Here is a 57,671-nt window from a genome sequence, read left to right on the forward strand (position 1 = left end):
AGCCGACAGTTTCCACGTGTCGACCAGATGCGGCTTGAGACCGAATGCCCGCCAGATCCGCGACACCGCCGTCTGTGACAGCCCGGTCTCGCGCGCCATCGACCGGGTCNACCAGTGACTGTCCTGATTGGCTGGCTGCTGTTCGAGGGTTTTGNCGATCACCTCCTCGACCCGGTCGTCGCTGATCCGACGAGGCGCNCCGGGCCGAGGCTCGTCAACGAGGCCCTCCAACCGGCGCGCGAGGAACCGGCTACGCCACTTGCCCACCATGTCGCGCGACACCCCAAGCCGCTGCGCGACGTGCGTGTTCACCAGGTCATCGGCGCACAACAACACGATCTTCGACCGCAACGCCAACGCCTGCGACGACTTACCCCGCCGCGCCCACCGGGTCAGACACGCACGCTCGTCATCAGTCAGTTCCACCACACCACGCGGACGACCAGCCATACCGACAGCCTACTATCTGCCGGCGAATTAACGACTCAGGACACTAGTGAGTCGGGCAGCCCCTGACGTCGCCGGCGCCCGGTCTGTCCGCAACCGGAAGCGCCTTGCTGGCATCCACACTAAGATCAAGAAGTATCGACACCCGGCCGTGGGAGCTCTGGACGATCAGCTCCACGGTTTGATCACATAGTCGGATGAACAACGGTGGGAAGCGCGTAGCGGTCGTTACGGGAGCCAACCGAGGACTCGGCTACGCGATCGCGCGGCGACTGGCCGAGCAGGGCTTACATGCGGTGCTGACGGCCCGAAGTGAACAGGCTGCCGAACAGGCTGCGGCGAAGCTTCGTGAGGACGGGCTGTCGGTTTCGTCGCACCAACTCGACGTGACCGACCCGGCGAGCGTCGTCCGGGTGATGGCAGATACTGGAGTCACTTATGGTCGGCTGGACGTGCTGGTAAACAATGCCGCCATAGCCATCGACCGAGGCCAGCAAGCAAGTGCGGCAGACATGGAGAAGGTTCGCGCAACCATTGATGCCAACCTGATGGGAGCCTGGCGTTGCTGCACAGCCGCCATCCCCGAAATGCGCAAACTCGGGTATGGCCGCATCGTAAACGTCACTACCCATATGAGCACCTTTGGGCAGATGAATTCTGGCAGCGTGGCCTACCGAATCTCCAAAACCGGGCTGAACGCCTTGACCTGCATCCTGGCCGCGGAGCTGCGAACGGCGAACATCCTGGTGAACGCCGCCTCACCAGGCAAGGTTGCCACCCGAATGGCCTACGGGAAGGCAGAGCAGACTCCGAACGAGGCTGCCGACACCTTCGCTTGGCTGGCGACGCTGCCAGACGGCGGTCCCACCGGGCAGTTGTTCTACCGACGGGAGCCGCTTCAATGGTGACCGTCGATAGGGTTAGCGACGCAGGGACGGTGCAGTACTCGTCCCGGATCGAACCGCAGGCAAAGCTCCTTCCGCAGGCTGTGGGGGGAGGCGACGGGCGGCGCGGACGGCATCGACGGTGAAGACGGCGAGCGCGAGCCAGACCAGGGCGAAGCCCGCCAGGCGAGCGGGAGGCATGGGCTCGCGGAAGATGATGACGCCGCAGCCAAATTGGAGAATCGGGGCGAGATACTGAAGCATCCCGAGGCTGGTGAACGGCAGCCGGTTGGCCGCACCAGCAAACATCAGCAGGGGAATCGCGGTTGCCGCTCCGGCTGAAACCAACAGGGCGGTGTGTCCCGCCGACACCGCCCCGAACGCGGCCCCGCCGGTGCCAACCAGCCACGCCAGGTACGCAAGCGCGGGTAGGGCGAGGACCGCCGACTCCACGAAGAGCCCCTCGGCGGCGGGTAGGCCGAGGCGCTTCTTGACCAGTCCGTACCCGGCGAAAGTGAACGAGAGGACCAGCGCCAGGTACGGTGGGCGACCGTAGTCGACGGTCAGCACCACGACCGCCGCCCCGCCCACGCCCAGTGCCGCCCACTGCGCGGGGCGCAGCCGCTCCCGCAGTACGAAGACTCCGAGTAGCACCACGACGAGCGGGTTGACGAAGTATCCGAGGGAGGTCTCCACCACCCGCTCGGAGTTGACCCCGTAGATGTAGGTGCCCCAGTTGAGGGCGACCAGTGCGGCGGCGACGCCGAGCGCGGCCAGGGCCCGCGGTCTGCGCAGCAGCGCTCGCAGGAAGCTGCGGTTGCGCATCGCTGCCAGCACCAGCGCGACGAAGACCACGGACCAGACGATCCTGTGCGCCAGGATCTCCAGCGGGTCCGCCGGCCGCAGCAGTCTCATGTAGAGCGGGAAGAAGCCCCAGAGCGCGTACGCGCCGATGCCGTACAGGTAGCCGAGCTTGTCGGTAGCGGTAAGGAACGGCACGCGCTACAGGGCGATGCGGACGGTGACGGTCAGGACGAGCTGGGCCAGCGACACGGGGACCAGCACCAGCCAACAGAGCCGTTGGAGCTGATCGGCACGCAGGCGTGGGTAGCTGACCCGGAACCAAATAATCACGAAGCTGACCGCGCCGACCTTGAGTAGGGTCCAGAGCCAGCCGAGCTGCGCGTCGGCGAACGGCCCCTGCCAGCCGCCGAGGAACAGCACGGTGGTGAGCGCGGCGATCACCACGACCCCCACGTACTCGGCGAGCAGGAAGAACGCGAAGCGCAGGCCGGTGTACTCGGTCAGGTAGCCGAACACCAGCTCCGAGTCGGCGATGGGCATGTCGAACGGCGGCCGCCGGATCTCGGCGAGCCCCGCCACGAAGAAGACGATCATCGCGGGGGCCTGCCAGATCAGCCACCAGGGCTGCCACGCCTCGACGATGCCCGGCAGGCTCAGGGTGCCGGCCGCCATCGCCACCGACGCGGCGGCGAGCACGAACGGCAACTCGTAGCCGAGCAGTTGGGCCGCGGCGCGCAGACCGCCGAGGAGGCTGTACTTGTTGGCGGAGGCCCACGCCGACATCAGCACGGCGACCACACCGACCCCGACCACGGCGAGTACGAAGAAGAGCCCGATGTCCAGCGGTTGCCCGACCAGGTCACCCGGCCCGAGTGGGATCACCAGCAGCACCAGCAGGTAAGGCACCAGGGCCACCACCGGGGCGAGCCGGAACACCGGGCGGTCCGCCCCGTTGGGGGTGATCTCTTCCTTCTGGACGAACTTCACGCCGTCCGCGATCAGTTGCGCCCAGCCGTGGAAGGCGCCGGCGTACATCGGGCCCAGCCGGCCCTGCATGTGCGCCATGATCTTGTGCTCAGCCTGGCCGACCAGCAGCGGCAGGGTGAGGAAGGCGACCAGCACCGCGCCGACCCGGAGCAGCAACTCCACCCAGAGCGGCATCAGACCGTCCCCCCGTTCTCGGGGGGAGTCGGCGCCGGGCCCCACTCCCCCGGCGCCGGCACGCCCGGCGGGCGCATCGGCCGGCGACCGCCACCGGCCTTGGACTCGCCCGGCTCCTTCGCCCCCGGCCAGGGTTTGGCCACCCGGGAGGCGAGGACGAACTCCTTACGCAGCGGATGCCCCTCGAACTCCGGGGGCAGCAGCAGCGGCTTGAGGTCGACGTGGTTGACGAAGTCAATGCCGAACATTTCGTGTGTCTCGCGCTCGTGCCAGGCCGCACCCGGGTAGATGTCGACCACCGAGGCGACCTCTGGCGCCGTGCGGGGCAGCCGGGTACGCAGCAGCAGCCCATGCCGACGCGTACTGGACCACAGGTGCACCACCACGTCGAACCCGGCGGCCAACTCGTCCACCGCGGAGAGCCAGTCGAAGAAGTCACAGGCTAGTTCAGCGTCGTCCCGGGCCGCGCGCAGCGCGTCGGTCCAGCTCTCCGCGGGCACGTCAACGGTGGCACGGGCGTACGCCTGACCGCCGGAGACCGAGGTGGTGACCTCAACCGGGGCGAGCAACGCGGCCATCCGCTGGCCTACCTCGTCCAGAGTCATGCCGCCGATCCTATGACCGCTGGGGTCGGTGTGCGTTGCCCAGCGGGGGCCATTCTCCACCGCGTGGGTGGGCGGCCGGTGGCTCGACCGGGGCTCCGCCGGCCGGTGGGGCTCGACCGGGGGTCCGCGGTGGCAATCGGCGCCAGCGCCCGCCGCCCTCGGCGAAGATTGGGATCGTGCGCGCGGTGACGGTCTCTCCCCAGGTCCCCGGCTCGCTCCGCCTGGTCGAGGAGTGGCCCGAGCCGGCCGGCGCGGAGGGCGCGATCCTGGTCGAGGCGCTGGCGGTGGGGATCTGCGGCACCGATCAGGAGATCATCGCCGGCCAGTACGGCGAGGCGCCCCCCGACCAGGAGCGGCTGGTTATCGGGCACGAGTCGCTGGGCCGGGTGCTGGCGGACCCGACCGGCACCCTGCGCCGCGGGGACCTGGTGGCCGCGGTCGTACGGCATCCCGACCCGGTGCCCTGCCGGAACTGCGCCGTGGACGAGTGGGACATGTGCCGCAACGGGTTATACACCGAGCACGGCATCAAAGGGCTTCCCGGCTTCGCGCGGGACCGGTGGCGGGTGCAGCCGCGCTTCGCCGTGCCGCTCGATGCCGCCCTCGCCCAGGTGGGGGTGCTGCTGGAACCAGCCAGCGTGGTCGCCAAGGCGTGGGAGCAGATCGAGCGGGTCGGCCACCGTGCCCGGTGGGACCCACGGAACGTCCTGGTCACCGGAGCCGGGCCGATCGGCCTGCTCGCCGCGCTGTTCGCCACCCAACGTGGACTGAGCGTGCACGTACTGGACCGAAACACGACAGGACCGAAGCCGGACCTGGTCCGGGCGCTCGGCGCCAAGTACCACACCGGGTCGGTCAACGAGGTGGACCTCCAGCCGGATGTGCTGGTGGAGTGCACCGGCAACCCGACGGTGGTACTGGACTCGATGTGCAAGGTCGGCCCGACCGGCATCGTCTGCCTGACCGGCGTGTCCAGCGGTGGTCGGACCATCGACTTCGACGCCGGGGCGCTGAACCGCACGCTCGTGTTGGAGAACAACGTGGTCATCGGGTCGGTCAACGCCAACCGCCGGCACTGGAAACAGGCCGCGGCGACGCTGGCCCAGGCCGACCACTCGTGGCTGGACTCCCTGATCACCCACCGGATACCGATGTCCGACTTCAGGGCCGCGTACGAGGTCGGCGCAGGGAAGATCAAGGTGGTCCTGGACCTCACCGCCTGAACTGGGGACGCCCCAGCAGGGAGCGGGTCAGCAGGGAGCGGGAGGACGGCTCGGAACGGGCTCAGGACGGGTCGGGCGGGCGGACCGGCGGGGCGGTCAGCGACTCGGCGGAGCGGGGGGCGGGGGCGTCGGCCGGTGCGGCGAGGGCGTCCGGGCGGGGGACCCCGCCGACGCCGGCCTCCTCGGCGGCGATCTTCTCCTGCAGCCGCAGGATGCCGTGCAGCAGCGCCTCCGGCCGGGGCGGGCAGCCCGGGACGTACACGTCGACCGGGATGAGCTGGTCAACACCCTTGGTCACCGAGTACGAGTCCCAGTACGGCCCGCCGCAGTTCGAGCAGGCGCCGAAGGAGATCACATACTTCGGCTCCGGCATCTGGTCGTAGAGCCGCTTGATGGCGGGGGCCATCTTGTCGGTGACCGTGCCCGACACCACCATGAGGTCGGCCTGCCGGGGACCGTGCGCGAACGGGATCACCCCGAGGCGCATGAAGTCGTGCCGGCTCATGCTGGTGGCGATGAACTCGATGGCGCAGCAGGCGAGGCCGAAGTTGAAGACCCAGAGCGAGTAGCGCCGGCCCCAGTTCAGCACGAATCGGATCGGCTCGCCCAGCACAGCCGGCACCTGCACCTCGGGCCTCCCTCATCCGTTCCCGGTACGACAGTCAACCACAGCGCCCGCGGCGGCGCCCGGCGCAACCGGGCCGGCGTCGACACCCGGTTGCGCCAGCAGCCGGCTGCTGGCGCTCGGGGGCGTCCCCGCCGTCAGTCGTGGGACCAGGTCGGTCGTTGCAGCAGGCCGACGAACTCCATGAGCAGGCGCTCCTGCAACGCCGCCGGCACCGCTTCGAGCAGGGTGTTCACCACGGCCATCCGGTCGGGCACCGGCTCAGCCGACCCGGCGTCCGCCGTCTCGCCCAGGCCGAGACCGAGCCCGCCGGCCAGGCCGGCGACCAGGTCCGGGGTCAGCCCTTCCGGGGTCAGTGATCGGGCGAGGGCGAGCAGTTCCGCCGGAAGCGTGACCGGCCCGGCCGCCCGGGTCGCCGCGACGGCGTCGGCCAGGTCAACACCGAACTTCGCCACCGCCGGTGCCACCGACGCGGTCACCGTCAGATGCACGGTGCGCGGCAGGCCGGCGTAGGCGAGCTGCGGTTGGGTGTGCCAACCCCGCGCGGCCAACTCGTCCACCAGCACGAAGAGGTCCAGCTCCGGATCGGTCGCGGTGAAGCAGATCACGGTCGACTCGGGCTCGGCCACGAGCCGCAGCCCGCCCGCAGCCCGGACGACGTCGGCCAGCTCCCGCACCGCGTCCCGGGTCGCCGCCGCCAGCCGTAGGTAGCCGTCCTCGCCCAGGTGCCGCAGGGTCGCGTAGGCGGCGGCGATCGGCCCGCCGGAGCGGGTGGAGGCGATCACCGGGTTGATCATCGTGTAGCCGGGCCAGTCGGCGTGCACGAAGTACTGCGGCTTGCGCAGCTCCGGGTCCCGGTGCAGCAGGATCGACACGCCCTTCGGGGCGTACGCGTACTTGTGCAGGTCGACCGAGATCGAGGTGACCCCGGGTACGGCGAAGTCGAACGCCGGCACCGGTTCGCCGAGGCGGCGGAGCCAGGGCAGGGCCCAGCCACCGAAGCAGGCGTCCACGTGGCAGCGCACCCCGGCGTCGGCGGCGACCGCCGCGATCTCGGTGACCGGGTCGATGACCCCGTGGGCGTATCCCGGGGCGGAGGCGACGACCAGCACGGTTTCGGGGCGGATCGCGGCGGCGATGGCGGCCGGGTCGGGACGCAGGGTCTCCGCCGACACCGGCACCATGTCCACGGCCACCCGCAGGTAGTGGCCGGCTTTGGCGAACGCGGCGTGGGCGGTGACCGGCATCACGATCCGCGGTTCGGTGATCTCGGGGTGGGCGTCCCGGGCCGCCTTCACCGCCAGGATCAGCGATTCGGTGCCCCCGCCGGTGACCGAGCCCACCACGTCCGGCGCAGCGGTGCCGGGCCCGCCCCCGAGTAGCTGGGCGGCGGCACCGACCAACGCGTTCTCCATCGCGAGCAGGGACGGGAAGGCGGTCGGGTCGAGCCCGTTGACGTGGGCGCTCTCCGCGTGCGCGGCGGCGGTCAGCTCATCCAGCCCGGGAACCGCCGGGTCGTAGACGTACGCGAACAGCCGCCCGCCGTGGGTGGGCCGGTCCCCGCTGCGCAGTGCCCGGATTCCGGCCAGCACGCGCTCCGCCGGGAGTCCGTGGGCGGGCAGCCCCGCTTCGTCGATCATTCAGTGGTGCCCTTTCCGTGGGTGTCGGCGACCGTGGTCACCGCCGAAGGTCCGGATTCGCGAGAAGGTAGCTCCTCCGTGACGACATCGAGATCAGCGGGGGTGAGGGAGTAGGGGCGCAGCAGCAGGGTGGCGGCACCGACCATGATGGCGGGGAGGACGGTGAAGCCGAGGAGGATGCCGAGCCGGGCGGAATCCGGCTGGGTCGCGGCGGCTCCGGTGTCCGACGGGAGGTAGCCGGAGAGCTGGAGCACCAGCCCGAAGATGCCCGGCCCCAGCGCCAACCCGAAGGTCTCCCCGGCGGTCCACACCCCGGTGAAGACGCCCGCCTGCCGCCGGCCGGTGCGGGCCTCGTCGTAGGCGATGCAGTCGGGCAACATGGCGAGGGCGAAGACCTGCTGGCCGGCGTACCCGACGCCGACCAACGCGACCAGCAGGTAGATCCCGACGGCGGGGAGCACCTCGGCGGTGACCAGGGCCAGCGCACCGGCGGCGAAGAGAAGCGCGGCGGTGACCAGCCCGGTGCGCTTGCCGAACCGCTGCCCGACCCGGCTCCACAGCGGCATGACCAACAGCGCCGGCCCGACGAAGCAGGCGAACAGGACGGTGGGCCCGCTCTCCGGGTTGCGCAGGATCTGGGTGGCGAAGTAGTTCACCCCGGCCAGGATCGTCGCCACCCCGGCGGACTGGATCACGAAGCAGACCAGGAGCACCCGGAACGGCCGGTTACGGCCGGCGGTCGCGAGTTGGACCCGCAACGACGGCTCGCTCTCCTGCACGATGCCGACCGGCGCGGACCGGGTGCCCACGAACGCCCCGACCGCGCCCAGCAGGATCAGGCCGGCGACGAAGAGCCCCATCCAGCGGTGCCCGGCGATACCGCCGCCGCCCGCGTCCCGCACCAGCGGCGCCACCGCGCCGGAGACCAGGATGGCCAGCGCCAGCACCGCGATCCGCCAGGTCATCAACCGGGTGCGCTCGGTGTAGCCGGTGGTCAGCTCGGCCGGCATCGCCACGTACGGAACCTGGAAGAAGGCGAACGCGGTCGCGGTGGCTAGGAAGGCCAACGCCACGTAGCCGCCGGCCGCCGCCCCGGCGCCGAACGGCGCTGCGAAGATCGCGGCGAAGCAGCCGGCGAGCGCGATCCCGGCGCCGAGGAGGTACGGGCGGCGGGCCCCCCACCGGGAGCGGGTGCGGTCGGAGATCCGGCCGGCGACCGGGTTGACCAGCACGTCCCACGCCTTCGGCAGCAGCACGAGCAGGGCGGCGATTCCCGCCGTCACGCCCAGCGTGTCGGTCAGGTAGGGCAGCAGCAGCAGCCCGGGCACGGTGCCGAAGGCCCCGGTGGCCAGCGACCCGGTGGCGTAGCCCAGGTGCACCCGGCGGGGCAGCGCCTCACCGCCGGGGAGACCGGCAGGGTGGCCGGCCGGCGCCGGGCGGGCGGTGGAGCCAGCAGCAGGTGGACCGGTTCCAGCCGGCGGCGCGTCCATGGCGCCGAATATTACTCACAAGTATGGCGACGGTCACATCCCCTACTCCGGCGACCAGCCCGCCGCCCGCAGGTCAACCCGGTCGCCGCGCAGCGGTGTCCCCTCGGCGAGCAGCCGGGCTCGGGCCGAGAGCTCATGCCCGGGCGGTAGCCGGCCGGCCGAGTTCACCACGCGATGCCAGGGCACACCCCCACCGTGGCGCGCCAGGATCGACCCGACCAGCCGGGGCGACGCCCGCCCCGAACGTTCGGCGAGCGCGTCGGCCACCGCCCCGTACGACATCGCCCGGCCGGGCGGGATGCGCTCGACCAGTTCCAGCACCGCCTCGACGTACTCCTCGGGTTCCACGAAGCGCCACGATATGGGAACCCGGCCGGGGGTTGACCGACCGACATCGCAGAATGGGCGGGTGCGTGACAAGGTGACGGCGGCTCGGCGGGTGGTCGTCAAGATCGGTTCTTCCTCGTTGACCACGGCCGTCGGCGGCCTGGATGACGGGCGGGTGGACGCGCTCGTGGACACCCTCGGCGCGCTCGCCGCCGAGGGCCGGGAGGTCGTGCTGGTCTCCTCCGGTGCGATCGCCGCGGGGCTGGCCCCACTGGGGCTGACCCGCCGTCCCCGGGACCTGGCCACCCAGCAGGCCGCCGCCAGCGTCGGCCAGGGGCTGCTGATCCGCCGGTACGCCGCCGCCTTCGCCCGGCACCGGCGCACCGTCGGTCAGGTCCTGCTCACCGTGGACGACCTGACCCGACGGGCGCACTACCGCAACGCGTACCGGACCCTGCGCAAGCTACTCGACCTGGGCGCGGTGCCGATCGTCAACGAGAACGACACGGTCGCCACCGAGGAGATCCGGTTCGGCGACAACGATCGGCTCGCCGCCCTGGTGGCTGCTCTGGTCGACGCCGATCTGCTCCTGCTGCTCTCGGATGTGGACGCGCTCTGGACCGGGGATCCGGCCCGCCCCGGATCGACCCGGATCGCCGAGGTCCACGACGAGGGGGACCTGTCCGGGGTGGCGATCGGCGGCGCCGGCCGGGCCGGGGTCGGCACCGGAGGCATGGTGACCAAGGTGGAGGCAGCCCGGATCGCCACCGGCTTCGGCATCCCGGTGGTCCTGACCTCCGCCGACCAGGCGGCCGCGGCGCTGGACGGCAAACCGGTCGGCACGCTCTTCCACCCCGGGCAACGCCGGCCGGCCGCCCGGCTGTTCTGGCTGGCGCACGCCACCGCACCGCGCGGCCGGCTGCAGTTGGACCCGGGCGCGGTCGCGGCCGTCGTGAACCGACGCAAGTCGCTGCTACCCGCGGGGATCACCGCGGTACGGGGGGCTTTCACCGCGGGCGATCCGGTTGACCTGGTTGACGCCGACGGGGTGCCGGTGGCCCGCGGGCTGGTCAACTACGACGCGGTGGAGTTGCCCGGCCTGCTCGGACGCTCCACCGCTGAGCTTGCCACGGCCCTCGGCCCCGGCTACGAACGGGAGGTCGTCCACTGCGACGACCTGGTGCTGTTGTAAGGCTGGGTGCCGGCCAAGGCCGGCCCGGCACGAGTCCGTCCCCAGATCCCAAGGAGTGCAGATGAGCGTGGTCGAGCAGGCACGACGAGCCCGGACGGCCGCGGCCGAGTTGGCCGTCGCCACCCGGGCTGGCAAGGATGCCGCGCTGCACGCGATGGCCGACGCGCTGGTGGCGCGGACCGCCGAGATCCTGGCCGCCAACAACGCGGACCTCACCGCCGGACGTGCCGGCGGGCTGAGCACGGCCAGCTTGGACCGGCTCGCCCTCGACCCGCCGCGGGTGGCCGGCATCGCCGACGCGCTCCGCCAGATGGCCGCGCTCCCCGACCCGGTCGGCGAGGTGGTCCGGGGTTCGACCCTCCCCAACGGCCTACAGCTGCGGCAGCTTCGGGTGCCGTTCGGGGTGGTGGGGATCGTCTACGAGGCGCGACCGAACGTCACCGTCGACGCGGCCGGCATCTGTCTGAAATCCGGCAACGCGGTGCTGCTGCGGGGCTCCTCCTCGGCGGCCCGGTCGAACGCCGCGCTGGTCTCGGTGCTGCGGGACGCGGTTGCCGACACCGGCCTGCCAGCGGACTCGGTGCAGCTTCTCGACGCCACGACGCACGAGTCGGTGAAGGAGCTGATGCGCGCCCGGGGCCTGGTTGACGTCCTGATCCCGCGCGGCGGTGCGGCGCTGATCCGCACCGTTGTCGAGGAGTCAACCGTCCCGGTGATCGAGACCGGGGTGGGCAACTGTCACGTCTACGTTGATGCCGCCGCGGACGTGGCAAAGGCCGTCTCGATCGCCCTGAACTCGAAGACCCAGCGCCTCTCCACCTGCAACACGGCCGAGTCGCTGCTGGTGCACACCGCGGTCGCGGACGCCTTTCTGCCCCCGGCGCTGGCCGCGTTCGCCGCGGCCGGGGTGACCGTACACGGCTGCCCGCAGGTCGCTCGGTACTCGACCGCGGTGCTACCGGCCACCGACGAGGACTACGCCACCGAGTACCTGTCGGCGGATATCTCGGTCGCCGTCGTCGAGTCGCTGGACGCGGCGGTCGCCCACGTCCAGCGGTACGGGACCGGCCACACCGAGGCGATCGTGACCGACTCCCAGTCGGCCGCCCGCGATTTCGTGGCCCGGGTTGACGCGGCGGCGGTGATGGTGAACGCCTCCACCCGGTTCACCGACGGCGGTGAGTTCGGCTTCGGTGCCGAGATCGGCATCTCCACCCAGAAGCTGCACGCCCGCGGGCCGATGGGGTTGCCGGAGCTGACCAGCACGAAGTACGTGGTCACCGGCGACGGTCAGCTCCGCTGACCGTCGCCGGCCCGAGGCCGGTGTCCCGGCGGCGAAATCTGAACGGGGCAGCACCGAGGGCGCCCGAGCTGAGCGGTCAACGGCAGGCGCGGATCGCGGTCAACGTCGCGTGGACGTCGAACTGGTGCCCGTCCGCACTCTCCCAGCCCCCGTCGCTGCGCTGGGTCTCGGCGAGCCGGTGGCGGGCGCGCACCAGGACCCAGTCCTGTGGGTCCACACCGACCCGGCGCAGCGTCGCGGCCAGCCAGGCGACGTTGGTCGGGTTCATGTCGCCGATCCGCTCGGCGAGCGCCACCTGGATCCGGGCGGACTCCTGGTACATCTCCTGCCGGAACAGCACCGCCGCACTCAGCCACCCGGCGGCGAGGAACGATGGCCAGATCCCGTCCGGGTTCAGGCGGGCCACGAGGGAGAGCGCGGCGCCGTGCACGACGCCCGCGTACGCCCCACCGACCCGAGCGTCCAACGGCCCGGCCGCCCGAGCGTCCAGGCCGGCGACGCTGAGCCAGAACGCCGCGCTCGCCGTCAGGTAGAAACCCGCCTCCGGGTCCCCCGGTCGGGCCCACTCGGGGGCGGTGTCGGCCAACGCGGCGTCCTCTTCCCAGCCCCCCTCCGGTAGTTGGCGCGCGGCGAGCCAGTCCAGCGCCCGCCGGGCCGCCGGCCGGCCGAGGGCACCGAGGTCGTCAAGCTCGCCGAGGCGAAAACAGGTCGCGTCAACGGAGGCGTTCTCCCCCTCGACGTATGCCGGCCAGCCGCCCGCCGGCAGTTGCCCGGCCTCGGCGACGGCGAGCACCTCCTCGGCGGGCGACGCACCCGTGCGCATTCGGGCAAGCCGGGCACGCTCCACCACGTCTCCCCGCGCCACCACGTAGCCGATCGCGGCCTCGATATCCACCACGGCGGTCACGCTACCTGGGCAGACGCGACGCGGCTCCAGGGCTTCGGCCACCCGTTGCCCCGCCCTCCGCCGCCCGGTGCTCACCGCAACGTCGAGCACCGGGCGTTCCCACCCGGGCCACCTCCGGCCCGATCAGTACGCGGGCAACGACGGATCCACCTGCTTGATCCAGGAGAGGACTCCCCCCTGGAGGTGCACCGCGTCCCGGAAGCCAGCGGATTTCAGCGCGGCGAGCGCCTCCGCGGACCGGACGCCAGACTTGCAGTGCAGCACGATCTGCCGGTCCTGCGGGAGCTTGACCAGCGCCTGCCCGGAGATGATCTCCCCCTTGGGGATCAGCGTGGAGCCCGGAATCCGGACGATCTCGAACTCGGCCGGCTCCCGCACATCAACCAGGAAGAGCTCCTTGCCGGCGTCCTGCCACGCCTTCAGCTCGGCCGCGGTGATCGTCGCGTCCGCCGCGGCCTCCTGCGCCTCGACCGACACCGCACCGCAGAAGTCCTCGTAGTCGGCCAGTAGGTCGGTGACCGTGGGATTCTCGCCGCAGAGCGCGCAGTTTGGGTCCTTCCAGACCTTGATCTTGCGGTAACTCATCTCCAGGGCGTCGTAGACCATGAGTCGACCGACCAACGGCTCACCGACACCGGCGAGGAGCTTGATCGCCTCGTTCACCTGAATCGAGCCGATCGACGCGCAGAGCACGCCGAGCACGCCGCCCTCCGCGCAGGAGGGCACCATGCCGGGCGGGGGCGGCTCCGGGTAGAGGCAGCGGTAGCAGGGGCCGTGCTCGGCCCAGAACACCGATGCCTGCCCGTCGAACCGGTAGATGGACCCCCACACGTACGGCTTGCCGAGCAGCACCGCCGCGTCGTTGACCAGGTACCGGGTGGCGAAGTTGTCGGTGCCGTCCACGATCAGGTCGTACTGGGCGAAGATCTCCCGAACGTTGTCCCGGTCCAACGCGGTGTTGTGGATCTTCACCTCGACCAGTGGGTTGATCTCACGGATGCTGGCGGAGGCGGACTCGGCCTTGGCCCGGCCGACATCGGAGACGCCGTGGATGATCTGACGTTGGAGGTTGGATTCGTCAACGGTGTCGAAGTCGACGATGCCGAGCGTGCCCACGCCGGCAGCGGCGAGGTACATCAGCGCCGGAGAACCGAGACCACCGGCACCCACACAGAGCACCCGTGCGTTCTTCAACCGCTTCTGCCCCTCGACCCCGACGTCCGGGATGATCAGGTGGCGCGAGTAGCGACGGATCTCGTCAACGGTTAGCTCGGCGGCGGGCTCGACGAGCGGGGGCAGCGACACGGTGAACTCCCCTTGGGTCGGCAGTGGCGAACCGCGCCATTGTCGCTCGCCGGGCCGGCCGGTGGCCATGAGCGGGGACACGTCGCCCGAACTGCGGGAACGGGAATAATCCGCCGGCCCGGGGACCGGCCGGCGGAGTGGGTGCGCTATCCGGCGTTCCCGGTGTCGGCGAGCAACGCTTCGAGGCGACGATTCACCGCGGCCAGGGTGGCCCGTACGACCGCTTGCCGGGGGTCGCCGGCGACCAGCGCGGAGCCGGCGAGCTGCTCGACCCAACCTTCGCAGACCAGCAACACCACGACCGTCGCGACCTCGCAGTTGCCCAGCGGCACCAAGGTGGCGTGCTCGACGAAGCAGCGCCCTCGGTCCGGCTGTGGCCCCGGCGCACGCAGCAGCTGGTCCACCGCGGCGGCGGCGGCCGCCGCGCTGAGCCGCAGCATGTAGCCGTCCACCGCCGGCCCGGTCGCGTAGCCGGTGGCGGGTGACCCGGCGGTGAGCAGGCGGACCTCGACGGTCGCGTCGAGGCCGAAGGTGCTCACCTGCACGTGGTCGAGCACCACCCGAGGTCCGGGCCGACCACCCGTGTCGAGCGGGCGGGACGGGGCGAGCTCGGTCGCGCCGACCTGCCCCCCGCCGTACGACGTCTCGGCTGTCGCCGGGCCGTCGGCGGCCCCGCTGACCGGGGTGGCCGGCCGGTCCACGGTGGCGGGCCGGACCCGTTGCGGTCCGCCGGAGTGCCATCGGCGGCGCGGCGGTTCCGACCGGGCCGCATCCCGGCGCTCGTTCCGCGACGGCAGGCCAGCCCGTGCCGCCGGCCGGTCGTGGGTGGGCCCGTCCGGCTGCTGGTGGGCGGACGACACCACGTCGGCGGGCCCCTCGGGCATATTCTGCGGGGCGGCGGCGAGACCCATTCGTTCCTGGAGGAGCCGGGCGACGTGCCGACTCACCTCGGCCGGGTCGGCACCGTCGGCGAGCTCCAATCGAAGGCTGTGTGCGCCGGACTTGGTACGGCGCAACGCAGCGTCACGGACACCGGCCACCTCACGGACCGCACCGAGAATGACGTCCACGTCGAAGACCTCTGGACGTTCGCGCAGCCCAACGGGCTCGTCGGCGCGGCGGAGGTGGGTGGCGATCCGGGCGAGTTCCGGGGTCTGGGTGGGCGCCTCGGCAGCTGTCAGCTCCGACCCAACCGGCACATCCGGCTCAGCAGGGACACGCTGCGGCAACATCGCGGACGCCGCCGGCGGTCGGTCGACGTCGGCCAACGGCGCCGGCTCGGCCGGCTGCGCCGCGCCCCAGGGCGCGGGGGCCTCCGGCGGCTGGTGCGCCGGCTCGGTGGTGGACTGATGCTTCGGCCGGCTCCCGGAGCGATGACCCGGCTCGGCCCGGACCGGCTCGTAGGCCCGCTGCGGCTCGGCCGCCCAGGCAGGACGCTGAGTGCTCGGTTGGCGATCCTCGTCCGCCTCGGTCGCGTCCGGGTCCGGACGAAGTCGGCGCCCGGAGGACCCCCGCTGCTCCCCCGCCGCGTCCCGCGGAGTCCCACCCTGGAACCGCCGGCCGGCCGGCTCCGATTCGTCCCACCCGTCCGGTTCCGCCCGAGCCCGGCGCCCCAGTGGCTCCGGTTCGTCCCATCCGTCCGGTTCCGCCCGAGCCCGGCGCCCCAGTGGCTCCAGTTCGTCCCATCCATCCGATTCCGCCCGAGCCCAGTGGCCGGGCGGCGGCGACTCGGTGCCAGGCTGTACGGGCCACCCGGCCCCCGAGATCGGGCCGGACCGGCCCTCCGGCAGCGGTGTGGGCTGGTCGACCACCGGCCAGGGGCCGGACTCGGCGGACGGGTCTGGCCGGTCGTCCCGGCCAACCTCGGATGACCGGCCTCCGGCCAGCGCGGGCGGCGGCTCAGTCGCGGGCACGGGCACCGTCGACCGACCTCCGCCCGCTTCCTGGGCTGGCACGCCGAAACGACCCGGCGGCGCGCTAACCGGACCGGGCCGGCTGGCCGGCAGCTCCGGCTCGGGGTGTCGATATGGGTGACCATTGGTCCGGTATCCGGTGCGGTGCGGCCAGGAACCGGCCTCGGCCGCGCCGGGCAGCGGAGCTGGCAGGTCGCCATGACGCGGAGAGGAGTCGGCCCAACCAGCAGGCGAGGCAGACCGGCGCCGGGGTGTGGTCGAATCCAGCGCCCAGCCTCCGGTGGGGGGAACCCACGGACCGTCAGAACGGGAGTGCGCCGGCTGTGGACCGGTCTCGTCACCGTGCTCTCCCGGGGTGGCGGCACCGGGTTGCTCTGCATCACTCACCGCGCGCTCCTTGGTCGCCCCCGCTGAGGCTACCGTGTGGTGACAGTGGCGATAAGTTACGGCGGCGGGCCAATTCCGGGACAGGCGGTAATCCTTGACCGGTTCGGGTGATATGCCAGCTCGTATGAAGAACTCGGAGGCTCCCATGACCGCTGTGGGGAACGGCACCCAGACCGCCGGCCGGCCCACCCGCCTGCCCCGTTCCGCCCGCCGTAGGCAGCTGCTCGCTGCGGCGCAGGAGGTGTTCGTCGCACAGGGCTACCACGCAGCCGCGATGGACGACATCGCCGAACGCGCAGGGGTCTCCAAGCCGGTGCTGTACCAGCACTTCCCCGGCAAGATGGAGCTCTACCTGGCGCTACTTGACACCCACTGCGACACGTTCGTGGCCAAGGTGCAGGAAGCGATGCGCGGGACGCTCGACAACAAGGAGCGGGTGAGCGCCTCGGTCCGCGCGTACTTCGACTTCGTTGACCACGAGAGCGAGGCGTTCCGCCTGGTCTTCGAGTCCGACCTGCGCAACGACCCCGCGGTACGCCAGCGGGTCGAACGGGTCGAGCAGGGCTGCATCGCGGCGATCACCGACACGATCATCTCGGATACCGGTGTAAGCCGGGCCCGCGCCGAGTTGCTCGCGTCCGGCCTGGTCGGGGCGGCCGAGACGGCGGCACAGTTCTGGCTGGCCAGCGGGCGGCAGGTGGCCAAGGCGGAGGCGGAGGCGTTGGTCGCCGCGCTCTCCTGGCGAGGCATCGCGAGCTTTCCACTGCAAGGTGAGTCAGCCTGACCGCCGCCGCCGTGATCGGATAGCCTTCGCAAGGCGGCATTCTCGCCCCAGTGGAGGAGGCACAGTGGAGGTCAAGATCGGCGTGCAGTACGCGCCGCGCGAGCTGGTTCTGGAGAGCGCACAGTCGCCGGCCGAGATCGAGCGGATCGTGACCGACGCCATCGCCGGCGACGGCGGCACCCTCTCCCTCACCGACGAGAAGGGGCGACGGGTCATCGTCCCGGTCGACAAGGTCGCCTACGTCGAGATCGCCGAGGCGTCCGCCCGGGCAGTCGGGTTCACCGTTCGCTGACCAGAGCCCTGCCACGGCAGGTGCCGAGGCACTTGCCGTGGCGTACGTGTGCCCGGCCGGCGGCACGCGATGCCATACATCGCGCGCAGGGCGCTGGATAGCGGCGAGCCAGCCCCGGGAAACCCCCGATCCGCCCGGGGCCAGCGGGACGACTGGTGCCGCCTCGCCCAACCGTGGCCACCCTCGGCCGTGACCACCCCCACAGTCGTGACCATCCGGCAGTCGTGGCTACCCGGCAGTCGTGGCTACCCGGCAAGGGGCCTCGATCCACCCGAAGGCCGCTCGGTGCACGGCGGGCCGGCCACCTGCTGCTCGACGTCGGCTCGCCCCGGCCTTTCCCGGCTCCACCTGCCGGAATCTAAACAGCGCCGGGGAGGTTCAGGTAGAATAGAACAGTTGCCGTGGGCACCGACCGACGTTCGATCTCGATCTGGTCCAACAATCGATCTGGTCCAACGATCGATTAGTTCCCGTTTCGATCTGGTCGCAGCCGGCCCGCGGCGCGCGTGCGGCCCGGTCCGGCTCGGCGATTTCGCCACCCGACCGTGTGGCCCGCGCCACACCGTCCGCGCCTCGAGGACTCAACGGGGCGCACCCACGAGAGGGCACCCCCGAATCGAGATGAGCGAACTCACCCACAACCTCATGGACGGCACCGAACTCGCCGCCACCGCACCGGTACGCCCGGAAGCGCCCACCTTCGCCGAGTTGGGCGCCCGGCAAGAGACCGTTGACGCGCTGAAGGCCGCCGGGATCACCCGGGCCTTCGCCATCCAGGAGTACGCGCTGCCGATCGCGCTGCGCGGCGTCGACCTGATCGGCCAGGCCCCGACCGGCACCGGCAAGACCCTCGGCTTCGGCGTGCCGCTGCTGGAGCGGGTCTTCGCGCCCGCCGAGGGCGGCGACGGCACCCCACAGGCGCTGGTCGTCGTACCCACCCGCGAGCTGGGCATCCAGGTCGCCAAGGACCTCAAGGCCGCGGGCAGTACCCGTGGTGTCCGGGTGCTGCCGATCTACGGCGGGGTGGCGTACGAACCGCAGATCGAGGCGCTCCGCACGGGTGTGGAGATCCTGGTCGGCACCCCCGGCCGCCTGCTCGACCTGGCCAAGCAGAAGCAGCTGCAGCTGGACCGGGTCCGCGCGCTCGTCCTGGACGAGGCCGACCGGATGCTGGACCTGGGCTTCCTCGACGATGTCGAGAAGATCCTGGCGATGCTGCCGGAAGAGCGGCAGACGATGCTCTTCTCGGCCACGATGCCGGACCCGATCGTCGCACTGTCCCGGCGCTTCCTGCGCCGACCGATGACGATTCACGCCGGGCACACCGCCGAGACCGGCCCTTCACCGCAGACCCAACAGCTGGCCTACCGCACCCACTCCCTCAACAAGATCGAGATTGTGGCGCGGATCCTCCAGGCCAAGGGGCGCGGGCTGACCATGATCTTCACCCGGACCAAGCGTGCGGCCGACCGGGTCGCGGCGGATCTGGACTTCCGTGGCTTCGCCGTGGCTGCCGTCCATGGCGACCTCGGCCAGGGCGCCCGAGAGCGGGCACTGCGCGCCTTCCGCACCGGCAAGATCGACACCCTGGTCGCCACCGACGTGGCCGCCCGGGGCATTGATGTCAGCGGCGTTACGCACGTCCTCAACTACGACTGCCCGGAAGACCAGGACACGTACACCCACCGGATCGGCCGGACCGGCCGGGCGGGGGCGAGCGGCGTCGCGGTGACCTTCGTCGACTGGGACGACATGCCCCGCTGGCGAATCATCGACAAGACCCTCGGCCTGGAGATGCCGGAGCCGCCAGAGACCTACCACACCTCCCCGCATCTCTACGCCGAGCTGGACATCTCCCCAGAGGTCACCGGCACTCTGCCCACCGGCGCGCGAACCCGGGCCGGGCTCTCCGCCGAGGCCGAGGAGGACCTCGGCGGACGGTCCCGCCGCGGCGACGGTCGCGGAACCCGCCGGGGCACCGGCCGGGATCGCCGCCGGGGCCGCGGCGGCGACGCCGGTGCTGGCGCTGGTACCACCACCGAGCCGGGCGAGGCCGCGGAGCGCACCCCCCGCCGGCGGCGCCGCCGCCGGGACGGCGAGGTGGTCACCCCGGGCGAGCCCGCGGTGCCGGCCGCCGAGACCAGCGAAGCGGCCACCGCCGACTCGTCGGGCAGTGCGGCGCCGAAGCCACGACGTCGTCGGCGGCGCCGCGGCGGTGGCTCCGACACCAGCACGGCGGCCAAGACCAACACCGGCACGGCGGCCAAGACAACCAACACCGGCACGGTGGTCGAGCCAACCGCCGACTGAGCATGCCGCGCCACTGCCGACGTCCCTCGCTGACACCAGCGGGGGACGTCGCGCGCTCAGCCAACTGAGCGCCCACCCCGCCCACCCCGGAGGATGACACCATGCCGGAACCCCTGCCCGCCGCGCTCGCCGAAGTGCGGACCCTGCTGCTCGGCGCCGGGCTCAACCGGGCGGTGGCCGCCGGGCATCGCCGGGGGCTTCGCCCGTCGGTACACCGTGCGGAGCTACGGCCGGTCACCCTCAGGTCCGGACCCCGCCTGCAGGTCATCACCGCGAACGGGAGTGCGCCCCTTACCCGCAACCTCGCCCGAGGCGCGGAAGCGGAGGCGGCGGTGGACGCGTTGCTGGCCGAACCCTTCGGCAACTGGCACGTCGAAACCGCAACGACGACCCTGCAGCTCCGAGTCACAAAGTCCGGTGCGGCACAGGTTCACCGCACGGCGGCCCCGCCGGTAGCCGAGCCGGTCGGGCACGACCGGACGAAGGCCCACCTACTCGATCCCGGTGACCCGATCTTCACCGTGATCGGTGGGTCGGCGGCCAAGCGGCGGCAGGTGGACGCCTTTCTGCGCGCGCTCGCCGCGACGCTCCCGGACGGGCTCCGCGGCCCACTGCGCGTCGCCGATCTGGGCTGCGGAAACGCCTACCTGACCTTCGCCGCGTACCGCTGGTTGACCCAACAGGGCATCGATGTCCACCTGGTCGGCGTGGACATCCGCGAGGACCAGCGCCAACGCAACACCGAGCTGGCCCGGCGGCTGGGTTGGGCCGATCAGGTGCGTTTCGTGGCGGGAACGATCACCGACGCGGCCGTTGGGCCCAACCCCGATCTGGTGCTGGCCCTGCACGCCTGCGACACCGCCACCGACGAGGCGCTCGCGCGGGCGGTGCGGTGGGGGTCCCGCTGGGTGCTCGCGGCTCCCTGTTGCCATCACGACCTCGCCGCCCAGCTTCGCTCCGATCCCACTCCACCCCCGTACGAGCTGTTGACCCGGCAGGGCATCCTCCGCGAGCGCTTCGCCGACGTGCTCACCGACGCGGTCCGGGCCGGGCTGTTACGGCTGCACGGCTACCGGGCCGAGGTGGTCGAGTTCGTCGACTCCCGCCACACGCCGCGCAACCTACTCATCCGAGCCCGCCACACCGGGGCGCCCCCGACTGGTGAGCACTGGTCGCAGTACCGGAACCTGGTCGACGGTTGGCGGGTCACGCCGCGGCTGGCGACCCTGCTCGGCGAGCCGGCTGGCGCGACGGCAACCAGTACGACCAGCCGCCAGGTACGCACCACCGACCCGACCGGCTGACTTCATCCACAGTGGCCGGTCCCCAACCGCGGCCGCCGTACTACCCTCGAACCACGCACCGTCGAGTGTCGATTCTCGATGACGCGAAGGCCGCACCAGGCCGAGGGAAGGAAGATCAGCTGGGATGGTTTCGGGAAAGGGAACCGCACAGGTAGCATTCGCCCACTTCGTCCGGCGCGCCATCGACAATGCCCGCGCCGAGCGCGGCTGGACGGTGACCGACCTGGCAACCCAGACCGGGATCGGCCGTTCCACCGTCTTCCGCTGGCTCGCCGGTGACTGGCACGACTACCCCGAGTTGGCCAAGGTGCAGGGCTTCTGCGTCGCGCTCGGCCTACCCGTCGCCGCCGCCTTCCGCGCTCTCGGCCTGCCGGAGGCCGGCCCCACGCCTCGGTGCGACAACGACGGCCCCCTCGAGGCGGATATCCGGGCGATCCTTGAGCGCCTCGCCGACCCGGCGGTGTCGGTCGAGGAGAAACACCACATCCGGGACCTGCTTCGCTACCTGGCCCAGCGGCCGATCCACCAACCGGACTGAGCTGTCAACCGGCGACCGCCAGGGCGAGCGGAAGCACCTCGGGCGCTCCCGCCCGACGCAGCTCCCGGGCCACCATCGTCATGGTCCACCCCGAGTCGACGAAATCGTCAACGAGCAGCACCGGCCCGGCCAGTCCGGCCAGGGCACCGGTCAGCTCCGACGACAGGGTCACCGAGTCGTACAGGGCGCGTACCCGTTGGGCGCTGTTGCCGCGTGCGCCGCCCCCGGCAGCCACCGCGACGGTGCCGAGCAGTGGCATTCGCCCCACCGCGGCGATCCGCCCGGCGAGCGAGGCGACCAGTCGCGTGTGACGGGAGCCGACCGCGACCACCCCGACGGGGCGACGCGGCCAGGGGTCGGTCCCATGCGCCCATTCCCGGAGCACCTCCACCACGGCGGCGACCACGTCGTCGGGCGCCTCCACGTCGGCCGTGTCCGGCCCGACGAGTTCGCGCAACCGCCCGCCCCAGCCGAGGTCGGTCAGGCGCCCGACGGCCCGACCTGGCAGCGCCTGCTCCGGGAGGGCGATCCGCCCCCGGAGCGGGACATCCACCGCGGCCAAGCCGGTCGGCCAGAGCTTTTTGGGGGCGATCCCGACACCGGAGCGACCGAGGAAGGCCTCGGCCACCCGTAGGGTGTCCTCGGACAGCTCCGCGGCGAAGGTCGGTGCGGCACATCGATCGCATCGCCCACAGTCGGTTGCCCCCGCGTCGTCCAGGCACTCCCGCAGATAGCGAAGACGGCAGCCGGCAGTGGTCGCGTACTCCCGCATCGCCGCCTGCTCGGCGGTGCGGGCCGCGGCGACCCGACGCAACCGGGCCTCGTCGTAGGTCCAGGGTTCGCCGGTGGCGATCCAGCCACCGCGTACCCGGCGGACCGCACCGTCAACGTCCAGAACCTTGAGCATCAGCTCCAACCGGGTACGACGCAGGTCCACGATCGGCTCAAGCGCCGGCGTGGAGCGGGGACGGTCGGTGGACAGGGCGGCCAACACCGACCGCACCTGATCCTCTGGCGGGAAGGCCAGCGCGGCGAAGTATCGCCAGATCGCGGCGTCCTCGGCACCACCGGGCAGCAGCAGCACCTCGGCGTGGGCGACGGCGCGGCCGGCCCGGCCGACCTGCTGGTAGTACGCGATCGGCGACGGTGGCGCGCCGAGGTGTACCACGAACCCGAGGTCGGGCTTGTCGAAACCCATACCGAGCGCGCTCGTTGCCACCAGCGCCTTGATCTTGTTGTCGAGAAGATCCTGCTCGGCGGCGCGGCGATCCGCGTCGTCGGCCTGGCCGGTGTACGAGGCCACGGAGTAGCCCCGGGACCGGAGGAACTCGGCGGTCTCCGCCGCCGCGGCCACCGTCAGCGTGTAGATGATGCCAGAGCCGGGGAGTTCATCCAGGTGGTCGGCGAGCCAGGCCAGCCGGTGCGCCGGGCCGGGCAGGTCAACCACACCGAGTCGCAGTGACTCCCGGTCCAGGCTGCCCCGCAGCACCAGGGTCTCGGGCTGCGCATCGGGCCCAGACGCCGCACCGGGCCGGGACGCCGCACCGAGCTGCTCGGCGACATCCTGGGTGACCCGGGCGTTGGCGGTTGCCGTGGTGGCGAGCACCGGCGTACCGGCCGGCAGGTTACCGAGGAACGTACGCAGCCGGCGATAGTCGGGGCGGAAGTCGTGCCCCCAGTCGGAGACACAGTGTGCCTCGTCCACCACGAGCAGCCCGGTGGTGGCGGCCAGCTTCGGCAGTACGGCGTCCCGGAAGTCCGGGTTATTCAGCCGTTCCGGACTGATCAGGAGCACGTCCACCGCCCCCGCGTGGATCTCCCCGGTGATCTCGTCCCACTCGTCGAGGTTCGCGGAGTTGATGGTCCGGGCTCGGATCCCGGCCCGGGCGGCCGCGTCGACCTGGTTGCGCATCAACGCCAGCAACGGGGAGACGATCACCGTCGGTCCGTGCTCGCCGGCCGTCCGCAGCAACGCGGTGGCGACGAAGTAGACCGCCGACTTACCCCAACCGGTGCGCTGGACGCAGAGCACCCGCCGTCGGTCTACCACCAGCGCCTCAATCGCCCGCCACTGGTCCTCACGGAGCCGGGCGTGCGCTCCGGCCAACCGCTGCAGGACTGCCTCAGCCTGCTCGCGTACCGCCGTTCGATCCTGGCTCATCCGGCATTTCTACCAGTGCCCCCCGCGCTGGCCGGCGGCCGTCGGCCTACCCGGCTATGTGAGGATCGACTGTGGCAGTCCCCTCAGCTGGAGAGGCAGCACGCATGACGCGGCGAACCTGCGCCACCCCCCTGGCCCGGCGGGTCACCGTCGGCTCAGCCACCGTCCTGGCCGCCGGTGTTCTGCTGACCGGGTGCGGATTGGTTAGTAGCGAGCCGCCACCGCCCCCCACCCCGAAGGACGCCCTGCTCGCTGCGGTGCCGGGCGAGAAGACACCGGCGTTCCGCTTCTCCGGCGTAGACGCCGTCGGCAGGCGGATCACCGGGGCCGTCGACCCGACCGGCAAGGGGATGGAACTGAACATCGCCCCGGCCGACGCCGAGGCCGAGAACGAAGCCGAGGCCGAGAACGAAGCCGAGTCCGAGTCCGAGAACGAGGCCGATTTCAGCCTGGCGATGTCCTTCCGGGTGGTTGACCAACGCTCCTGGTTGAGGGTGCACTTCGAGGACGCGGCCGAGCTGAACGAACTACTTGAGTTGCCGCGCCAGTGGATGGAGCTTGACCAGAGCAAGCTCTCGAACCCGCAGGTGTATGACGGCGCCGACATCGGCAACGCCGGCGTGATCATACGGGCGGCCGATGCGGTACAGCAGCAGGCCGATGGCGCGTACACCGGCACGGTCGACCTGACCGCTGGGCCGGAGATCGCCGAAGCGGTGGCTGAGGTGGATGTCGCCGCGTTGGGCGAACAGGCCACATCGATCCCGTTCACCGCGGTGGTCGGAAGCGACGGACACCTCGACACGCTGACGATGGAAATCCCCGCCGTTGACGAGCAGCCGGCCGCCGAGTTCCTGGTGCGGTACTACGACTACGGCAACGCCCCGGCGATCGCTTCCCCCACTGGCGACGCGACGCCGGCGCCGGATGTGGCGTACGAGATCCTGGGCGAGTGAGCGGACGGCGGCGAGGGTCCGCCGCCGTCACCGGCCCAGGACCGACCCGCCGTTGACGCCGAGGACCTGCCCGGTGACGTAGCCGGCGGACGGGCCGGCGAGGTAGCGGACCGCCGCGGCGATGTCGTCCGGGGTGCCGGCGCGCCCCACCAGCGTGTCCGCAACCCGCCGGGCGTGCCCCTCGGGGGTCATCCGGCCACCGAAGAACTCGGTGTCCGCGACGTACCCGGGGCTGACCACGTTGACGGTGATCTGCTCCGGCCCGAGCCGCACCGCCAAGTCGTACGCCCAGCCGTGCAGGGCGGCCTTCGCCGCCGAGTACGGCCCACCTCCGCCCCGCTGCGCCGCGATCGAGCTGACCAGAATCACCCGGCCACCGGGGCGGCGCAACGCTGGCCGCAGCGCCTCGGTGAGCAGGACGGCGGTGAGAACGTTCGCCTCGAGATTGGCCCGCCACTGCTCGGCGATCCCGACCAGCGTTTCGGCCTCCCCACCGAGGTAGCCCCCGGCGTTGTTGACGACCGCGTCCACCGCTCGGCCTTCGACCGCCTCGACCACCCGGGGAACTTGCTGCGGGTCGGTCAGGTCCGCCACCACCGCCCGCACCGCACCGGGTCGGGCGAGATCCCAGGAGAGTCGAGCCGTGGTGGCCCGCAGCGTCTCCTCCCGCCGGCCCACGACGAGCACGTCGAAACCGTCCACGGCGAGCGCCTCCGCGGTGGCCGCGCCGATTCCGGTGCCGCCGCCACTGACCACGGCCAGCCGCTCGCCCATGCGCCATCCCCCTCCGAAGCCACCGTCGCTCAGGAGGTTAGCGGGGTACGCACCACGCCCGGGGGCCGCCGCCCACAGGTTGACCTGAACGCTCACAGAAAGTCGGCTTCTCGTCGCAGGTTGGCCTTCCTGACTGCCGTTTCCACCCCACTATCGACGGCGAAAAGTGAAGATTGTCGGGTGCAATGGCTGTTGCGGCGTCCCGTTCGGCTGGTGCCGATCGGGTTCGGCGCCACGGTCCTCATCGGCACCCTCACGCTGATGCTGCCGTGGGCGACCGGCCAGCAGCGGCACACGCCATTCGTCACCGCGCTCTTCACCTCGGCCTCCGCGGTCTCGGTGACCGGCCTGGCCGTGGTGGACACGCCGAACTACTGGAACGACTTCGGCCTGGCGGTGATCACCATCCTCACCCAGATCGGCGGCCTCGGCATCGTGACCGGCGCCACCCTGGTCGTCCTGGTGGTATCCCACCGCCTCGGGCTGCGTAACCGGCTACTCGTGCAGGCCGAGACCGCCCAGTTCGGCCTCGGCGATGTCCGCCGGCTGCTGTTTCGGATCGCCGCCATCTCACTGACCGTCGAAGCGATCATCACCGTCATCCTGACCCTGCGCCTGTGGGGTCGGTACGACTACCCCTTCGGCGAGGCGCTCTGGGTCGGCCTCTTCCACGCCGTACAGGCCTTCAACAACGGCGGCTTCACCCTCTACAGCGACGGGCTGATCGGGCTCTCCGGCGACGCCTGGCTCGTCCTGCCGATGGCGTTCGGGGCGCTGCTCGGCGGGCTCGGCTTCCCGGCCCTGTTCGAGGCCGTCCGTGGTCGGCGGCGCCCGGCGCACTGGTCGATCTCCACCAAGCTCACCATCTGGGGCGGCGTGACCCTGCTGGTCGTTGGCTTCCTCGCCCTCCTGGCCGCCGAATGGTCCAACCCATTCACGCTGGGCATCTACCCGTGGCCGGAGAAGCTCCTCGCCGCGTTCGCCCAGAACGCGTTCTTTCGTACCGGCGGCTTCAACGTGATCAACATCGAGGCGCTCGGCGAGGAGGCCATCCCGGCGATCATCGCATTGATGTTCATTGGCGGCGGGAGCGCCAGCACCGCCGGCGGCATCAAGGTCAGCACCTTCTTCCTCCTCGCCTTCGTGATCTGGGCCGAACTGCGGGGTGAGCCGGATGTCACCATCCGCCACCGCCGGGTCGCCACGGCCAGCCAGCGGCAGGCGGTCACGGTTGCGTTGCTTGGCGTGGCCATCGTGGTCGTCGGCACGGTGACGTTGATCCTGCTGACCGAGGGGACGCCCCACCACGTGGCGCTCTTCGAGGTGACCTCGGCCTTCAGCACGGCGGGCCTCTCCCTGGGTATCGCCCCCGACCTGCCCGACAGTGGACAATATGTACTTATTGTCCTTATGTTTATCGGCCGGGTCGGGCCACTGACCCTGGGGTCGGCACTCGCGCTGAACACCCGACGACGGCTGTACCGCTACCCGGAGGAGCAACCCATTGTCGGCTAGGGCAGACAAACACAGCGGGGTCATCGTGGTGGGGCTCGGACGCTTCGGCTCCCAGGTCGCCGACACGCTCGTGCAACTCGACCATCCGGTCCTCGCCATCGACCATGATGCGGAGCGGGTGCAGCGGTGGGCCAACCGAATCGACCGGGTGGCACAGGCCGATGCCACCGAAGAGGGGGCCCTGCGACAGCTCGGCGCGGAGGACCTCGAACGCGCCGTGGTATCCATCGGCGCCTCGATGGAGGCGAGCATCCTGTCCGTCCTAGCCCTCGTCGACCTGGGGATACCGCAGATCTGGGCGCGGGCCCGCTCGCCGGAGCACGCGAAGATCCTCACCTCGGTCGGTGCGCACCACGTGATCTTCCCCGAGGCGGAGGCCGGCGAACGGCTGGCCCATCTCATCGTCAGCCGGATGCTGGACTTCATGGAGTTCGGCGACGACTTCGCGATCGCCAAGGTCCGCACCCCGGAGAGCCTCACCGGCCGCCGGCTGCACGAGCTGAACCCGGAGGACCGCCACGGAGTACGGGTGGTAGCGGCGAAACCGGCCGGGAAACGGTTCCAGGCGGCCACCGACGAGACCGTACTGGCCGCTGGCAGCATGCTGATCGTGGAGGGCAGCATCGAGCAGGTGCAGGCGTTCGCCGCGCTCAGCTGACCGCGGCGAGACCGGCCAGCCGGCGGGGATCACGCGGTCGCGAGTAGCTGGTCCACCGGGGCGTAGTCGTCGGTCAACACCAAGGCGTCGCCGACGAACTCCTGCAGCGCCGCGCCGTCCAACACGACCGCGCCCGGGTCAACCTCGTTCAGCCGCTCCCGGACCGCGGCCAGCGGCAACGGCGCGTCCGAGGCGACAATGACGAAGTTGGAGCCCTGCTCACCGGCGAGCGCGGCCGGCGGAGCGATCAGGGCCACCTGCCGGAACTCGGCCGCGACGGTGGCGACCTCACTGCGGATGAAGCGCAGGGGCGGATAGTCGATGACGTTCTGCACGTACCCGCCGCCGGGACGAATCACCCGACGGACCTCGGCGGCCATCTCCCGGGTGGTGAGGTGCCACGGCACCACCAGATGCCCGAACGCGTCCCCCACCACCAGATCCTGGCTCTCCGCCGCCTCCGCCGCGACCAACATCCGGGCGTCCCCCACCTCCGCGCGCAGCTCCGGCCCCTGCCGTACGCCGAGCTTCTCCTCGCCCAGCTCGACCAGCCCGCCGTCAATCTCGAAAACCACGTTCTCGGTGCCCGGACGGGTGGCGGTCAGATACCGCGGCACGGTGAAACCACCTCCGCCCAGGTGCAGCGCGTCCAGCCGACGACCCGTCGGGGCGATGACATCGGCGACCGCCCCGATCCACCGGGTGTATGCGAACTCCAGGTGGGTCGGGTCGGCCAGGTCCACGTACGAGTGCCGGGCCGAGTTGAGCAGCAGCGTGCGCCCGCTCGCCCGGCCCGGGTCGGTCTCGACGCGGGCGCAGTGGTAGGCCGTCTCGATGTCACACGGGTTCGGGGCGACCGTGGTCAGACCGGCGCCGAGCAGGCCGAGCACCGCCAGGCTGGCCGACACCCGGGCCGGGCCGGTCAGCTGCTCGCCCGCCGTCCGCCGGAGCCACCCGCCGAGGATCACCCCGCTCAGTCCCAGGGAGACCGCCAGGCCGAGCAGGATCACCGTGCTGGGCAGTGCGGCCACCAACACGAAGCCGGTGACCAGGGTGGCGGTGACCGCACCCAGGGTGCCGATCGAGGAGAGCCGGCCGACGACCTGGCCGGTACGGCGCAGGTCGGACAGCTGGAGTTTGACCACCATCGGGGTGACCGCCGACAGCAGCATCGCCGGCACGAAGACAGCCAGCGCGACGAGCAGCAGGATCGCGGAGGCCGCCCCGCCCCGCAGCACCTCCCCGGCGTACCGGACCGCCGGCAGGGTCACCGCGGTGGCGATACCGGCCAGCACCAGCGCCGGGGCCAGCAGGGTACGCGGGTCCCGGCGGTCCGCCAGCCACCCGCCGGCCCACGCCCCGTACGCGATCGCGGCCAACGCGATGCCGATCACCGAGCTGGTCACCTGGAGGGTCACCCCGACGTACGGACCGACCAGGCGCAACGCGGCCGTCTCCAGCACCAGAACCGCGCCGCTGGAGAAGAAGACCAGAAACGCGGCCAGCCCCTTGGGCAGGGCTGGACCAGTCGCCGACCCGGGTCGGGCCGACCGGACGGGAGTCTGGGACGAGGCAGAGTTCACCCGCGCGATAGTACGCAGCGAGACTGGCCGGCCGAGTCAGTACATCGAAACATGAACGTGATTGGTGTGATCAGCGGCGGGGCTCCCGCCGCCGCTATATGCTCGCCAACCGGTATTAGGCATCCATATTTGTCGATACCAGATGACGTACATCACGCCGAGTCGGCTCGCGTTGTTCTTCAGGTAGGTTGCCAGCTGGTCACCGTACGCCTTGTCGCCGCCGGTCGCCGTGACGTCCTCGAACCCACCAGGGGCGGCGGAGAAGTCACAGGCCTTCCCCTTCGGGTGCTCGCCACTGCCACCGCTGCGGTAACAGGAGACGTGCCGTTTGAAACCGTTCGCCTGCGACTGCTTGAGCATGTGCAGGGTGCGCGGAGAGATACAGCCTGAGGTGGTCGGATCGTTGACCGAGCAGGACTCCGACGGCCAGGAGCCGTCCGAGTTTCGGGGCGCCGACGCGGCACTGGCCGAACCGCCACCGAACCCGGAGCCGCCACCCGAGCTGACCGCGGCAAGCGCCGCCTCCGCCTTCTTCTTGTTCTTGGCCAAGACGTCGAGCTGCTTCTCCTGCTCGCGGATCTCGGAGTCAATCGCGATCTTGGCGTTCTCCGCCGTCTCCCGGACCTCGGTCAGCTCGCGCACCCGACGGCCGTCCCGCCGGGCCATCACGTCCAGATTCATCGCCCGATTCAGGAACTCGTCGGGCGACGCGCTCTCCAACAATGTCGCCATCGGGCCGATTCGACCCAACCGGTACGACTGCGCGGCCACCTCGCCCACCTGGGCGGTCAGGTCCGTCAGCCGCACCTCGACCGCCTCCAGCTCCGTGGTCAGCTCCTTCTGCCGACGCTTGGAGTTCTTCAGCTCGGCGGTGGCGTCGATATGCGCTTTGGCGGCGGCCGTCAGCGCAGCTCGCAACTTCTCGCTGCCGCCCTCATTGGGTTCGGCCTGAGCCGGCACGGCGCCGAGGAGCACCGCCACCGCCACCGCCGCCGCCACGAGGACAGTCAGCGGACGGGAACCCTCGCGGGGCAGAACTATGCGCACGGTGGATCCTTCCCGGCTGCCGTCAGCCCCCACGACCCGCTGGTCGGCGGTCCCACCGGCGCCGCACGGCGGCCAGCGGGCGGAGACCGTCGGCCACAATACCGGACCGAGCGCGGCTGTGAGGACCCCTCAAAATCGGCTGGTGCGATGCGGGCTGACGCTGGGTAGCGCATGTCATCACACACCGATCGGAGCGTGACGGCGGGTAGCGCACACCGTCACGATCCGCCGAAGAACGCCTCCTGGACCGCCGCCCAGACCCGCTCATCCGCCGCGACGAGCAGGCCCTGCCCCTCGACCCCGGGGTGGTAATCAGCTCCGTCGAAGCGCCGGGCGACCCCACCGGCGGCCCGGACCAGATGGGTGCCGGGTACGTGGTCCCAGGGCAGGGTGTGCCCGTAGAGCACGAACTGCTGCACCCCGAGGAGCAGATCCAGATACTCCCGCCCGGCGCAGTGCTGGCCGGGCAGGAGCTCGCCCAACCGGGCACCGGCCGCCTCCACCCGCGGACGCAGGGCCGCCGGCAGGTAGCGAGACATCGCCGCACCCCGTAGCCGGCCCAGGTCAGCCGGCGCTCCGGCCGTACGCACCGCACGGCCGTTCACGTACGCCCCCGCTCCGGGGCGGGTGGCAGCGAGTGTGCCGACCAACGGGTCGAACACCCACGCGGCGCTCGGTTCCCCGTCGATCAGCAGGGCCACCATCAACACGAACGGCGGGCGACCGGCAGCGAAGTTACTGGTGCCGTCGATCGGGTCCACCAGCCACACCGGACCAGCCCGGTCCAGGTGCCGTAGCAGCTCCGGGTCCTCGGCGACGGCCTCCTCACCGACCACCACCGAGTCGGGCCGCAGCCGGCGCAGCCCCGCCGAGATCAGCTCCTCCGCCCGCCGGTCGGCGACGGTAACGAGGTCACCGGGGGCCTTCTCCTCGATATCGGCTTCGTCCAGCCGGCGGAACAGCGGCAGCACAACCTGGTCGGCCGCCGTACGCAGGAGCGTGCCGACCTCGTCGAACAGGTTCTCAGTCACGGGACGGACGTCGCTTCTCGACCGCCTCCCGGGCCACCCTTCCTCATGTCCCCGTTCTACCGCCTCCCAGTGCGCGCCGGGCTCATCCGGGAAATCCACGTTGACCGACGGCGGCAGCCGGGCCGGGAGCACCGGCGCCTTTCCTGCCGTGGTCGAGGGGTTCGGCCGGACGGACCGAACCGCCAAGTCGCTGTCACTCGCGATAGTAAAAGTCAGCGGCCTCAACGGAACGTGCGGGCGCGTTGATCTCCAACGGCTCCCCATGATCACTCATCGTGGTGGTCGTCGTCACCTTCGGGCCGTCGCCGGGGGTCAGCTCCACCTCGATCGAGGTAACCCAGCCCTGGTCGTCAGTGGTGATCGTGAAGGGCGACGGGGGCATGGCGATCGAGACGATGCTCGGGGCACCCACGGGGAGGAACGACTTGATGCCTCTGCCACTGGGCTCGAACCGGCCGGTGTAGGTGTGGGTGCCGGTGCGCTGCGCCGAGACGATCGACGAGGTGAACGCCGTCATTCCGGTCGGGTCGGCCCAGTCGAAGCCCACGAATAGATCGTCCGGCTCCACCCGCTTCAGATCGACGTGCACCCACTCCTCGTCGTCGGACGGCCGCTGGTAACTGTCGGTGCCAACGACGACCCGGCTCCCCGCCGACGGGTACTTTCCGCCGGTGACCGAGATCGTGGCCCGGAAGCGCTGCTGCTCCAGGTCGAGGGCACCGCTGCCCTCCACGCTTCGCCCTTCGGGCAGGCTGCCGCGCACCGCGTACCGGTGGGCAACCCCCTGAGACCGCTCCAGCGCCGCGACCAACTCACCGCGGACATCCGGTGTTGGAGACGGAGCGACGGTTTCCGCCGGGGCCGGACTCTCGGTCCGCGTGGGCTCCGTCGCCCGAGTGCAACCGGCAGCAAGGAGCAGGCCACCGGTCAGACCCACGGTAACGGCCGGGGCGGTTGTCAGAAGCGTGAGCAGTGCGGCGCTGACCTCGCTGCTCGCAGCGGCGTACGCGGCGGCGAGACAGACGGCCGGCACGCCCACGGATGGGCGCTGGTGTGCCCGAGGCCGGTGTTCGTAGCCGTGCCCGCCCACGGCACATGACCCCGGATACGGCTGTTGGCCGGCACCCATGTCGGGTGCCGGCCAACAGCTTCTTTCCCCCTTAAGGGTTAGGTCTGATGGTGGTGCCGGGGTCAGCTGGTCCAGTGTTCGGCGACCAGCTCAGCGGCCTGGGTTTCCCACTGGGCGTAGTGGAACGGGTACGCCGACACCTGGACGGTCTGGGCGGCCTCGGTCAGGGGCATGTCCTGCCAGCTGTCGACCTGCTTGAGCCCGTTGAGGAAGGCGGTGGTGGAGTATTCGGGGTCGGTGATCTGTTCCACGGTGCCCCAGCCAGACGACGGGCGCTGCTGGAATAGGCCCTGCGAGTCGTGGTCGTTCCGCGCACCCAGGTGACCCAGGTTCTCCAGCTTCGACTCCTGCAGGCTGGTGGCGATGGCGACGACGGCGGCGCGTTCGTCCATGCCGGCCTTCTTGGTGGCCTCGATGATGGCCTTCACGTTGGCGGTCTGCTCGTCGCCCAGGTCGATGCGCGACTGCTTGCCCTGGGTGCCGTGCGGGATCAGCGTGTCCATGTCCGGCTTCGCGACCTGCACCGCCGCTGCGGCGGCCGGGGTGGCGGTGGTGTCGGTGAGGGTGGCCAGGGGGCCGGCGACGACACCGGTGGACAGGGCCAGACCAGCGATACCAAGGACGCTACGACGCAGAATCGTGTTCATGAGGTGTGCTCCATTCGGGAGTCGACGCCCACGCCCGAAAAGGGGGGTTCAGGGTGGGTGCGAGCACCGTCGGGCGCTCAACAGAACAAGAAGAAGATCCTCAGACGACCGCGGCCCTGCGGGGCTCTCGGTGCCGGGTCCATGTGTAACGACCGGCGGGCCGCCAACATTCCGGGGCTCACGCACCGGCGACACCCGCCACGGGCGGGGCGCCTCCTCGGTCGTACGCAGGGTGTAACGCCCCGACGCCGGCCGAGATTCCGCCACCACCATGACCCCAACAACACCCCAAACAGGCATCAACCAGACACTGATGACGTCGAGGGCGGCCCGCGGCGAAGTGAGGAAGGCAGGGTCGTCGAACGGCAGATGCCAGCCGAGGAGCTGGTGCTCGCCGGTCAGCCGTTGCAGGGTCCGACTAGATGCAGTACGTGGCCGCGCCGCCATTACCATCGCAAGGTGCACACTGAGCCATACGCCGTCGCAGTGCCGGAGGCGGTTCTGGACGATCTCCGAGAGCGCATCCGACGCACCCGTTGGCCGGACCCGGCGCCCGGGGAGCCTTGGGGCCAGGGCGCCGACCTGGATTACCTGCGCGGCCTGCTGGCCTACTGGGCGGACGGTTTCGATTGGCGGGCACGGGAGCGGCAGCTCAACCGATACGAGCACCGCGTGGCCGAGGTGGAGGGCGTACGCATCCACTTCGTCCACCACCGCGGTGCCGGCGGTGGGGTACCGCTGGTCCTCACCCACGGCTGGCCCAGCATGTTCGTGGAGCTGCTCCCGTTGGTGGACCGCCTCGGCGGCGAACAGTTCGACCTGGTCGTGCCGTCCCTTCCGGGTTACGCCTTCTCGCAGCGTCCTCCGCGCACGGGCGTTGACCGGGCGTTCGTCGCCCGCCTGTGGCACCGGCTCATGCAGGGCCTGGGGTACAAGCGGTACGGCGCGCATGGTGGCGACTTCGGCGCCGGGGTCGCCACCCAGATGGCGCTGTCACAGCCCGATCGGATGATCGGCATCCATCTCAGCACGCCGGAGATCTGGCCGTACACCGGGCCGGACACGCCGCCGCTGTCGGTCGAGGAGCAGGCGTACGTCGACCACGTCGCGCGTTGGGACGAGACTGAGCGCGGCTACAGCGCCGTGCAGTCCACCCGGCCGCAAACCTTGGGGTACGGGCTGAACGACTCTCCCGCCGGGCTCGCGGCGTGGGTGCTGGACAAGTGGCGCTCGTGGTCGGACAGCGGCGGCGACCTTGACGCCCGGTTCGGCCGCGACGCCCTCCTGACGATGCTGACCATTTGGTGGGCTTCCAGGTCGATCACTTCATCGATGCGGGACTACTACGACAACCGCTGGTACGGCACGCCGATCGGGCCGGCGGACGTCGTCCGGGTACCGACCGCGATGGCGGTTTTCGCCAACGAGTTCGTGCCTGAAGGTGAACCGCCACGCTCTTGGTACGAGCGGCTCTATCAGATCCAGCGCTGGACGGTCTTCCCGCGCGGCGGCCATTTCGCTGCGGCCGAAGAGCCGGACTTGCTGGCCGGCGACATCACCGACTTCTTCGCCGACCTGCGATAGGCATGGCAGGCACGGCGGAACAACGTAACCACGATGGTCGGGCAATACCTCCCAGCCGAGACGGCGTGGTCGAGCACTTCGTACTGGGTGATGTCTGCGTGGCACTGGACTTCAGCGGTCACGTGCAGGTCATCGCGGACAACCGCGTGAGCCTGACGGCAAGCTCAGAGCGAGCCGAAGCTGACCCGGCGCGACGTAGGGCCCGGTCCGGGCGACACGCTCCGCCACAACCGGCGCCACCTCGAACATCGCCGCCACTCTGAGCACCGACTGCGGACCCGTGTTCTGCAAGGCCATTCGGACCGCTCACCCCATGTCCCGGATGCATCGCATGGAAGCGCGTGTCAATCCATGGCTCCCGGACACGGCACCGCGACTACGGTGGGTCGTCGAATCCGAGGGCTGGCTGGCCCTCGGATTCGACCACGTGGAGGGCCGGCACCCGGACCTGACGCCCGGCTCGGACGACCTGCCGGCTATCGCCGATGCTCTGACCGGGCTGTCCCAGGGGCTGACGCCCTGCCCGCCAGTTCGCGTCCAGCCCGCCACCGTCCGATGGCGGAACAGGATCGCCCCGGACCTTATCGACGGTCAGACCCTGTGCCACACCGATGTCACGCCGCTGAATTTCCTTGTCGGTCCGGGCGTGGTACGTCTCGTTGACTGGTCCATGCCCATTAGGGGTGCCGCGTGGATCGATGCGGCTTTGATGATCGTCCGACTCATCCGGGCGGGCCACACGCCAGCGCAAGCCGAGTCCTGGGCAGATCGGATCCCACCCTGGAAACAGGCATCCCCAGAGGCAGTCGGGGTCTTCGTGTCCGCCCTCGCGGCCCTGTGGGAGCAACGTCTACGTGAATACCCAGTCCCCCACCGAAGGCAACTGGCGGAGGCCGCCCAAGCCTGGGCGGCCTCCGCATCCACTATGAGGCCCCTGGCAGAGGCTTGGGCATGGCCTTCTGCATGGCCACTCTTTGATGGTGATGAATTCGGCATCTGTCAGCACGTGCACAGCGGTCGTCGCATCGGGGCTGTGGGTCTGCTGGTGTCTCGGCGCCGGCGACCGCAAAGCCATCACCGCGTCAGGCGCCAGCACGATCGATGCCGTGCTGGCCGACATAGGCCCCCGGTGTCGCGAACCGAGGGGCTTAGACGTTTGCGTTAGCGCTGTTGGCACTCCACGAACGACTGCCGCCAGGCAGCGTGCCCTTGCACGGGTGCGCCAAGACTCCGTTAGGCGTCCTCAGTCTTGAGCTTGCCGTTTACGTAGGGCTGGGCTGGCCGCTCGAAGCAGGCCCCCGACACTCGCGAGGAAATCGTGCGGACATGGCGGAATCCCTGCTTGCGGTAGTAGTCGTGTAGCCGCGTATTGGTTGTCCAGGCGTCCAATCGTAGCCACGTCAGGCCGGCGTCATAGGCCCGACCTCCTGCCCAGTCCAGCATTTCGCCGCCCAGGTGGCTACCCGAGTGGATCAGCGGAATCATCATCTTCGCGGCATACAGCGCGTCGGCGGGGTCGTCCTCCGGGTACCACAGCGCCTCGGGGTTCCGATCCGGCTTCCATAGGCCGTCTACGTCCACGTACGCGGTCAGGGTAATCGTGGCCACGGGAGTGTCACCCTCCCAGACCACCCATGTCTGTCCAGCTGAAACGGTCGATGCCACAGCGGACCGTGGTAGGGGGATCGACCACTGCTCCTCACCTCGTCCGGCAAGCCATGCCACGCGTTCGCGTCGCCAGCTCATGATGGCGTCGACATCGCTCAGCCGGGCAGGAGTAATGATCATTCGTGTGCTTCTTCCGGTCGGAAGCGCGCGATGATATCGGCGTCGCCGTGAGTACTGACGATCCGGTTTCGGTCGCCGGCAAACGGGGTGATGGACACACGGATTGGCCGGTCAGCGGTGTATCCAGTGCGGATGTAGTGCAGCACCGGCGTGCCAGGTTGTAGCCGTAGCAGCGTGGCCTCCTCCGGCGTGGGCATCCGCGCGGCGTACTCGTCGTAGTAGGCCACCTGCGGGTATCCGCGCTCGGACAACAGCCTGGTGGTGCCCTGCGGGATGTCCCGGGGCGACAGCAACTCCGGAACCGCCTCGACCAAGTCCATCGGGTAGTAGGTGTCCTGCACCGAGGATGGCTCGCCGTTGACGTAACGGACGCATCGGCGCAGCGCTGCGGCGGACTCGGATTCCACCTGGAGACGCCTGGCCAGGTCCGGCGGCAGAACCTCGATGGTCAGCCGGAACTCCTGTGCCGCCTCGTATCCCTGCTGCTTCACCTCCGAGCGCCACGCGTCCGTCTCGGCCCATGGGCTGGGCATCTCCGCGCGGTGCGCGTGGAAGATCAGCGTAACCTTCTCGCGGACCCGCATACCGCCAGTGCGTCCCGGCAGCCGCTCGATCAGCCCCTCATTGACGAGCAGTGCGGTGGCGTCACGGACCGTGTTGCGCGAAACGCCGTACTGCTCCTGAAGTCGGGCCTCGGTCGGGAGCCATGCGCCCACCTCAAGATCTCCGGAGACGATGCGCGCTCGGAAGTCGTCTGCGATCTGACGGTACTTGGGTTTCGCCACGCTCCCCACCCTCCTGGTTTGGTCCCAACCAATTTAACCGGATGAGCCGGACGGGCTTGACTGTGCTCCAGCGTGCTGAAATCGTTGGTATGAAACCAACGTTACGGGTTGTCGGGTGATCGTCACCGAGGGAGCGGGCATGGACGGTGAGGGTAGGCAGGCCACGCCGGCCAACCTCCAAGCGGGAGAACTCTCCCGGGAGATGGAAGGCGTTAACCGCGTACTCGCCAACACCGCTGTACTGCTGGCTGGTCTTGACCAGGCCGACAGCGCGCGGGATCTGAGAAATCTGACGTACTCCCCGTTGCGCACCGCAGTCGAGCAGGCTGTTGATTCGGCCGCTCGCGTGACGGAGTTCTTGCGGGCGCAAGCCCGGATGTAGACCGGGCTCAGGTTATTCCACCCCTCCGCGAAGCGACAGCCCTACGCCCATCAGTCCGGATGCGCTGTGGGACCGCCCACTTCATTGGAACTGGAGGGGTAGTCCCTCCAACACCATCAAGGAGACCCAATGCGAATTCGCTGGTTCCGCCGTCGAAGGGGTAACCCGCCAGCACTGGCGCGCTGCGCTAGCAAATCTCACAGCCCTGCGTTGACGCAGCGTGCTAGGCCGGTCAATCTGCCGGCGTGGATGACCCAACCCACCGTCGCCAACCCCCAGGTAGGCCGCGTCGGCTGGCTTACCCCGGCGCAGCAGTGGCGAGCCAACGGAGGCCGCTGGTGATCGCGCACCAGCCGCCCGTCCGAAGCGCCGACAGGCGAGACTGAGGGGACGTCGATGGTTGTCGCTGCTATTGCCGTCGTCGTTGGGCTCGCCGTTGGCGTGGTCCTGGGCCTGGTGACCAAGAGCCGTTCGGGCAGTTGGTGCCCCCGGTGTGGTGACCTCAAGCGCTGCCTACGTGACCACCACGCGGGCGGGAGCCGGCCGTGATCCGCGCACACGACCCGATGCGCCCGCTGTGGCGGTGCCGGGCCTGCGGCGCCGACTGGCCCTGCCAGCCCGCGCGGCTCGCGTTGTTGGCTGAGTATCGCGGCAGGAGGTCAGCGCTGCTGGCCCACCAGGGCAAGCTCCTGGCCGAGGCAGCTGATCAGCTATCCCGGCTCAACGGCACCAGGCCGGACCTCAGGGAGAGGTTTGTCGACTGGTGCTGGCGGGCGGAACCCGACCACCCCACAACCAGCGCCTTCGAGCCGGGAGACCTGGACCTGGACCTGGTGTTTCGCGGAATCGAAATGATCATCCGTAGCCACTGGGGAGGCCGGACCTGCCCCCGGTGCGCGAACAAGGGTTGCCCGCATCTCGACTGGGCCGACGGCTGGCTGGCCCGACTACGACGATCACCGCACGGCAATCAGGCAGAGCACCCCGGGCAGCGTTCCGTCACTACTTCCAGCGGAAGTGCACGAATAGCCGGCCGAAGTTCTTCGAGTCCTTCTCCACCCGATGGTAGAGCGCCTTGACGTCCTTCTGATCAAGGAACCGGAGCACCCGCTTCTTGAGCTGGCCGGACCCCTTGCCGGGGATGATCTCCACCAGGGTGGCCTTCTTCGCCACCGCCTCATCGATGATTCCGCGCAGGGCCCGGTCGATGTCGGCACCCCGGTTGTAGATGTCGTGCAGGTCCAGCTTCAGCTTCACCGCCGGGCCTCCGCCACGTCGACTCCGTTGCCAGCACCATCGTAGGCGGCGGGGCGGGCGAAGGGCCGCCCGGTAAGGGTCAGCGACCGACCCGGGCCTGCACCCGGCGCAACGCCGCCTGATAGTCCGCGTTGCCGTGGTGCATCGCCGCCGCGATCCGCAGATGCCGCAGCGCGTCGACCGGCCGATTCAGCCGCTCCAGCGTCCGACCCAACACGTGGTGGGCGTAGTGGTCACTCGGGTCCCGATCAACCAGCTCGCGTAGCTGCTCCTCGGCGCGGCTGAGCTGCGCCGAGGAGAAGTACGCCCGGGCCAGCAGTTGACGCACGGCGGTGTTGCCGGGCTCGGCCGCGAGGATGGGTTCGAGCAGCCGAGCCGCTTCGGACGGGTCCCCAGCTTCGAAGCACCGGGTCGCCCGTCGATACTCGGCCAGCAGATCCATCCGACCCACCCCCTCACCTGTCGTGTCGGCACCCTGCCACCACCACCGGCACCACCGCCACGGTGGGCACACCATCCAGACGGAGCCTGCCGGCCTACCGGTTGAGGATAGGTTCACCGACCGAGGGCGGGAACCCGAAGCGATCCACGGCCGGTCTCCGCCGGACGAGACAGGGGCATACCGGGGCGATTTCCGGGTAACGGGCCGCCGGAGGTGGGCCATGGTCGCGCTGACAGTGAACCCGCCCTCAGCCCAACGGCTGCGGGCGGTTGACGAATTCCTCGCCGAGGCCTGGACAGACCAGGCGCGGCACGACAGCCGGCTGCGCGATCTTGCTGTCGAGGTGGAATTCGACCGGGGCGTAGCCCACCTGACCGGAGAGGTCGCGGAGCCGGAGGACCTACGTCTGGTGCGGGATCGGGTCGGCCGGCTCGCCGGGGTCCTGGCCATCTGGGCCCGGGTCCGGGTCGGCGGCCGAGATCCGGTCGTGGTGGACCTGGGCTGCGGGGGGACCAAACAGTGGCCGGACAACCTGGGCCTGGACATCTACCCCGCGGTCGGGGTCGATGCGGTAGCCGACCTGTCGCGCACCCTGCCCCTGGCCGACAACTCGGTGGACGTCTTCTTCGCCGTCCACATCCTGGAGCACCTGATCGACTTTTTGCCGTTGGTGGACGAGGCGCACCGGGTGCTCCGACCCGGTGGCGTCCTGCACGTGATGAGCCCCTGGTGGGGACATGTCAACGCGGTCGCCGACCCCACCCACGTACGGCTGCTCGACATCCAGACCATCAAGGGCATCTGCTTCCAACGCCCGCCGGACGCTCCGCGCTGGTACCCCCTGCACGCCGGCTGTGACGGGGCCAGCATCTTCGCCGACCTGACCCTCCTACCGCCCGATGGGCCCGCCCCCACCCCAGCCCACCTGGCCCGCTTCTTCGCCTGAGCTCAGTCGGGCTCGGGACCGACCCGGGTGGGATCGGGCGCACTCGGGGCGCGAAGTGGCCGCTCCAAGGGGCTGGTCAGCGCGGATGGGGCGACTCCAGCGGCGAAACGGGTCGAATCAGCGGCCAGGTCCGGGTGTTCGACGCCGAGGGCAACCGCCGCCGCCTCTCGAAGGCCCAACCCTGCGCCCTCACCGTACGTCCGGTCGAAGCTGACATCGCCGAGCGCCGCGCGCACCTGCGCCTGCCACCGCGCAAGGTACTCGCCGTTGATGCCCGGCACCGCGCCCAGGGCGGCCCCCCGCGCCTGGGCCGCGCCGAAGAGACGGGCGGCGGTCAACGGATCGCCCCCCGCGGCACAACGCACCGCGATCGCCTGCATCGTGTCACAGGCACGGCGGTGGAAACCGTGCGCCATCCGGGACCGCAGCGACGCCAACAGGTGCTCGTGCGCGGCGATCAGGTCACCCCGAGCGAGCGCCACCAGGCCAAGCAGCATGTCCACCGTCCGGCGGCCCCGTTCCACCGGGCGTCCCGCCTCGACCGGGCGGGCCGCGCCGAGCAGCTCCGCCGCCTCGTCCAAGGCACCCCGACGCCACAGCAACTCCGCCAGGCTGAGGACGGCGAAGAGGGCGTCGTCCACCACCTCCTGCCGCTGGGCCCAGTCAATGACCTCCCGGCACACCTGTTCCGCCTCGGCGAACTGCCCCAGGTCAACCAGGGGAGCCGCCCGGCTGGCCAGCACCCGGGCCAGCAGTCCGGCATCGCCGGCCCGGCGGGCCACCGTCTCCGCCTGCTCCGACAGGCGCAGCTCCGCGCCGAAGTCGCCGTCCGCCCCCGCATGCAGCGAATGCGCGTGACGCGCCGCCGCCAGCTCCACGTCCGGGATGCGCTCACCGGTCTCGACGCTCCGGTCATACAGCCGGGACAACCAGAGCCGGCCCTTCCCGGCCAGGCCCCGCTCCCGCCACCACTGGTCCATCCCGACGACGAGCGCGAGCCCCGCCCGGGCGCTACCGCCCGTCGCGCACCAACGAAGCGCGGCTCGCAACTCCCCGGCGAGCGGGTCGAACGCGTGCAGCGAGAGCGTTACCGGCCGGCCGTCCGGCCCCAAGCCCAACCGCTGTAACGCGTGTGCGGACCAGGCCACGTGTCGATTCCGCGCCGCCGGCTCCTCACCCGCCGCCACCAACCGGCCGGCCGCGTAGGCGCGGATCGGGTCGAGCATCCGATAGGTGCTACCACCGATCTCCGGCTCGGCCAACACCATCGACTTCTCCACCAGCACCGACAGCGGATCGAGCTGGTCGCCGTCCAACAGCCACTCCACCGCTGCCAGATCCACCGGCCCGGCGAACACCGCCAGCCAGCGCAGCAGCCGGGCCGCCCCCGGGTCCAGCTGCTGGTACGACCAGCGGAGGTTCGCCCGCATGCTGTAATGCCGCACGGCAAGCCCGGTCTCGGAATCACCCCGGCCGGCGTCGAGGGCGCCCAGAACGTCGTCGAGACGGTCGGCGAGCTGCCCGACCGAGAGCACCCGCAGCCGGGCAGCGGCCAGTTCGATGGCGAGCGGCAGGCCATCCAATCGCCGTACGACCCGGCGTAGGTCCACCCACTCCGCCGGGTCGGGCCGCCGGCCGCCCCGTGCCGCCGTGGCGCGATCGAGCAGCAGGGCAACCGCGTCGCTCTCCGCTCCGGCCACCGGTGGGTCGACCGAGAGTGGAGGAATTCGCCACACCACCTCGCCGGGAAGTCCGAACGACTCCCGGCTGGTCGCGAGCACCCGCACCCCCACCCCACCGGCGAGCAGCTGGGAGATCACCTGGGCGGACGCCGACAACTGGGCGTCCCCGGTGTCCAGCAGCATCAGCATCCGGCGGGCAGCGGCGTACTCCACCAGGGTGTCCACCATCGAGCGGCCCGGTTCCGGACGGAGGCCGAGCCCGGCAGCGACCGCGTACGCCACCAGCCCCGGCTCTGCCACCGTGGCGAGATCAACGAACCAGACACCGTCCGGATGGGACTCGACCAGGTCGGCGGCGAGCTCCACCGCCAGCCGGGTCTTGCCGGATCCCCCCGCGCCGACCACCGTGACCAGGCGGTAGCTCTCCACCAACCGGCGCAGTTCGGCCCACTCGGCCTGCCGACCAACGAACGAGGTAACCGGGGTAGGCAGGTTGTGCGCCGCCGCGTCCGCGGTGCGTGGACGCGGGAACTGCTGCTCCAGATCGGCGGCGGTCAGCTGGAAGAGGCGTTCCCGGTCGTCGAAGCCACGCAGTCGGTGCAGGCCCAGGTCGAGTAGGGAGGCGCCGCCGGGCAACGGGTGGGCGTGCCGCGCGGTCGCCGCGGAGCAGAGCACTTGTCCACCGTGCGCAGCGGCGGCGATCCGAGCGGCCCGGTGCACCTCTGCGCTCACGTACTCGCCGTCACGGGGCTCCGCCCACCCGGTGTGCAGCCCCATCCGCACCCGCGGGGTGGCGTCCGGGGTTGGCCAGTCGTAGCTGGTCAGGGCACGTTGGGCGGCCAGGCAGGCGGTCAGCGCGGCGGACGCGTCGGCAAAGGCCAGGAAGAACGAGTCACCCTCGGTGAGCAGCTCCGCCCCCTTGGTGGCGACGATGGTCCGGCGCAGTAGGCGCCGGTGTTCCCGCAGCACTGGCCGGTAGTCCGGCCCGAGCAGTTGGGCCAGCCGGGTGGAGCCCTCAATGTCGGTGAAGACGAAGGTCACCCACCCGGTCGGGAGGTGGATCCGTGGCGACATGCGTGGAACCTCCGCCCAGGACGTCTGGTTCATGCTGCCTGAATCCAGTCCGTCACATATCGCGAGAATGACGGCCCGGTTCTGCTCCAAAGTGCCACTCCGCGCCGGCGTCGGCAAGCGCGGGTGAGACGTTGACGAATCGAAACCGGTTTAGCAGCCGCAGCCCCCGCCGCAGCAGCCCCCACCTGCGCTGGGAGCGTTACCGCCAGATCCGCTACGGCCAATTGTCGCGACGGTGGAAAGGAGTTTGACCGTCTCGTCGTGCCCCTGCGGGCAGCGGGCCGGCTCAGCGGCCCGGGCCATCGGCCGATTGACCTCGAAGGTGCCGCCGCAGACGCGGCAACGGAACTCGTATCGGGGCATGCTTGCAGCCTACGACCGCTCCGGACGACCAACCGAACATGGGTAATACTCGACTGGTGGTGGACGGCGAGGAGAACCAGACCCTCCGGCCCCTGCGCCCGGCCATACCGGGTGGGGGAGCGCAGAGTGGATCCGGCGTGGCCGCCGGTCGACGGCCCGGGCCGGTGCCCCGGCCGCGCCGACCGTGGCGGCAACCGCAGACGGACCCAGACGCAGAGCCGACGCGGGTCGACCCCACCGGTACGGCGACAGATTCCAACGCACCCTCCCACCCCGACGCTGACCCGGCCAACAAGAACAAGCCGTCAAGTCCCACCAGCGCTGGCCCCGCCGACGAGGACAAGCCGTCAAGTCCCACCAAGGCTGACCCCGCCAACGAGGACAAGCCGTCAAGTCCCACCAAGGCTGACCCCGCCAACGAGAAAGAGCCGTCAAGACCCACCGAGCCGGCGGAGCCGACGCGGCCCGCGAGCGCCCGGCGCCGCCGGGTCCCCTTCGCACACGCCCTCCGGGTCTCACCCACCCGATTGGCGGTCGGCGCAGCACGATCGATCCACCGCTGGTCACGCCGCCCCAGCGGCCAGCTCACCCTCCCTGGCGGCTTCCTGCTGCTCCTGGTCGCGGCGACCGTGGCGGCCGGCGCCCTGCTGTTGCCCGCCGTGGTGCGCCCCGGCCAGGACGACGCTGGCGCCATCGCCGGCGCGACGCAGTCCGCGCCGGACGGACTGTCATCCGCCGGCGCCCCGCCCCCCTCCGACGCCACGTTGACCGCCCCACCCCCCAACCTCGGCCGTCCCGCCGACACGCTCACGAGTTGGGCAGCCCAGACCGGCGCGAAGGTCGGCATCGCACCGGTCGCGTTACAGGCCTACGGCTACGCCGAACTGGTCCTCGCCCAGACCAACCCCAGCTGCGGCCTGCGCTGGACCACGCTCGCCGCGATCGGGCACGTCGAGTCGGCGCACGGGCAGGCCAACAACGCCCGGCTCGGCACGGATGGGCGGGCGGCCCCGGAGATCATCGGCCTGCCACTGGACGGGCAGGGCGGACGGATGCTGATCCGCGACACCGACCGCGGCGCGCTGGACCAGGACACCACCTACGACCGGGCGATCGGGCCGATGCAGTTCATTCCGACCACCTGGGAGGAGATCGGGGCCGACGCGGACAACGACGGCCGTAAGGACCCACACGACATCGACGACGCCGCCATGGCCGCCGCCAACTACCTGTGCAAGGGCGGCCGGAACCTGACCACCGGCACCGACTGGTGGAACGCCATCCTGTCGTACAACAACGTGCGGCAGTACGCCCAGGACGTCTTCGACAAGGCCAACCAGTACGGGCAGGCAAGCCGGGGCTGACGTGATCATCCACGTTTCCGGGGACTCCCCTACTTCCCCCGAGCAGCGGTAGGCGGCAAGCTAGACGGGTGATGATGCGCGAATGTGATCTTAAGGCCGCGTCGTCCGCCGAGATGGTGTCCCTGCTGGACACGTTGAACGCGGTCCTCGCCGCCGATCTGCCGCAGGACCCGCCCTGGCAGGGGAGCTTCCTGCGGGAGTATCTGACCGAGATGATGCCGGGCGAACGACGAATCGCCTGGGTGGCCGAGGCCGACCCGGTCGGGCCCGGCGGGGTGGCCATACCGGGGATGGTCAACGTGCTCCTGCTCGGCAGCATCGGCGTGCTTGAGGTGCTGGTGCACCCGTCGGCGCGCCGCAGCGGTCTCGGCCGCGAGCTGGTCCTGGCCGCTGCCCGCCGGGTCTACCAGGAGGGGTTTCAGACGATCGGCGTGGAGGTGGTCGGCGATACCCCGGCCGTCGCCTTCTTCCAGGCGCTCGGCTTCACCCGAGAGTTCGTCGAAACCCGCAGCGTGCTCCACCTGGCCGGAGTGGACTGGGCGGAGCTGGGCAGGACCGCCGACGGCGTCAGCTCGGGGTACGACATCCAGTTCCACCCCGGCGGGCTGCCCGACCAGCTCATCGACGCGTACGCGCGGGCCAAGGCGGAGGCGCGCGACGTCGAGGAGGGCGAGCTCCGCCCCAGCTCATACGACCCACAGCGGCTCCGGGACAGCCTCGACTGCCTGCACCGACGGGGGATGACCCCGTACATCGTCCTCGCGCTGCACAAGCAGACCGGGGAGGTAGCCGGGCTGACCGAGGTGGTGGTGCCGGCGCAGCATCCGACCCGGGCCGACCAGTACGACACGATCGTCGTACCGGCGCACCGCGGGCACGACATCGACCGGGCGATGAAGGCCCGGATGCTGTTGGAGCTACGCTCGGCCGAGCCGATGCTCACCGAGGTGCAGACCTGGAACGCGCAGGACAACGAGGCGATGCTGAAGGTCAACGCCGAGCTGGGCTACCGCCCTGACCGGGAGTGGTACGAGTACAGCGTTGACGTTGCCGAGTTGGTGCACCGACGCGACGCCACGCGCCAATAATTCACCATCGGGCCCTTCAGAGGATAGAGCGAGGTAGGGCGCACCCTCTAACCTTCGCTCGTTCCCATCCACCCACCGTGGAGGCTCCATGCGCCCGCGTCGGGCACTCGCCGTCTTCGCCACCGTCACCGCTACCGCGAGCCTCGCGGCCGTCGGGGTCACGCCCCAGGCCGCCAGCGCCGCCCCAACCGACCTGTTCATCTCCGAGTACGTCGAAGGCTCGTCCAACAACAAGGCGATCGAGCTCTTCAACGGCACCGGCGCCCCGGTCGACCTCGCCACCGGCGGCTACCAACTGCTGCTCTACTTCAACGGCTCCACCACGCCGAGCACCATCGCCCTGACCGGCACGGTTGCGGCGGGAGACGTCTTCGTCTTCGCCCACTCATCGGCGAACGCGGCGATCCTCGCCCAGGCCGACCAGGTCACCGGTGCCGGACTCTTCAACGGCGACGACGCGGTCGTGCTGCGCCGCGACGGCACCGTGCTCGACGCGATCGGCCAGGTGGGCGTTGATCCGGGCAGCGGGTGGGGCACCGGCCTGACCAGCACCGCCAACCACACCCTCCGCCGGCTGAGCAGCATCGCCTCGGGTGACACCGACCCCGGTGACAGCTTCGACCCGGCCACCGAGTGGGCCGGCTTCGACACCGACACGGTGGACGGGCTCGGCGCGCACCACCTCGGCGACGGTCCGGTAGACATCCCCGCCACCGTCAGCTGCGGCGATCCCCTGGTCACGCCGGCGGGCACCGCGGCGTCCCGGGAGGTCACCGCGACCGACCCGGACGATGAGATCGTCGACCTGGCGGTCACGTCAGTCTCCCCGACGCCGGCCACCGGCGCGATCAGCCGGACGGAGTTCACCCCGGCCGGAGCGGTCGGTGGCACCGCCCGGGCCACCGTCAGCGCGAGCGCCGACCTGGCCGCCGGGGCGTACTCGGTGGTCCTGACGGCGACCGACACCGACGGCACCACCGCGACCTGCACCCTGCCGGTGCAGGCCACCCGGGAGCTGACGGTCGGCGAGGTGCAGGGCCCGACCACCGACGCCGAGGAGGGTGGCACCGACCGCTCGCCGCTCGCGCCGGCCAGCGGCAACGGTGCCAGCAGCGTGCGGTACGACGTCCGCGGAGTGGTCACCCAGCGCACCCTCGCCCGCGACTCCGCCGGCCAGGACCAGCACGGGTTCTTCCTCCAGAGCCGCGCCGACGCGACCGACGGCGACCCCGCCAGCTCCGACGGCATCTTTGTCTTCATGGGCTCGAACACGTCGCTCATCGGCGGTTACGTGCCGACCGTCGGCGACGAGGTGGTGCTCCACGCCCGGGTCTCCGAGTACTACCACATGACGCAGCTCTCCAGCGCCTCGCTGGTCCGGCGGATCTCCACCGGGCTGGACGTGGACCAGGTGGTCGCGGTGACCGACGCGGTACCCCCGGCCGACCTGGCCGACGCGGAGCGCTTCTGGGAGCGGCACGAGGGGGCCCGGCTGCGGGTTCGCGCGGACAGTCAGACCGTGAGCGGGCGCACCGTCTTCGCCTCCAGCGCCGACGCCGAGACCTGGCTGGTCGACCGGGATGACCCGCTCCTGGACCGGAGCGACCCGGACACCCGCCGGGTGTTCCGCGACGCCCATCCGCTGGACAACGACCCCACCGAGATCTTCGATGACGGCAACGGCCAGCGGATCATGCTGGGCAGCCTGGGCGTCAAGGCCGCCAGCGGCGACAACACCACACTGCTCCCACCGGCACGCACCTTCGACACGCTGACCGCCGACGCGGTGGGCGGCCTCTACTACTCGTTCCAGAAGTACGGCGTCCAGGTCGAGTCCGCGGCTTTCGCGGCCGGCACCGACCCGGCGACGAACCACCCGCCGCAGCCGGCCCAGCGGTCAACGGAGTACGCGGTCGCCGCGTACAACGTGGAGAACCTCTACGACTTCCGCGACGACCCCTTCGACGGCTGCGACTTCGCCGGGAACGACGGCTGCACCGGCGTACGACCGCCGTTCGACTACGTGCCGGGCAGCGAGCAGGCGTACCGGGACCAACTCGCCGCGCTCGCCGACCAGATCACCAACGACCTGCACTCCCCCGACCTGATCCTGGTCCAGGAGACCGAGGACCAGGACATCTGCGTGGTTGACGGCGGCACGCTGGTCTGCGGTAACACCGACGACGCCGACGGCGCTCCGGACTCGCTCCAGGAGCTCGCGCTGACCATCGCCGACAACGGAGGCCCGGCCTACGCGGCGGCCTACGACCGCAGCGGCGCCGACGCCCGGGGCATCACCTCGGCCTTCCTCTACCGCACCGACCGGGTCGCGCTGGCCGAGGCGACCGCCGACGATCCACTACTCGGCGCCACCCCGACCGTCCAGTACCGCGCGCCCGGGCTGCCGTCCAACGCCGATGTGCAGAATCCCAAGGCACTCAACGCGGTCCTGCCGCCCGACGTGGACACCAGCACCGGCAAGGACGGCGACAACGTCTTCACCCGTGCGCCGCAGCTCGGCCGGTTCACCATCGAGGCCGCCCCCGGTTCGGGAGAACGGCTGACGCTCTGGGCAGCCAGCAACCACTACTCGTCCGGCCCCGACCGCCGGGTGGGGCAGCGCCGGGAGCAGGCGGCGTACGGCGCGGCGATCGTCTCCGCGGTCACGGCGGCGGACCCGGACGCCCGAGTGGTGTTCGGCGGGGACCTGAACGTCTTTCCCCGTCCCGACGATCCGATCGCGACGGCCGCGGACCCGACCCCGTCGGACCAGCTCGCTCCCCTGTACGAGGCGGGGCTGCGCAACCTCTGGGATGATCTGCTCGCCGACGCGCCGTCGTCCGCCTACTCGTACAGCTTCGCCGGCCAGGCCCAGACGCTGGACCACCTCTTCGTCACCGCGGCGCTCCACGCTGATCTGGTGCAGATGCGGGCCGCGCACATCAACGCCGACTGGCCGGCGGATTACGCGGGGGACGGCTCGCGCGGCGCCAGCGACCACGATCCGCAGGTGGCCCGGTTCCGGTCCCGCCCGACGCTGACCGTCGCCGACGCCTCGGTGGTCGAGGGCGATCGGGGCCGCAGCGAGCTGACCTTCACCGTCACCGTCTCGCGTCCCCTCTCCGAGCCGACCCTGCTCTGCGCCCTGACCCTGGGTCGAAGCGCCCGGCCGGGCGTTGACTACCGGTCGTACGCCGGTTGCCAGACGCTGCCGGCGGGTCAGACAACGCTGACCTTCCCGGTGTCGGTGCACGGCGACCGGAAGCGAGAGACCGACGAGAGGTTGACTCTGCTGGTGGTGGGGGGCCCTGGGCTCCGGATCGCCGATCCGTTCGGCACCGGGACCATCGTCAACGACGACTGACCACCACTGACATCGCCGCCGGCGACCTCGGCCGCCACCGACGTCGCCGCCGGCGACCGGCCGACTTGAAGAAGTCCGCACCGGCGGCCTTGGAAGCGGCACGGCCCGCCGGCCCGGTACTCGACCGGGCCGGCGGGCCGTTGCGGTGCTGCGGACCCGGCTGCCGGCGGCGGGCCGGCCGGGCGCGGCGGCGTCAGTAGCGCTGGCGCAGCAGCTGCGCGGCCTCGACCGCCCAGTAGGTGAGGATGAGCTGCGCTCCGGCGCGACGGATCGAGGTGAGCGTCTCCAGCATCGTCTGCTCGCGGTCGATCCAGCCGTTCGCGGCAGCCGCCTCGACCATCGCGTACTCGCCGGAGACCTGGTAGGCGGCGACCGGCACGTCAACGGCGGCCCGGACCGCGGCGACCACGTCGAGGTACGGCAGCGCCGGCTTGACCATCACCATGTCGGCGCCCTCGGCCACGTCCAGCGCCACCTCGCGCAGGGACTCCCGCAGGTTCGCCGGATCCTGCTGGTAGGTCCGACGGTCGCCGTCCAGCGTCGACTCCACCGCGTCCCGGAACGGGCCGAAGAACGCGGACGCGTACTTCGCCGTGTAGGCGAGGATGGCCACGTCCTGGTGGCCGGCGGCGTCCAACGCCCGCCGGACCACGCCGACCTGACCGTCCATCATTCCGGACGGCCCGACCACGTGCACCCCGGCCTGCGCCTGCGCCACCGCCATCTCGGCGTACGCGGCGAGGGTGGCGTCGTTCGCCACCGACCCGTCGGACGCCAACACACCGCAGTGGCCGTGCGAGGTGAACTCGTCCAGGCAGAGGTCGCTCATCACCACGGTGGCGTCGCCCACCTCGGAGACGACGTCCCGGATGGCGGCGTTCAGGATGCCGTTCGGGTTGGCCCCACCGGAGCCAAGCTCGTCCCGGTCAGCCGGCACCCCGAAGAGCATGATCCCGCCAACTCCGGCCTGGACCGCCGCGACCGCGGCCTTGCGCAGCGACTCCCGGGAGTGCTGGAGCACCCCCGGCAGGGACGGCACGGACCGGGGCTCGGTCAGCCCCTCCTTGACGAACAACGGTACGACCAACTCGGCCGGGTCGACGCGGGTCTCGGCGACCAGCCGCCGCAGGGCCGGGCTGCGACGCAGCCGCCGGGGTCGATGCTCGGGATATGGCACGGGTCCTCCAGGGTCAGCGGAACCGGAGGGCGGTCGGCCCCTGCACCTTCGAGCCGCGCCGCTGCTTCGCCGGCATCGCGGCGAGCTTCTCGCGCAGCTCGACGGCGTAGCCGGCCAGCGCCTCCACCAGGTCGGGGACCGAGGCGTGCGGTGGCTGCACGTCAACCCGAAGGCCGAACTCGGTGGCGGTCTCCGCCGTCTTGGGCCCAATAACCGCAACAACGGTGCGCGCGTGCGGCTTCCCGGCGATGCCGACCAGATTCCGGACCGTGGACGACGAGGTGAAGAGCACCGCGTCGAACCCACCCGACTTGATCGCGTCGCGGATCTCGGCCGGCGGCGGAGCCGCCCGAACCGTCCGGTAGGCGGTCACGTCGTCAACCTCCCAGCCGCGCTCGGTGAGCCCGGCGGCGAGCGTCTCGGTGGCGATGTCGGCGCGCGGCAGCAGCACCCGACCAACCGGGTCGAGTACCTCGTCGTGCGGCGAGAACTCGGCCAGCAGCCCCTCCGAGGACTGCTCCCCGGCGGGGATCAGCTCCGGCCGGATCCCGAAGGCGCGCACCGCGTCGGCGGTCGCGTCGCCGATGCAGGCGATCTTCACGCCGCCGAAGTGCCGGGCGTCGAGGCCGTGCTCGGCGAACTTCTCCCAGACCGCCCGGACCGCGTTCACCGACGTGAAGATCACCCAGGCGTACCGGCCGTCGACCAGTCCCTTGACCGCCCGCTCCATCTGCGCGGGGGTACGCGGCGGCTCGACCGCGATGGTCGGCACCTCGCAGGGGATCGCGCCGTACGCGCGCAGTCGGGCGCTCATCACCCCCGCCTGCTCCTTAGTCCGTGGGACGAGCACCTTCCAGCCGTACAGCGGGCGGTTCTCCCACCAGCTGAGCTTGTCCCGCTGGCCGACGCCCTCGCCGAGGGTGAGCACCACCCGGCCGGTGAACCCGAGCGCCGCCGCGACGAAGGAGTCCACCGTTGACGTGGTCGTGTACTGGGTCTCGCCGGTGCCATCGCCGGTCACACCGACCACGGTCGCGTCGTCGACTCCGGCGGCGAGCAACCCATCCCGGATCGCGGCGAGATCCCCGGCGTCCACCGCGAGGGCCAACGGTCCCCGGGTGACGGCGGCGGCCAGCGCCTCGAAGTCGAGCGTGGTGACGTCCTCGACGTCGGCCGCCGTCCGGACCCCGGGCAGCGGCACACCCGCATAGGTCGCCACTCCCTCAGCCTGGCCGACGCCCGGGACCACCTCGAACTGGCCGGCGGTCCGGGCGACCGCCTGCACCTCTCGGACCACCGCCTCGTGTCCGAACGGGTCACCGGCGACCAGGTGCACCGCGTTCAGCCCGGAGCGGGCCGCCGAGATCAGAGCCTTCGCCACGTCGCCCGATCCGCCCTCGGCCAGGGTTAGCTGAGCCTCCTGCTTCGCCTGCGCCCGGACGACATCGAGCAACGCCTCAGGGACTCCCCGGTCGTATACCACCTGGTCGGCGCTGACCAGGGCGTCGTATCCCCGGCGGGTCAGCAGGCCCGGATCGCCGGGACCGGCCCCGACGAACGCGATGCGGCCTACGGGCTTACGGGTGCGGGTCATACTGTGCTCCCAAATTGCTGGGTCCCCGGGCCAAGGTTCCGTTGCTGGCCGAGGATCGAGTCGGCGCCGAGGTCGAGCAGATCGGTGGCGAGGGCCTTACCGATCTCCACCGCGTCGGCGGGCGTTCCGGTGCGGGACAGCCGGAGGTCACGAGTGCCGTCCGGACTGATCACCGCCCCGCGCAGGTAGATCTCTTCACCGACGTCGCCTTCGGCGAGTTCGGCGTAGGCGGCGACCGGGGCACTGCACCCGGCCTCCAGGGTGGCGAGCAGCGCCCGCTCCGCGACGACCGTGGCGCGGGACGGTGCGTGGTCGAGTACCGTGAGCAGCTCGACCAGAGCCGAATCGTCGGACCGGCACTCCACCGCCAGCGCGCCCTGGGCGGGAGCGGGCAGCATCAGCATCGGGTCGAGCGTCTCGGTGATCGTGTCGGTGCGATCCAGGCGGGCCAGCCCGGCCCGCGCCAGGACCACCGCGTCCAGGTCGGCCTCCGGCCCGAGCACGCGCGCCAGCCGGGTACCGACGTTACCCCGGATCGGCTGGACCTCAAGCTGAAGCCCGAGCGCGTGCAGCTGGGCGATGCGACGCAGCGCACCGGTGCCGACCCGGGCGCCGGGCGGCAGCTCGGCGAGGGTACGACCGCCGGTGGCCACCAGCGCGTCCCGCGGGTCCTGCCGGGCCGGGACGGCGGCGACGTACAGGCCGGGGGCCGCCGCGGTCGGCAGGTCCTTGTACGAGTGCACTGCGAAGTCGATGGTGCCCGCGGCGAGGGCGTCCCGCAGCGCGGAGACGAACACGCCGACACCGAGCCGGTGCACCGGGGCCGCGGAGCGGTCACCGGTGGTCACCACCTCGACCAGCTCCACCGGGGTGCCGGTGGCCGCGGTGAGGGCCGCCGCGACCTGCCCGGACTGGGCCATGGCCAGGGCGCTGCCCCGAGTACCGAGGCGTAGGGGGACCTTCATCACTCACCTCCGGTGGGGAGCGGCTCGGCGTCACCGCCGATTTGGGGGTCAACGTCGGGCGCCATCACGTCGGGCACGGTGCCGACCGGGGAGGTCTGCGACACCTCCAGGTCGAAGAGCTCGCGCAGCAGCGCCGCGTACTGGTCGCCGCCGGGCTCGGCAGCGAGCTGGCGGACCCGTACGGTCGGCTGGTGCAGCAGCCGCTGGACGACCCGGTGCACCGTCCGGGCGACCTCGGCCCGCTGGTTGTCGGTCAGGTCCGGACAACGCTGGGCGAGCCGGCCCAACTCGGCCGTGACCACGTCGTCAGCACGGCCCCGCAGGGCGGCCACGGTCGGCGCGACGTCGGCTCCCCGCAGCCAGGTGAGGAAGGCGTTGACCTCGGCGGCGACGATCTGCTCCGCCGCGGCGACGTCGGCGGCGACGGGGCCGTCGGCGACCAGTGCCGCCATCCGGTCGATGTCGATCACCTGGACGCCGGGCAGGTCGGCCACGCCCGGCTCGACGTCCCGCGGGACAGCCAGGTCCAGCAGGACCAGCGGCCCCCGGGATGGATCCCGACCAGCGAGTGCCGCAGTCACCACCGCGCGGGTGAGGACCGCCTCGGGGGCGGCCGTGGCAGCCACTACGATATCCACTGTGGAAATCGTCTCGGTGAGGTCGGCGATCGGAACGGCGATCGCGCCGTACGACCCGGCCAGCCGGGCGGCTCGGTCGGCGCCCCGGTTGGTCACGGTGACCGGACCGGCACCCGACCGAGTGAGGGTGGCCACGCCCAGCGAGCCCATCGCTCCCGCCCCCACGACCAGCGCGGGACGGCCGGCTAGGTCACTGTCGAGCAGCTCGGTGGCGAGGCCGAGCGCGGCCGTGACGACGCTCTGCCCGGCCCGGTCGATGCCGGTCTCGGAGTGGGCCCGCTTCCCCACCCGGAGCGCCTGCTGCATCAGCTCGTGCAGCAGGCGGCCAACGGTGTCGGCCTCAGCTGCCCGGTGGTACGCGTCGCGGAGCTGGCCGAGGATCTGGGCCTCGCCCACAACCATGGAGTCCAGCCCGGTGACGACCCGGAAGACGTGGTTGACCGCCGCGACGTCGAAGTGCACGTACAGGTGGTCGGCGAGGGCCGCCGGCTGGCAGCCGGTCGACTCGGCCAGGACGGCGCAGATGTCACCCAGGCCGCCGTGGAACCCGGATACGACGGCGTATACCTCCACCCGGTTACAGGTGGAGACGAGCACCGCCTCACTCACGTACGGCTGCGCCGCCAGGTGGGTCAGGACACGGGGGAGGTCGGCGGGGGCGACCGCGAGTCGCTCCAGGGCGGCGACCGGGGCGGTGCGGTAAGACGCGCCGACGACGAGCAGTTTCACGTGCCGATCGCCTCCTGGGGGTTGGTGGCGGCGAGGTTACCCGGCAATGGGGGGAGGGCGGCCTCGCCGGCGGCGGGGAGTGCGGTCTGGGATGCCTTGCGGTGCTCGTGGAAGGACAGGATCTGCAGCTCGATGGCGAGGTCGACCTTACGGACGTCAACCCCGTCCGGCACCGTAAGCACGCAGGGCGCGAAGTTCAGGATGCTGGTCACTCCGCCGGCGACCAGGCGGTCGGCGACCCGCTGCGCGGCGGCGGCCGGGGTGGCGATCACGCCGATCGCGATCGACTCCTCGGTGGCGACCCGGGACAGCTCGTCCACATGTTGGACGACCAGACCGTTGATCTCCTCACCGACCCGGACGGGGTCGGCGTCAAAGAGCGCGGCGATGCGGAAGCCACGGGTGGCGAAACCGTCGTAGCCAGCGAGGGCATGACCGAGATTACCCACCCCGACCAGGGCGACCGACCGGCGCTGAGTAAGCCCCAGAACGTACTCGATCTGATCGATCAGCAGGGCTACGTCGTAGCCGACACCCCGGGTGCCGTAGGAACCAAGGTGCGACAGATCCTTGCGGAGCTTAGCGGAGTTTACTCCCGCGGCCGTGGCCAACCATTCGCTGGAAACTGTCTCGTGACCGTTTTCAGCCAGGTTATGCAGGGCGCGGAGGTACTCGGGAAGTCGGGCGACGGTCGCCTCCGGCAGGTCCGGCAACGCCGGCACGGCGACCGGGCGTTCGGGCGCGCCGGGCGGACGGTGCTGACTCATGAAACTCCGTGCAGTGGGATCCTGGGCCAACTCCGCCGGGCCGGGTCGGGACTCCCGCTGGCCACCGAGGAGACCGGCTGTGCTAGCGGGGCGGGTCGGAACTACAGAGTAAGCGCTTGTGAAGACACGCACAAATCGCGATCTTGGTCGCCCACGACGCGACTCCACCCGTCCCCCCCGTTCCACAAGATCAATGTCTCGACTCCGCCCACGCCGTCCGGCGATTATTACTCAATTACGACTTCTCTGACCAATCACACGGGGGCGCGTCGCCCCCACTTCCCGACCGGCGTGATAGCACCGCGCGCTCTCCCCAGGGTGGTAGCGCCAGCACCTCCAGAATTTCGGCGGCGGGCAGGATGGGTGGCTTCGGTCTAACTGCCTAGCCTCGGGGGATGACCGCTGCACGCGTGGCCGCCACCCCCACCTCCAGCCCGCCGCGCACCCTGCTCCGCCAGCTCCTGCGCGACTCCGGCTACGTCCTCTCCGGCCTGCCCCTCGCCCTGGTCGGCATCGTGCTGGCCGCCACCGGGATCTCCCTCAGCCTCGGCCTGCTGGTGACCACGCTGGGCCTGCCGATCCTGACCGGAACGCTCTACGCCGTCCGCGTCCTGGCCGACCTCGAACGACTCTGGCTGCCCTCGGTGCTGAGCATGCCCCGGATCCGCCCGGTCTACCGGAGCCCCGATCCGAATGCCGGCTTCTGGGGCCGGGCCCTGGCGCCGGTACGCGATCCGCAGTCCTGGCTCGACCTGCTCCACGCGTTCAGCAAGCTGCTGGTGGCGGCTCCCGCCTTCGCCATCCTGGTCAGTTGGTGGTCCGTGGCGCTCGCCGGCGTCTGCTACCCGATATATGACCGGTATCTGCCGCACGGCCCGGACAGCACTTCCCTCAGTGAGCTCCTCGGGATGGGTGACGGTGCCGGCGCCCGGATCTTCCTGTACACCGCCATCGGTCTCTTCGCCCTGCTCACCCTGCCGCTGGTGGCCCGCGCGTGCGCGCGGACCGAGGGTGGCCTGGCCCGCGCCCTACTCACCGGCGTGGCCGAGCTACGAAACCGGATCACCACCCTCGAAGAACAAAAACGCGCGTTCGCCTCCGCCGAGGCGCACGCGCTGCGCAAGCTGGAGCGCGACATCCACGACGGGCCACAGCAACGGCTGGTCCGACTCGCGATGGATCTCAGCCGGGCCCGCGAGCAGCTCTCCAACAATCCGGTAGCGGCCGGGCACACCCTCGACGAGGCGGTTGACCAGACCCGGGAGACCCTCACCGAGCTGCGTGCGCTGTCCCGGGGCATCGCACCGCCCATCCTGGTTGACCGTGGGCTACCGAGCGCCCTCGCGGCGCTGGCCGGACGCGGGCTGATCCCGATCGAGCTACAGGTTGACGCCGGGCTCGGCGAGCCCGGCGGCCGGCTCGACCCGGCCGTGGAGAGCACCGCGTACTTCGTGGTCGCCGAGGCGCTCACCAACGTCGCCAAGCACAGCCGGGCCACCGAGTGCCGGGTACTCGTGGAACGGGCCGGACGGCGACTTCGGGTGGGCATCGACGACGACGGCCAGGGCGGCGCACACCTGGCCAAGGGGCACGGACTGGTCGGCATCGCGGATCGGGTCCGGGCCGCCGGCGGGCAACTCCACGTGACCAGCCCCGCCGGCGGCCCCACCGAGATCCGCGCCGAACTCCCCGCGACGACCGGAAAGTGGTAGGAACGCAGCCATGCGGATCGTGATCGCTGATGACGCCGTCCTGCTCCGAGAAGGGCTGATCCGACTCCTCACCGAACGCGGCCATCAGGTGGCGGCCGCCGTCGGTGACGGCGATGCCCTGGTGCAGGCGGTGGTCACCCACCGCCCCGACGTGTCGATCGTTGACGTACGAATGCCGCCGTCGCACACCGACGAAGGGCTCCGAGCCGCCGTGCAGGCACGTGCTCTGGTGCCGGCGACGCCGATCCTGGTGCTCTCCCAGTACGTCGAGGTCTCCTACGCCGACGACCTGCTGGCCACCGGGGCCGGGGTCGGCTACCTACTCAAGGACCGGGTGGCCGCGATCGGCGAGTTCCTCGACGCGCTGGACCGGGTCGCCGCCGGGGGCACCGTCCTCGACCCCGAGGTGATCACCCAGCTCTTCGCCCGCCGCCGCCGCGACGATCCGCTGCGGGACCTGACCCCGCGCGAACGTGAGGTACTGGGTTTGATGGCCGAGGGCCACTCCAACACCGCGATCGCCCGCACGCTGGTGGTGACCGACGGCGCGGTCGAGAAGCACGTCCGCAACATCTTCACCAAGCTCGACCTCCCGCCGGACGTCGAGCAGCACCGCCGGGTCCGCGCTGTCCTGGCCTACCTCCGCGGCTGAGGCGAGCGCATGATCAATGCAGGTGGGCCAGCGCGACCGCCTCGGTGAGGGTCTCCGCGACCGGATGGCCGGAGGCCCGCAGCCGGGCGGGGTCGGTGAGGCCCCCGGCGTAGAGGACCGCGCGGCCCCCGACCGATCGGGCCGCTTCGGCGTCGTCGAGCGAGTCGCCGATCAGCACCACATCCCGGCCGTCCTGCCCCAGCTCGGCCAGGTGCCGGGTCAGTGACTCGGCCTTCCGGTCCCCACCGACCTCGGTCCGGAGCCCGTCGACCCGCAGGAAGTGCTTGGTCAGCCCGTAGGTCTGCACGGTCGGCACCAGAGCCTCGTGGAACCACATGGACAGCAACGACTGGCTTCCGGGCCAGGACGAAATCGC

Annotated in this window: 50 protein-coding genes and 1 pseudogene (1 of these 51 running past the window's edge); 21 read left to right on the forward strand and 30 right to left on the reverse strand. The window is 71.0% G+C overall.

Annotated elements, in window-relative coordinates; genetic code table 11:
- Window positions 1–450, reverse strand: a 450-nt coding sequence (locus tag B118_RS0109405; protein ID WP_028192686.1) for a helix-turn-helix domain-containing protein, incomplete at its 3' end; no start/stop codon positions are given.
- Window positions 451–644: 194 nt separating this feature from the next.
- On the opposite strand from B118_RS0109405, the gene B118_RS0109410 reads away from it, so the two are divergent.
- Complete coding sequence (locus tag B118_RS0109410) at window positions 645–1,355, forward strand: SDR family NAD(P)-dependent oxidoreductase (RefSeq protein WP_018812862.1); 711 nt, start codon at window positions 645–647, stop codon at window positions 1,353–1,355.
- 12 nt (window positions 1,356–1,367) lie between these two features.
- Here the strand turns inward: B118_RS0109410 and rarD are convergent, their stop codons facing one another.
- From rarD to B118_RS0109425, 3 genes are read right to left on the reverse strand one after another with little or no spacing between them, the layout of a single operon-like run.
- Window positions 1,368–2,330 carry an EamA family transporter RarD gene (gene rarD / locus B118_RS0109415; RefSeq protein WP_018812861.1) on the reverse strand — a complete coding sequence of 321 codons (963 nt, stop codon included), beginning with the start codon at window positions 2,328–2,330 and terminating at the stop codon, window positions 1,368–1,370.
- A 3-nt stretch (window positions 2,331–2,333) separates the two neighbouring features.
- On the reverse strand, window positions 2,334–3,296 hold the full coding sequence (locus tag B118_RS0109420; protein ID WP_026185488.1) for a complex I subunit 1/NuoH family protein: 963 nt from the start codon (window positions 3,294–3,296) through the stop codon (window positions 2,334–2,336).
- A complete protein-coding gene (locus B118_RS0109425) occupies window positions 3,296–3,901 on the reverse strand; it encodes an NADH-quinone oxidoreductase subunit C (protein ID WP_018221493.1) in 606 nt (201 codons plus the stop codon). The genes B118_RS0109420 and B118_RS0109425 overlap by 1 nt, the downstream gene beginning before the upstream one ends.
- Before the next feature lie 176 nt (window positions 3,902–4,077).
- On the opposite strand from B118_RS0109425, the gene B118_RS0109430 reads away from it, so the two are divergent.
- Window positions 4,078–5,124, forward strand: a complete 1,047-nt coding sequence (locus B118_RS0109430) for a glucose 1-dehydrogenase (protein ID WP_028192687.1) — start codon at window positions 4,078–4,080, stop codon at window positions 5,122–5,124.
- Between the two features lie 61 nt (window positions 5,125–5,185).
- On the opposite strand, the gene B118_RS0109435 is transcribed toward B118_RS0109430, so the two are convergent.
- From B118_RS0109435 to B118_RS0109450, 4 genes are all read right to left on the reverse strand, one after another.
- Window positions 5,186–5,752, reverse strand: coding sequence for an NADH-quinone oxidoreductase subunit B (locus tag B118_RS0109435; RefSeq protein ID WP_018221495.1), 567 nt, complete (start codon window positions 5,750–5,752; stop codon window positions 5,186–5,188).
- Window positions 5,753–5,886: 134 nt separating this feature from the next.
- Window positions 5,887–7,389, reverse strand: a complete 1,503-nt coding sequence (locus B118_RS0109440; protein ID WP_018812859.1) for a pyridoxal phosphate-dependent decarboxylase family protein — start codon at window positions 7,387–7,389, stop codon at window positions 5,887–5,889.
- Complete coding sequence (locus B118_RS0109445; protein ID WP_018828414.1) at window positions 7,386–8,879, reverse strand: MFS transporter; 1,494 nt, start codon at window positions 8,877–8,879, stop codon at window positions 7,386–7,388. The genes B118_RS0109440 and B118_RS0109445 overlap by 4 nt, the downstream gene beginning before the upstream one ends.
- 42 nt (window positions 8,880–8,921) lie before the next feature.
- Complete coding sequence (locus tag B118_RS0109450; RefSeq protein WP_018218192.1) at window positions 8,922–9,227, reverse strand: MGMT family protein; 306 nt, start codon at window positions 9,225–9,227, stop codon at window positions 8,922–8,924.
- Between the two features lie 13 nt (window positions 9,228–9,240).
- Here B118_RS0109450 and proB point away from each other — a divergent pair, with 13 nt between their 5' ends.
- Complete coding sequence (gene proB / locus B118_RS0109455; protein ID WP_050563693.1) at window positions 9,241–10,398, forward strand: glutamate 5-kinase; 1,158 nt, start codon at window positions 9,241–9,243, stop codon at window positions 10,396–10,398.
- A gap of 61 nt (window positions 10,399–10,459) precedes the next feature.
- A complete protein-coding gene (locus B118_RS0109460; RefSeq protein WP_028192688.1) occupies window positions 10,460–11,701 on the forward strand; it encodes a glutamate-5-semialdehyde dehydrogenase in 1,242 nt (413 codons plus the stop codon).
- A gap of 76 nt (window positions 11,702–11,777) precedes the next feature.
- Here B118_RS0109460 and B118_RS0109465 read toward each other — a convergent pair whose 3' ends face one another.
- The 3 genes from B118_RS0109465 to B118_RS0109475 form a co-directional block, all read right to left on the reverse strand.
- On the reverse strand, window positions 11,778–12,608 hold the full coding sequence (locus B118_RS0109465; protein ID WP_028192689.1) for a prenyltransferase/squalene oxidase repeat-containing protein: 831 nt from the start codon (window positions 12,606–12,608) through the stop codon (window positions 11,778–11,780).
- A gap of 123 nt (window positions 12,609–12,731) precedes the next feature.
- Window positions 12,732–13,982 (reverse strand): adenylyltransferase/sulfurtransferase MoeZ, encoded by a 1,251-nt coding sequence (gene moeZ, locus B118_RS0109470; RefSeq protein ID WP_018821903.1) that lies wholly within the window; start codon window positions 13,980–13,982, stop codon window positions 12,732–12,734.
- Between the two features lie 77 nt (window positions 13,983–14,059).
- The gene (locus B118_RS0109475) at window positions 14,060–15,826 is read right to left on the reverse strand and encodes a hypothetical protein (RefSeq protein WP_028192690.1); all 1,767 of its coding nucleotides are present in this window, start codon (window positions 15,824–15,826) and stop codon (window positions 14,060–14,062) included.
- A gap of 511 nt (window positions 15,827–16,337) precedes the next feature.
- Between B118_RS0109475 and B118_RS0109480 the strand changes: the two genes are divergently transcribed.
- The 5 genes from B118_RS0109480 (at window position 16,338) to B118_RS0109500 (ending at window position 21,441) form a co-directional block, all read left to right on the forward strand.
- The gene (locus B118_RS0109480) at window positions 16,338–16,997 is read left to right on the forward strand and encodes a TetR/AcrR family transcriptional regulator (protein WP_018221502.1); all 660 of its coding nucleotides are present in this window, start codon (window positions 16,338–16,340) and stop codon (window positions 16,995–16,997) included.
- A gap of 64 nt (window positions 16,998–17,061) precedes the next feature.
- Window positions 17,062–17,289, forward strand: coding sequence for a DUF3107 domain-containing protein (locus B118_RS0109485; protein WP_018221503.1), 228 nt, complete (start codon window positions 17,062–17,064; stop codon window positions 17,287–17,289).
- A gap of 621 nt (window positions 17,290–17,910) precedes the next feature.
- A complete protein-coding gene (locus B118_RS0109490) occupies window positions 17,911–19,599 on the forward strand; it encodes a DEAD/DEAH box helicase (RefSeq protein ID WP_018221504.1) in 1,689 nt (562 codons plus the stop codon).
- A 101-nt stretch (window positions 19,600–19,700) separates the two neighbouring features.
- Window positions 19,701–20,903 carry a class I SAM-dependent methyltransferase gene (locus B118_RS0109495; protein WP_028192691.1) on the forward strand — a complete coding sequence of 401 codons (1,203 nt, stop codon included), beginning with the start codon at window positions 19,701–19,703 and terminating at the stop codon, window positions 20,901–20,903.
- Between the two features lie 124 nt (window positions 20,904–21,027).
- Window positions 21,028–21,441: a helix-turn-helix domain-containing protein gene (locus tag B118_RS0109500; RefSeq protein WP_026270996.1), complete on the forward strand. Its 414-nt coding sequence runs from the start codon at window positions 21,028–21,030 to the stop codon at window positions 21,439–21,441.
- Between the two features lie 4 nt (window positions 21,442–21,445).
- Here the strand turns inward: B118_RS0109500 and B118_RS0109505 are convergent, their stop codons facing one another.
- Window positions 21,446–23,602, reverse strand: a complete 2,157-nt coding sequence (locus B118_RS0109505) for a DEAD/DEAH box helicase (protein WP_018812853.1) — start codon at window positions 23,600–23,602, stop codon at window positions 21,446–21,448.
- 104 nt (window positions 23,603–23,706) lie between these two features.
- Between B118_RS0109505 and B118_RS0109510 the strand changes: the two genes are divergently transcribed.
- The gene (locus B118_RS0109510) at window positions 23,707–24,558 is read left to right on the forward strand and encodes a hypothetical protein (protein WP_028192692.1); all 852 of its coding nucleotides are present in this window, start codon (window positions 23,707–23,709) and stop codon (window positions 24,556–24,558) included.
- Window positions 24,559–24,585: 27 nt separating this feature from the next.
- On the opposite strand, the gene B118_RS0109515 is transcribed toward B118_RS0109510, so the two are convergent.
- The gene (locus B118_RS0109515) at window positions 24,586–25,332 is read right to left on the reverse strand and encodes an SDR family NAD(P)-dependent oxidoreductase (protein WP_018221509.1); all 747 of its coding nucleotides are present in this window, start codon (window positions 25,330–25,332) and stop codon (window positions 24,586–24,588) included.
- 180 nt (window positions 25,333–25,512) lie between these two features.
- On the opposite strand from B118_RS0109515, the gene B118_RS0109525 reads away from it, so the two are divergent.
- A complete protein-coding gene (locus tag B118_RS0109525; RefSeq protein WP_018221510.1) occupies window positions 25,513–26,847 on the forward strand; it encodes a TrkH family potassium uptake protein in 1,335 nt (444 codons plus the stop codon).
- Entirely contained in the window at window positions 26,837–27,505 is a 669-nt protein-coding gene (locus B118_RS0109530; RefSeq protein WP_026270995.1) for a potassium channel family protein, read from the forward strand. Before B118_RS0109525 ends, B118_RS0109530 begins: the two co-directional genes overlap by 11 nt.
- A 29-nt stretch (window positions 27,506–27,534) precedes the next feature.
- On the opposite strand, the gene B118_RS0109535 is transcribed toward B118_RS0109530, so the two are convergent.
- From B118_RS0109535 to B118_RS0109555, 5 genes are all read right to left on the reverse strand, one after another.
- Window positions 27,535–29,088: a fused MFS/spermidine synthase gene (locus B118_RS0109535; RefSeq protein ID WP_018812850.1), complete on the reverse strand. Its 1,554-nt coding sequence runs from the start codon at window positions 29,086–29,088 to the stop codon at window positions 27,535–27,537.
- Window positions 29,089–29,124: 36 nt separating this feature from the next.
- Window positions 29,125–30,135, reverse strand: coding sequence for a coiled-coil domain-containing protein (locus B118_RS0109540; protein WP_018221513.1), 1,011 nt, complete (start codon window positions 30,133–30,135; stop codon window positions 29,125–29,127).
- A 218-nt stretch (window positions 30,136–30,353) separates the two neighbouring features.
- A complete protein-coding gene (locus B118_RS0109545; RefSeq protein WP_018221514.1) occupies window positions 30,354–31,166 on the reverse strand; it encodes an inositol monophosphatase family protein in 813 nt (270 codons plus the stop codon).
- Between the two features lie 193 nt (window positions 31,167–31,359).
- On the reverse strand, window positions 31,360–32,127 hold the full coding sequence (locus tag B118_RS0109550; protein ID WP_028192693.1) for a hypothetical protein: 768 nt from the start codon (window positions 32,125–32,127) through the stop codon (window positions 31,360–31,362).
- A gap of 230 nt (window positions 32,128–32,357) precedes the next feature.
- Window positions 32,358–32,942 (reverse strand): hypothetical protein, encoded by a 585-nt coding sequence (locus B118_RS0109555; RefSeq protein WP_028192694.1) that lies wholly within the window; start codon window positions 32,940–32,942, stop codon window positions 32,358–32,360.
- A 459-nt stretch (window positions 32,943–33,401) separates the two neighbouring features.
- Between B118_RS0109555 and B118_RS0109560 the strand changes: the two genes are divergently transcribed.
- Window positions 33,402–34,526: an epoxide hydrolase family protein gene (locus B118_RS0109560; RefSeq protein ID WP_026272432.1), complete on the forward strand. Its 1,125-nt coding sequence runs from the start codon at window positions 33,402–33,404 to the stop codon at window positions 34,524–34,526.
- A 1,233-nt stretch (window positions 34,527–35,759) separates the two neighbouring features.
- Here the strand turns inward: B118_RS0109560 and B118_RS0109570 are convergent.
- Entirely contained in the window at window positions 35,760–36,134 is a 375-nt protein-coding gene (locus tag B118_RS0109570; RefSeq protein WP_238323890.1) for a GNAT family N-acetyltransferase, read from the reverse strand.
- A 176-nt stretch (window positions 36,135–36,310) separates the two neighbouring features.
- Complete coding sequence (locus B118_RS0109575) at window positions 36,311–37,099, reverse strand: GntR family transcriptional regulator (RefSeq protein ID WP_028192697.1); 789 nt, start codon at window positions 37,097–37,099, stop codon at window positions 36,311–36,313.
- Between the two features lie 115 nt (window positions 37,100–37,214).
- Here B118_RS0109575 and B118_RS0109580 point away from each other — a divergent pair, with 115 nt between their 5' ends.
- On the forward strand, window positions 37,215–37,481 hold the full coding sequence (locus B118_RS0109580; protein ID WP_028192698.1) for a hypothetical protein: 267 nt from the start codon (window positions 37,215–37,217) through the stop codon (window positions 37,479–37,481).
- Between the two features lie 566 nt (window positions 37,482–38,047).
- Window positions 38,048–38,449, forward strand: a pseudogene (locus B118_RS32750) (flavin reductase); the annotation flags it as partial.
- Window positions 38,450–38,483: 34 nt separating this feature from the next.
- On the opposite strand, the gene B118_RS0109585 reads toward B118_RS32750, so the two are convergent.
- Together B118_RS0109585 and B118_RS0109590 are read right to left on the reverse strand one after the other, a co-directional pair.
- Window positions 38,484–38,738, reverse strand: a complete 255-nt coding sequence (locus tag B118_RS0109585) for a Smr/MutS family protein (protein ID WP_018221520.1) — start codon at window positions 38,736–38,738, stop codon at window positions 38,484–38,486.
- A 79-nt stretch (window positions 38,739–38,817) separates the two neighbouring features.
- Window positions 38,818–39,180, reverse strand: a complete 363-nt coding sequence (locus tag B118_RS0109590; RefSeq protein WP_018811550.1) for a tetratricopeptide repeat protein — start codon at window positions 39,178–39,180, stop codon at window positions 38,818–38,820.
- A 220-nt stretch (window positions 39,181–39,400) separates the two neighbouring features.
- On the opposite strand from B118_RS0109590, the gene B118_RS0109595 reads away from it, so the two are divergent.
- Window positions 39,401–40,126, forward strand: coding sequence for a methyltransferase domain-containing protein (locus tag B118_RS0109595; RefSeq protein ID WP_028192699.1), 726 nt, complete (start codon window positions 39,401–39,403; stop codon window positions 40,124–40,126).
- A 2-nt stretch (window positions 40,127–40,128) separates the two neighbouring features.
- On the opposite strand, the gene B118_RS0109600 is transcribed toward B118_RS0109595, so the two are convergent.
- Together B118_RS0109600 and B118_RS30120 are read right to left on the reverse strand one after the other, a co-directional pair.
- Entirely contained in the window at window positions 40,129–42,915 is a 2,787-nt protein-coding gene (locus B118_RS0109600) for an ATP-binding protein (protein WP_018221523.1), read from the reverse strand.
- A gap of 117 nt (window positions 42,916–43,032) precedes the next feature.
- Entirely contained in the window at window positions 43,033–43,245 is a 213-nt protein-coding gene (locus B118_RS30120) for an FmdB family zinc ribbon protein (RefSeq protein WP_028192700.1), read from the reverse strand.
- A 38-nt stretch (window positions 43,246–43,283) separates the two neighbouring features.
- On the opposite strand from B118_RS30120, the gene B118_RS0109610 reads away from it, so the two are divergent.
- The 3 genes from B118_RS0109610 (at window position 43,284) to B118_RS0109620 (ending at window position 49,061) form a co-directional block, all read left to right on the forward strand.
- The gene (locus tag B118_RS0109610) at window positions 43,284–44,609 is read left to right on the forward strand and encodes a lytic murein transglycosylase (protein ID WP_202902329.1); all 1,326 of its coding nucleotides are present in this window, start codon (window positions 43,284–43,286) and stop codon (window positions 44,607–44,609) included.
- Window positions 44,610–44,680: 71 nt separating this feature from the next.
- Window positions 44,681–45,697 (forward strand): GNAT family N-acetyltransferase, encoded by a 1,017-nt coding sequence (locus tag B118_RS0109615; protein ID WP_018221525.1) that lies wholly within the window; start codon window positions 44,681–44,683, stop codon window positions 45,695–45,697.
- A gap of 88 nt (window positions 45,698–45,785) precedes the next feature.
- On the forward strand, window positions 45,786–49,061 hold the full coding sequence (locus B118_RS0109620) for a lamin tail domain-containing protein (protein ID WP_027645832.1): 3,276 nt from the start codon (window positions 45,786–45,788) through the stop codon (window positions 49,059–49,061).
- Between the two features lie 193 nt (window positions 49,062–49,254).
- Here the strand turns inward: B118_RS0109620 and hemB are convergent, their stop codons facing one another.
- Genes hemB through B118_RS0109645 form a run of 5 tightly spaced genes read right to left on the reverse strand, consistent with a single transcriptional unit; the run spans window position 49,255 to window position 54,931 of the window.
- The gene (gene hemB, locus B118_RS0109625) at window positions 49,255–50,238 is read right to left on the reverse strand and encodes a porphobilinogen synthase (RefSeq protein ID WP_018221527.1); all 984 of its coding nucleotides are present in this window, start codon (window positions 50,236–50,238) and stop codon (window positions 49,255–49,257) included.
- Window positions 50,239–50,251: 13 nt separating this feature from the next.
- Window positions 50,252–51,832, reverse strand: a complete 1,581-nt coding sequence (locus tag B118_RS0109630; RefSeq protein WP_018827445.1) for a bifunctional uroporphyrinogen-III C-methyltransferase/uroporphyrinogen-III synthase — start codon at window positions 51,830–51,832, stop codon at window positions 50,252–50,254.
- The gene (gene hemC, locus B118_RS0109635; protein ID WP_018221529.1) at window positions 51,829–52,797 is read right to left on the reverse strand and encodes a hydroxymethylbilane synthase; all 969 of its coding nucleotides are present in this window, start codon (window positions 52,795–52,797) and stop codon (window positions 51,829–51,831) included. The genes B118_RS0109630 and hemC overlap by 4 nt, the downstream gene beginning before the upstream one ends.
- Window positions 52,797–54,164 (reverse strand): glutamyl-tRNA reductase, encoded by a 1,368-nt coding sequence (locus B118_RS0109640; protein ID WP_028192702.1) that lies wholly within the window; start codon window positions 54,162–54,164, stop codon window positions 52,797–52,799. Before B118_RS0109640 ends, hemC begins: the two co-directional genes overlap by 1 nt.
- Window positions 54,161–54,931, reverse strand: a complete 771-nt coding sequence (locus B118_RS0109645) for a redox-sensing transcriptional repressor Rex (protein WP_018827447.1) — start codon at window positions 54,929–54,931, stop codon at window positions 54,161–54,163. Before B118_RS0109645 ends, B118_RS0109640 begins: the two co-directional genes overlap by 4 nt.
- A gap of 395 nt (window positions 54,932–55,326) precedes the next feature.
- On the opposite strand from B118_RS0109645, the gene B118_RS0109650 reads away from it, so the two are divergent.
- Together B118_RS0109650 and B118_RS0109655 are read left to right on the forward strand one after the other, a co-directional pair.
- A complete protein-coding gene (locus tag B118_RS0109650) occupies window positions 55,327–56,643 on the forward strand; it encodes a sensor histidine kinase (RefSeq protein WP_018811559.1) in 1,317 nt (438 codons plus the stop codon).
- 10 nt (window positions 56,644–56,653) lie between these two features.
- Complete coding sequence (locus B118_RS0109655) at window positions 56,654–57,295, forward strand: response regulator transcription factor (protein ID WP_018221533.1); 642 nt, start codon at window positions 56,654–56,656, stop codon at window positions 57,293–57,295.
- Between the two features lie 13 nt (window positions 57,296–57,308).
- Here B118_RS0109655 and B118_RS0109660 read toward each other — a convergent pair whose 3' ends face one another.
- Window positions 57,309–57,671: the 3' portion of an HAD family hydrolase gene (locus B118_RS0109660; protein WP_018221534.1), read on the reverse strand. Its footprint extends 285 nt past the window's final position; only the last 363 of its 648 coding nucleotides appear in the window; its start codon lies off the right edge, out of view; the stop codon is at window positions 57,309–57,311.

It is taken from the genome of Salinispora pacifica CNR114 (genome assembly GCF_000514775.1).
GTDB classification, from domain to species: Bacteria; Actinomycetota; Actinomycetes; order Mycobacteriales; family Micromonosporaceae; genus Micromonospora; species Micromonospora pacifica.

What these genes read in the sequence shown, in the direction of transcription:
- B118_RS0109495 (WP_028192691.1), top strand. Translation starts at nt 19,701, where the DNA reads ATGCCGGAACCCCTGCCCGCCGCGCTCGCCGAAGTGCGGACCCTGCTG.
- B118_RS0109650 (WP_018811559.1), top strand. Translation starts at nt 55,327, where the DNA reads ATGACCGCTGCACGCGTGGCCGCCACCCCCACCTCCAGCCCGCCGCGC.
- B118_RS0109420 (WP_026185488.1), bottom strand. Translation starts at nt 3,296, where the DNA reads ATGCCGCTCTGGGTGGAGTTGCTGCTCCGGGTCGGCGCGGTGCTGGTC.
- B118_RS0109600 (WP_018221523.1), bottom strand. Translation starts at nt 42,915, where the DNA reads ATGAACCAGACGTCCTGGGCGGAGGTTCCACGCATGTCGCCACGGATC.
- proB (WP_050563693.1), top strand. Translation starts at nt 9,241, where the DNA reads ATGGGAACCCGGCCGGGGGTTGACCGACCGACATCGCAGAATGGGCGG.
- B118_RS0109440 (WP_018812859.1), bottom strand. Translation starts at nt 7,389, where the DNA reads ATGATCGACGAAGCGGGGCTGCCCGCCCACGGACTCCCGGCGGAGCGC.
- hemC (WP_018221529.1), bottom strand. Translation starts at nt 52,797, where the DNA reads ATGAAGGTCCCCCTACGCCTCGGTACTCGGGGCAGCGCCCTGGCCATG.
- B118_RS0109590 (WP_018811550.1), bottom strand. Translation starts at nt 39,180, where the DNA reads ATGGATCTGCTGGCCGAGTATCGACGGGCGACCCGGTGCTTCGAAGCT.
- B118_RS0109500 (WP_026270996.1), top strand. Translation starts at nt 21,028, where the DNA reads ATGGTTTCGGGAAAGGGAACCGCACAGGTAGCATTCGCCCACTTCGTC.
- B118_RS0109490 (WP_018221504.1), top strand. Translation starts at nt 17,911, where the DNA reads ATGAGCGAACTCACCCACAACCTCATGGACGGCACCGAACTCGCCGCC.
- B118_RS0109655 (WP_018221533.1), top strand. Translation starts at nt 56,654, where the DNA reads ATGCGGATCGTGATCGCTGATGACGCCGTCCTGCTCCGAGAAGGGCTG.
- B118_RS0109645 (WP_018827447.1), bottom strand. Translation starts at nt 54,931, where the DNA reads ATGAGTCAGCACCGTCCGCCCGGCGCGCCCGAACGCCCGGTCGCCGTG.
- B118_RS0109460 (WP_028192688.1), top strand. Translation starts at nt 10,460, where the DNA reads ATGAGCGTGGTCGAGCAGGCACGACGAGCCCGGACGGCCGCGGCCGAG.
- B118_RS0109620 (WP_027645832.1), top strand. Translation starts at nt 45,786, where the DNA reads ATGCGCCCGCGTCGGGCACTCGCCGTCTTCGCCACCGTCACCGCTACC.
- B118_RS0109615 (WP_018221525.1), top strand. Translation starts at nt 44,681, where the DNA reads ATGATGCGCGAATGTGATCTTAAGGCCGCGTCGTCCGCCGAGATGGTG.
- B118_RS0109630 (WP_018827445.1), bottom strand. Translation starts at nt 51,832, where the DNA reads ATGACCCGCACCCGTAAGCCCGTAGGCCGCATCGCGTTCGTCGGGGCC.
- B118_RS0109595 (WP_028192699.1), top strand. Translation starts at nt 39,401, where the DNA reads ATGGTCGCGCTGACAGTGAACCCGCCCTCAGCCCAACGGCTGCGGGCG.
- B118_RS0109480 (WP_018221502.1), top strand. Translation starts at nt 16,338, where the DNA reads ATGAAGAACTCGGAGGCTCCCATGACCGCTGTGGGGAACGGCACCCAG.
- B118_RS0109425 (WP_018221493.1), bottom strand. Translation starts at nt 3,901, where the DNA reads ATGACTCTGGACGAGGTAGGCCAGCGGATGGCCGCGTTGCTCGCCCCG.
- B118_RS30120 (WP_028192700.1), bottom strand. Translation starts at nt 43,245, where the DNA reads ATGCCCCGATACGAGTTCCGTTGCCGCGTCTGCGGCGGCACCTTCGAG.
- B118_RS0109505 (WP_018812853.1), bottom strand. Translation starts at nt 23,602, where the DNA reads ATGAGCCAGGATCGAACGGCGGTACGCGAGCAGGCTGAGGCAGTCCTG.
- B118_RS0109515 (WP_018221509.1), bottom strand. Translation starts at nt 25,332, where the DNA reads ATGGGCGAGCGGCTGGCCGTGGTCAGTGGCGGCGGCACCGGAATCGGC.
- B118_RS0109510 (WP_028192692.1), top strand. Translation starts at nt 23,707, where the DNA reads ATGACGCGGCGAACCTGCGCCACCCCCCTGGCCCGGCGGGTCACCGTC.
- B118_RS0109445 (WP_018828414.1), bottom strand. Translation starts at nt 8,879, where the DNA reads ATGGACGCGCCGCCGGCTGGAACCGGTCCACCTGCTGCTGGCTCCACC.
- B118_RS0109555 (WP_028192694.1), bottom strand. Translation starts at nt 32,942, where the DNA reads ATGAACACGATTCTGCGTCGTAGCGTCCTTGGTATCGCTGGTCTGGCC.
- B118_RS0109610 (WP_202902329.1), top strand. Translation starts at nt 43,284, where the DNA reads ATGGGTAATACTCGACTGGTGGTGGACGGCGAGGAGAACCAGACCCTC.
- moeZ (WP_018821903.1), bottom strand. Translation starts at nt 13,982, where the DNA reads ATGGCCACCGGCCGGCCCGGCGAGCGACAATGGCGCGGTTCGCCACTG.
- B118_RS0109410 (WP_018812862.1), top strand. Translation starts at nt 645, where the DNA reads ATGAACAACGGTGGGAAGCGCGTAGCGGTCGTTACGGGAGCCAACCGA.